This window comes from Campylobacter sp. CFSAN093229 (assembly GCF_011068225.1).
GTDB lineage: Bacteria > Campylobacterota > Campylobacteria > Campylobacterales > Campylobacteraceae > Campylobacter_D > Campylobacter_D jejuni.
Genome location: NZ_JAAMXB010000006.1, coordinates 1 through 57,671, shown reverse-complemented (window position 1 = coordinate 57,671; position 57,671 = coordinate 1). Strand labels below are relative to the sequence as shown.

Annotated in this window: 49 protein-coding genes, 1 other RNA gene and 4 pseudogenes (1 of these 54 running past the window's edge); 27 read left to right on the top strand and 27 right to left on the bottom strand. The window is 30.7% G+C overall.

Annotated features, from left to right (window positions below):
• Positions 1–479, bottom strand: the 5' end (the start) of a protein-coding gene (locus tag FBE93_RS04015) for an ammonia-forming cytochrome c nitrite reductase subunit c552 (RefSeq protein WP_059110956.1). It extends 1,354 nt beyond the left edge of the window; only the first 479 of its 1,833 coding nucleotides appear in the window; the start codon lies at positions 477–479; its stop codon lies beyond the left edge, outside the window.
• A gap of 14 nt (positions 480–493) precedes the next feature.
• Positions 494–1,009 carry a cytochrome c nitrite reductase small subunit gene (gene nrfH, locus FBE93_RS04010; protein WP_052775295.1) on the bottom strand — a complete coding sequence of 172 codons (516 nt, stop codon included), beginning with the start codon at positions 1,007–1,009 and terminating at the stop codon, positions 494–496.
• A 163-nt stretch (positions 1,010–1,172) separates the two neighbouring features.
• On the opposite strand from nrfH, the gene FBE93_RS04005 reads away from it, so the two are divergent.
• Entirely contained in the window at positions 1,173–3,281 is a 2,109-nt protein-coding gene (locus FBE93_RS04005) for an RNA degradosome polyphosphate kinase (protein ID WP_223209629.1), read from the top strand.
• Between the two features lie 141 nt (positions 3,282–3,422).
• Here the strand turns inward: FBE93_RS04005 and FBE93_RS08410 are convergent.
• The 3 genes and pseudogenes from FBE93_RS08410 to FBE93_RS03980 form a co-directional block, all read right to left on the bottom strand.
• Positions 3,423–5,704 (bottom strand): annotated as a pseudogene (locus FBE93_RS08410) (autotransporter outer membrane beta-barrel domain-containing protein).
• Positions 5,705–5,907: 203 nt separating this feature from the next.
• Positions 5,908–6,266, bottom strand: a transfer-messenger RNA (tmRNA) gene (gene ssrA, locus FBE93_RS03985).
• The gene (locus tag FBE93_RS03980; RefSeq protein ID WP_002783915.1) at positions 6,267–6,677 is read right to left on the bottom strand and encodes a hypothetical protein; all 411 of its coding nucleotides are present in this window, start codon (positions 6,675–6,677) and stop codon (positions 6,267–6,269) included.
• Positions 6,678–6,767: 90 nt separating this feature from the next.
• Between FBE93_RS03980 and ruvB the strand changes: the two genes are divergently transcribed.
• On the top strand, positions 6,768–7,775 hold the full coding sequence (gene ruvB, locus FBE93_RS03975) for a Holliday junction branch migration DNA helicase RuvB (RefSeq protein ID WP_002932887.1): 1,008 nt from the start codon (positions 6,768–6,770) through the stop codon (positions 7,773–7,775).
• Positions 7,776–7,778: 3 nt separating this feature from the next.
• Positions 7,779–8,822, top strand: coding sequence for an AI-2E family transporter (locus tag FBE93_RS03970; RefSeq protein WP_165434196.1), 1,044 nt, complete (start codon positions 7,779–7,781; stop codon positions 8,820–8,822).
• Between the two features lie 29 nt (positions 8,823–8,851).
• On the opposite strand, the gene fumC is transcribed toward FBE93_RS03970, so the two are convergent.
• The 3 genes from fumC to FBE93_RS03955 form a co-directional block, all read right to left on the bottom strand.
• Positions 8,852–10,243, bottom strand: coding sequence for a class II fumarate hydratase (gene fumC / locus FBE93_RS03965; protein WP_002854099.1), 1,392 nt, complete (start codon positions 10,241–10,243; stop codon positions 8,852–8,854).
• A 133-nt stretch (positions 10,244–10,376) separates the two neighbouring features.
• The gene (gene glmS / locus FBE93_RS03960; RefSeq protein WP_002932892.1) at positions 10,377–12,173 is read right to left on the bottom strand and encodes a glutamine--fructose-6-phosphate transaminase (isomerizing); all 1,797 of its coding nucleotides are present in this window, start codon (positions 12,171–12,173) and stop codon (positions 10,377–10,379) included.
• 4 nt (positions 12,174–12,177) lie between these two features.
• Positions 12,178–14,526 carry a hypothetical protein gene (locus FBE93_RS03955; protein WP_002932899.1) on the bottom strand — a complete coding sequence of 783 codons (2,349 nt, stop codon included), beginning with the start codon at positions 14,524–14,526 and terminating at the stop codon, positions 12,178–12,180.
• Between the two features lie 142 nt (positions 14,527–14,668).
• Between FBE93_RS03955 and mqnE the strand changes: the two genes are divergently transcribed.
• From mqnE to FBE93_RS03925, 6 genes and pseudogenes are all read left to right on the top strand, one after another.
• Entirely contained in the window at positions 14,669–15,733 is a 1,065-nt protein-coding gene (gene mqnE, locus FBE93_RS03950) for an aminofutalosine synthase MqnE (protein WP_002862042.1), read from the top strand.
• Between the two features lie 9 nt (positions 15,734–15,742).
• Positions 15,743–17,061: pseudogene (locus tag FBE93_RS03945) on the top strand (NCS2 family permease).
• A gap of 13 nt (positions 17,062–17,074) precedes the next feature.
• The gene (locus tag FBE93_RS03940) at positions 17,075–17,518 is read left to right on the top strand and encodes a phosphoribosyltransferase (protein ID WP_002932910.1); all 444 of its coding nucleotides are present in this window, start codon (positions 17,075–17,077) and stop codon (positions 17,516–17,518) included.
• Between the two features lie 44 nt (positions 17,519–17,562).
• Positions 17,563–18,261 carry a VacJ family lipoprotein gene (locus tag FBE93_RS03935; protein ID WP_002932912.1) on the top strand — a complete coding sequence of 233 codons (699 nt, stop codon included), beginning with the start codon at positions 17,563–17,565 and terminating at the stop codon, positions 18,259–18,261.
• 9 nt (positions 18,262–18,270) lie between these two features.
• Positions 18,271–18,840 carry a phospholipid-binding protein MlaC gene (locus FBE93_RS03930; RefSeq protein WP_002932914.1) on the top strand — a complete coding sequence of 190 codons (570 nt, stop codon included), beginning with the start codon at positions 18,271–18,273 and terminating at the stop codon, positions 18,838–18,840.
• Entirely contained in the window at positions 18,840–21,311 is a 2,472-nt protein-coding gene (locus tag FBE93_RS03925; RefSeq protein ID WP_134249864.1) for an RND family transporter, read from the top strand. The genes FBE93_RS03930 and FBE93_RS03925 overlap by 1 nt, the downstream gene beginning before the upstream one ends.
• A gap of 30 nt (positions 21,312–21,341) precedes the next feature.
• On the opposite strand, the gene rdgB is transcribed toward FBE93_RS03925, so the two are convergent.
• On the bottom strand, positions 21,342–21,944 hold the full coding sequence (gene rdgB / locus FBE93_RS03920; protein WP_165434195.1) for an RdgB/HAM1 family non-canonical purine NTP pyrophosphatase: 603 nt from the start codon (positions 21,942–21,944) through the stop codon (positions 21,342–21,344).
• A 164-nt stretch (positions 21,945–22,108) separates the two neighbouring features.
• Here rdgB and FBE93_RS03915 point away from each other — a divergent pair, with 164 nt between their 5' ends.
• Complete coding sequence (locus FBE93_RS03915) at positions 22,109–23,410, top strand: MFS transporter (RefSeq protein ID WP_002932920.1); 1,302 nt, start codon at positions 22,109–22,111, stop codon at positions 23,408–23,410.
• Positions 23,411–23,412: 2 nt separating this feature from the next.
• Here the strand turns inward: FBE93_RS03915 and FBE93_RS03910 are convergent, their stop codons facing one another.
• Positions 23,413–25,086, bottom strand: coding sequence for a 4Fe-4S dicluster domain-containing protein (locus FBE93_RS03910; protein ID WP_165434194.1), 1,674 nt, complete (start codon positions 25,084–25,086; stop codon positions 23,413–23,415).
• A gap of 77 nt (positions 25,087–25,163) precedes the next feature.
• Between FBE93_RS03910 and selA the strand changes: the two genes are divergently transcribed.
• Genes selA through FBE93_RS03890 form a run of 4 tightly spaced genes read left to right on the top strand, consistent with a single transcriptional unit; the run spans position 25,164 to position 29,583 of the window.
• Complete coding sequence (selA, locus tag FBE93_RS03905; RefSeq protein WP_002932922.1) at positions 25,164–26,486, top strand: L-seryl-tRNA(Sec) selenium transferase; 1,323 nt, start codon at positions 25,164–25,166, stop codon at positions 26,484–26,486.
• Entirely contained in the window at positions 26,483–28,288 is a 1,806-nt protein-coding gene (selB, locus tag FBE93_RS03900) for a selenocysteine-specific translation elongation factor (protein ID WP_002932923.1), read from the top strand. The genes selA and selB overlap by 4 nt, the downstream gene beginning before the upstream one ends.
• A gap of 48 nt (positions 28,289–28,336) precedes the next feature.
• The gene (locus FBE93_RS03895; RefSeq protein ID WP_002855861.1) at positions 28,337–29,047 is read left to right on the top strand and encodes a DsbA family protein; all 711 of its coding nucleotides are present in this window, start codon (positions 28,337–28,339) and stop codon (positions 29,045–29,047) included.
• Between the two features lie 5 nt (positions 29,048–29,052).
• Positions 29,053–29,583 carry a hypothetical protein gene (locus FBE93_RS03890; RefSeq protein WP_165434193.1) on the top strand — a complete coding sequence of 177 codons (531 nt, stop codon included), beginning with the start codon at positions 29,053–29,055 and terminating at the stop codon, positions 29,581–29,583.
• A 44-nt stretch (positions 29,584–29,627) separates the two neighbouring features.
• On the opposite strand, the gene fldA is transcribed toward FBE93_RS03890, so the two are convergent.
• From fldA to FBE93_RS03875, 3 genes are read right to left on the bottom strand one after another with little or no spacing between them, the layout of a single operon-like run.
• A complete protein-coding gene (gene fldA, locus FBE93_RS03885) occupies positions 29,628–30,119 on the bottom strand; it encodes a flavodoxin FldA (protein ID WP_002855629.1) in 492 nt (163 codons plus the stop codon).
• Positions 30,119–30,814 (bottom strand): hypothetical protein, encoded by a 696-nt coding sequence (locus tag FBE93_RS03880; protein ID WP_002932936.1) that lies wholly within the window; start codon positions 30,812–30,814, stop codon positions 30,119–30,121. The genes fldA and FBE93_RS03880 overlap by 1 nt, the downstream gene beginning before the upstream one ends.
• 2 nt (positions 30,815–30,816) lie before the next feature.
• Positions 30,817–31,131 (bottom strand): DUF2325 domain-containing protein, encoded by a 315-nt coding sequence (locus tag FBE93_RS03875; protein WP_002855637.1) that lies wholly within the window; start codon positions 31,129–31,131, stop codon positions 30,817–30,819.
• A 170-nt stretch (positions 31,132–31,301) separates the two neighbouring features.
• On the opposite strand from FBE93_RS03875, the gene FBE93_RS03870 reads away from it, so the two are divergent.
• Both FBE93_RS03870 and FBE93_RS03865 read left to right on the top strand, forming a co-directional pair.
• The gene (locus tag FBE93_RS03870; RefSeq protein WP_165434192.1) at positions 31,302–32,726 is read left to right on the top strand and encodes a catalase; all 1,425 of its coding nucleotides are present in this window, start codon (positions 31,302–31,304) and stop codon (positions 32,724–32,726) included.
• A 56-nt stretch (positions 32,727–32,782) separates the two neighbouring features.
• Complete coding sequence (locus tag FBE93_RS03865; RefSeq protein ID WP_002862058.1) at positions 32,783–33,253, top strand: Cj1386 family hemin-binding protein; 471 nt, start codon at positions 32,783–32,785, stop codon at positions 33,251–33,253.
• Here the strand turns inward: FBE93_RS03865 and FBE93_RS03860 are convergent, their stop codons facing one another.
• A complete protein-coding gene (locus tag FBE93_RS03860; protein ID WP_002855654.1) occupies positions 33,254–33,910 on the bottom strand; it encodes a transcriptional regulator in 657 nt (218 codons plus the stop codon). It lies immediately after the preceding gene.
• A 167-nt stretch (positions 33,911–34,077) separates the two neighbouring features.
• Here FBE93_RS03860 and FBE93_RS03855 point away from each other — a divergent pair, with 167 nt between their 5' ends.
• The 7 genes and pseudogenes from FBE93_RS03855 to feoB all read left to right on the top strand — a co-directional run.
• The gene (locus FBE93_RS03855; RefSeq protein WP_165434191.1) at positions 34,078–34,440 is read left to right on the top strand and encodes a Rid family detoxifying hydrolase; all 363 of its coding nucleotides are present in this window, start codon (positions 34,078–34,080) and stop codon (positions 34,438–34,440) included.
• A 3-nt stretch (positions 34,441–34,443) separates the two neighbouring features.
• Positions 34,444–35,883, top strand: a complete 1,440-nt coding sequence (gene dcuC, locus FBE93_RS03850; RefSeq protein ID WP_002932568.1) for a C4-dicarboxylate transporter DcuC — start codon at positions 34,444–34,446, stop codon at positions 35,881–35,883.
• 12 nt (positions 35,884–35,895) lie between these two features.
• On the top strand, positions 35,896–37,059 hold the full coding sequence (locus FBE93_RS03845; RefSeq protein WP_002871981.1) for a PLP-dependent aspartate aminotransferase family protein: 1,164 nt from the start codon (positions 35,896–35,898) through the stop codon (positions 37,057–37,059).
• A gap of 9 nt (positions 37,060–37,068) precedes the next feature.
• Entirely contained in the window at positions 37,069–38,436 is a 1,368-nt protein-coding gene (purB, locus tag FBE93_RS03840) for an adenylosuccinate lyase (protein WP_002932567.1), read from the top strand.
• An 8-nt stretch (positions 38,437–38,444) separates the two neighbouring features.
• A complete protein-coding gene (locus tag FBE93_RS03835; RefSeq protein WP_002932566.1) occupies positions 38,445–39,785 on the top strand; it encodes an MmgE/PrpD family protein in 1,341 nt (446 codons plus the stop codon).
• 81 nt (positions 39,786–39,866) lie between these two features.
• Positions 39,867–40,091: a ferrous iron transport protein A gene (locus FBE93_RS03830; RefSeq protein WP_002779147.1), complete on the top strand. Its 225-nt coding sequence runs from the start codon at positions 39,867–39,869 to the stop codon at positions 40,089–40,091.
• Positions 40,088–41,764, top strand: a pseudogene (gene feoB, locus FBE93_RS03825) (ferrous iron transport protein B); the annotation flags it as partial. The gene FBE93_RS03830 and the pseudogene feoB, both read left to right, overlap by 4 nt.
• A 161-nt stretch (positions 41,765–41,925) precedes the next feature.
• On the opposite strand, the gene FBE93_RS03820 reads toward feoB, so the two are convergent.
• Genes FBE93_RS03820 through gap form a run of 5 tightly spaced genes read right to left on the bottom strand, consistent with a single transcriptional unit; the run spans position 41,926 to position 47,122 of the window.
• Entirely contained in the window at positions 41,926–43,419 is a 1,494-nt protein-coding gene (locus FBE93_RS03820) for a hydrogenase small subunit (protein ID WP_002932564.1), read from the bottom strand.
• Between the two features lie 3 nt (positions 43,420–43,422).
• On the bottom strand, positions 43,423–44,247 hold the full coding sequence (fabI, locus tag FBE93_RS03815) for an enoyl-ACP reductase FabI (protein ID WP_002887956.1): 825 nt from the start codon (positions 44,245–44,247) through the stop codon (positions 43,423–43,425).
• 3 nt (positions 44,248–44,250) lie between these two features.
• A complete protein-coding gene (locus tag FBE93_RS03810; RefSeq protein ID WP_002932563.1) occupies positions 44,251–44,922 on the bottom strand; it encodes a triose-phosphate isomerase in 672 nt (223 codons plus the stop codon).
• On the bottom strand, positions 44,919–46,121 hold the full coding sequence (locus tag FBE93_RS03805; RefSeq protein ID WP_002783833.1) for a phosphoglycerate kinase: 1,203 nt from the start codon (positions 46,119–46,121) through the stop codon (positions 44,919–44,921). Before FBE93_RS03805 ends, FBE93_RS03810 begins: the two co-directional genes overlap by 4 nt.
• Before the next feature lie 2 nt (positions 46,122–46,123).
• Positions 46,124–47,122, bottom strand: coding sequence for a type I glyceraldehyde-3-phosphate dehydrogenase (gene gap / locus FBE93_RS03800; protein ID WP_002868484.1), 999 nt, complete (start codon positions 47,120–47,122; stop codon positions 46,124–46,126).
• 59 nt (positions 47,123–47,181) lie between these two features.
• Between gap and nadD the strand changes: the two genes are divergently transcribed.
• Positions 47,182–47,727 carry a nicotinate (nicotinamide) nucleotide adenylyltransferase gene (gene nadD, locus FBE93_RS08405; RefSeq protein WP_002932561.1) on the top strand — a complete coding sequence of 182 codons (546 nt, stop codon included), beginning with the start codon at positions 47,182–47,184 and terminating at the stop codon, positions 47,725–47,727.
• 27 nt (positions 47,728–47,754) lie between these two features.
• A complete protein-coding gene (rsfS, locus tag FBE93_RS08400) occupies positions 47,755–48,081 on the top strand; it encodes a ribosome silencing factor (protein ID WP_002855339.1) in 327 nt (108 codons plus the stop codon).
• 30 nt (positions 48,082–48,111) lie between these two features.
• Here rsfS and FBE93_RS03790 read toward each other — a convergent pair whose 3' ends face one another.
• A complete protein-coding gene (locus FBE93_RS03790; RefSeq protein WP_002932559.1) occupies positions 48,112–48,489 on the bottom strand; it encodes a DUF1090 family protein in 378 nt (125 codons plus the stop codon).
• Positions 48,490–48,536: 47 nt separating this feature from the next.
• Positions 48,537–49,926: pseudogene (pgmL, locus tag FBE93_RS03785) on the bottom strand (phosphoglucosamine mutase PgmL).
• Positions 49,927–50,028: 102 nt separating this feature from the next.
• Here pgmL and fliL point away from each other — a divergent pair.
• A complete protein-coding gene (fliL, locus tag FBE93_RS03780) occupies positions 50,029–50,565 on the top strand; it encodes a flagellar basal body-associated protein FliL (protein WP_002868488.1) in 537 nt (178 codons plus the stop codon).
• Complete coding sequence (acpS, locus tag FBE93_RS03775) at positions 50,566–50,913, top strand: holo-ACP synthase (RefSeq protein ID WP_002825806.1); 348 nt, start codon at positions 50,566–50,568, stop codon at positions 50,911–50,913. It abuts the gene before it with no gap.
• On the opposite strand, the gene FBE93_RS03770 is transcribed toward acpS, so the two are convergent.
• The 6 genes from FBE93_RS03770 to FBE93_RS03745 all read right to left on the bottom strand — a co-directional run bounded on the left by FBE93_RS03770 (position 50,914) and on the right by FBE93_RS03745 (position 57,641).
• Positions 50,914–51,333: a hypothetical protein gene (locus FBE93_RS03770; RefSeq protein WP_165434189.1), complete on the bottom strand. Its 420-nt coding sequence runs from the start codon at positions 51,331–51,333 to the stop codon at positions 50,914–50,916.
• Entirely contained in the window at positions 51,330–52,691 is a 1,362-nt protein-coding gene (locus FBE93_RS03765) for a cytochrome P450 (RefSeq protein ID WP_002890764.1), read from the bottom strand. The genes FBE93_RS03770 and FBE93_RS03765 overlap by 4 nt, the downstream gene beginning before the upstream one ends.
• The gene (locus tag FBE93_RS03760) at positions 52,688–53,809 is read right to left on the bottom strand and encodes a hypothetical protein (protein WP_002932553.1); all 1,122 of its coding nucleotides are present in this window, start codon (positions 53,807–53,809) and stop codon (positions 52,688–52,690) included. The genes FBE93_RS03765 and FBE93_RS03760 overlap by 4 nt, the downstream gene beginning before the upstream one ends.
• 72 nt (positions 53,810–53,881) lie before the next feature.
• Positions 53,882–55,066 carry a capsule polysaccharide modification protein KpsS gene (kpsS, locus tag FBE93_RS03755; RefSeq protein WP_002932552.1) on the bottom strand — a complete coding sequence of 395 codons (1,185 nt, stop codon included), beginning with the start codon at positions 55,064–55,066 and terminating at the stop codon, positions 53,882–53,884.
• Positions 55,063–57,132 (bottom strand): capsular polysaccharide biosynthesis protein, encoded by a 2,070-nt coding sequence (locus tag FBE93_RS03750; protein ID WP_002932550.1) that lies wholly within the window; start codon positions 57,130–57,132, stop codon positions 55,063–55,065. The genes kpsS and FBE93_RS03750 overlap by 4 nt, the downstream gene beginning before the upstream one ends.
• Positions 57,129–57,641 (bottom strand): cytidine diphosphoramidate kinase, encoded by a 513-nt coding sequence (locus FBE93_RS03745; protein ID WP_165434188.1) that lies wholly within the window; start codon positions 57,639–57,641, stop codon positions 57,129–57,131. Before FBE93_RS03745 ends, FBE93_RS03750 begins: the two co-directional genes overlap by 4 nt.
• Positions 57,642–57,671: the final 30 nt, after the last annotated feature.

Genomic DNA, 57,671 nt, shown 5'->3' with positions numbered 1-57,671 from the left:
CATGGAGTCCATCCACTATGACAATTCATACAAGCTGCAGGTTGACCTTTAAAAGCAGCAAGTCCATGGGCATTAAGAAAATCTTTGTTGTTTCTTGCTGTTTTCATTTGATCTACTTGAACCCAAAAATGCCCTCTTTCTTCATTGAAATCAAGGCTAAAAGGATATCCTGCCCAAAGTATGGTTAATTGAGGAAAGCGAATCAATTTTGAATAAGCTAAATTACCACCAAATTCAGTAGCCTTAGGCTCTTCTTTTTCAACCGTTAAATACATTTTTAGTTGCTCTGGAAAAACCTTACCCCATTTTTCAAAATTTGGATCATCATCACTAAGCAAAGAAAAATCAGCATTTACTGCAATGGCATTTTTATTTGCTTCATCTTCTTTTTTTTGATTGATATCATTATTTAGCCATAAAACTCCCGCTATAAGTAAAACCAAAACGACAATACCTAAGCGTAAAATATTTTTTTTCATTCATCTTCTCCTTATTAAATTCCGTGTTTATGTCCAACATCTTTATGACAAGAAGCACAATTTAATGACTTGTCTGCATGTGGATTTGTTGTAGCATTGATAGCTGTTTGAGCAAAATCTGCATGACAGCGTATGCAGTTTTCTTGCACCATTTTTCTGCTTTTTTCAGTCGCACTCAAATTTGTAGGCAACTCATCAAGTTTAAAAGTAAAAGCATAAGCATGCCCTAAACCACTTTGAGCCTTAGCTATCCACTTAGCTACAAAATTATGTGGCAAATGGCAATCCACGCAAGTTGCTCTTGGTTCGCCTTTGACTTTTTGAGAGTGCGGCCCTGCCATGTATTCGTTATAAACTTCATTCATAATATGGCAGTTATTACAAGATTCACTTGCATTGCTTAAATAAGATGCGCCCTTAGCGTTATAAAAGGTATAAAACCCAACCGCAAAGAAAACAAAAAGCAAAACAAGAAAAATAGTAAAAAGATTCGAAGTTTTCTTCAAAATTTTCCTCCTTAAAATTATCATTTCTTAAAATCTTCAATGAAACAACAATGTCACAGAATTTCCCAGAAATAAATTTTGTGATTCTAACATAGATGAATTTAATATAATTTTAAAGATATATTTACTCTTAATTAACCTAAAAAATTTAAAACTTTTATTCAATAATTTCAAAATAAATGATAAAATACAACTAAAAAAGGAAAAATTAATGCAAACAAGTCCTGATATGTTTATCAATCGCGAACTTTCTTGGCTTCGCTTTAATTCTCGTGTTTTAGACCAATGTTCTAAAAATTTACCCTTGTTAGAAAAATTAAAATTTATAGCTATATATTGCACTAATTTAGATGAATTTTATATGATACGCGTCGCAGGCTTAAAACAACTTTTTTCAGCTGGAGTTAATGCAAGCAGTAGCGATGAAATGACCCCGTTACAACAATTAAAAGCCATACGCAAATACTTACATCAAGAAAAAGAGCTTTTGGAGCGTTATTTTAATGAAATCACAAGTGAATTAGAAAAAGAAAATCTTTTCATAAAACATTATGAAAATTTAGATGAAAATTTAAAACAAAAATGTGATGAGTATTTTTTCTCCAATATTTTTCCTGTTATTGTTCCAATAGCTGTTGATGCTACTCACCCTTTTCCACATTTAAACAACTTATCTTTTTCACTAGCGGTTAAAATTTGCGATAAAGCACATCCTGAGCTTGTAAAATTTGGAATGATTAGAATTCCAAGAGTTTTACCTCGTTTTTATGAAGTAAGTGCAAATATTTATGTTCCTATAGAAAGTATAGTCCATCAACACGCAGAAGAAATTTTTCCAGGCTATAAACTCTTAGCTTCAGCAGCATTTAGAGTGACTAGAAATGCAGATATGGTAATAGAAGAGGAAGAAGCTGATGATTTTATGATGATTTTAGAACAAGGCTTAAAACTTCGCAGAAAAGGAGCTTTTGTAAGATTACAAATTCAAAAAGATGCAGATGAGCAAATCGTAGAATTTCTTAATACTCACATGAAAATTTTTCATAAAGATGTTTATGAATATTCTATTTTACTCAATCTCCCTAGCCTTTGGCAAATCGCAGGAAATAAAACCTTTACGCATCTTTTAAGCCCACTTTACACGCCTAAAACTTTACCACCTTTTGATGAGAATTTATCTATTTTTGATGCTGTAGAAAAAGAAGATATACTCATTATACAACCTTTTGAAAGTTTTGATCCAGTTTATAAATTTATCAAAGAAGCAAGCAAAGATCCTGAAGTAATTTCCATAAGAATGACACTTTATAGAGTTGAAAAAAATTCCAATATAGTTCAAGCTTTAATTGATGCTGCAAGCGATGGAAAACAAGTAACTGTGATGGTAGAATTAAAAGCACGCTTTGATGAAGAAAATAATCTTCATTGGGCGAAAGCTTTAGAAAATGCCGGAGCTCATGTTATTTATGGCATCACAGGTTTTAAAGTCCACGCTAAGGTTTCTCAAGTCATACGCAAACAAGGAGATAAACTTAAATTTTATATGCATTTAAGCACAGGAAATTATAATGCAAGCAGTGCTAAAATCTATACTGATGTGAGTTATTTTACAAGCAAAGCAGAATTTGCAAGAGATACGACAAGCTTTTTTCACATCTTATCGGGCTTTAGTAAAAATCGTCGCCTTCAAACTCTTTCAATGAGCCCAAATCAAATCAAAGAAAAAGTTTTAGAAATGATACGCATTGAAACAAGCAAGAAAAATGAAGGTGTGATTGTAGCTAAAATGAATTCTCTTGTAGATAGTGATATCATACAAGCGCTTTATGAAGCAAGTATGGAAGGAGTGCAAATCGATCTTATCATACGCGGAATTTGTTGTTTGAAACCTGATGAAGAATACAGCAAAAACATACGCGTTAGAAGCATCATAGGAAAATACTTAGAACATGCTAGAGTATTTTATTTTAAACATAGTGAGGCAAATTATTTTATATCGAGTGCAGATTGGATGCCAAGAAATTTAGAACGCCGTTTAGAGCTTATGACTCCTATATATGATGAAAGAAGCAAAGCTAAATTAGCTCAATTTTTACGCTTGCAACTTAGCGATAATGTTTTAGCTTATGAGCTTAAAAACAATGGAGAGTATGAAAAAATTCCTTCTTCTGAAAAAATCATAGATTCTCAACAAACCTTAGAAGAATATGTAAGTAAAATTTATAAAACACTTAAAAAAGATACAGATCAAAGTCGCGCAACGCACTTAGCTTCCAAACTTTTCAAAGAAAACTAAAAGTTTTTAGGGTTTTTACTCTAAAGACTTATTTACTTGTTTGTTATAAAAAAGGGCTTTAAGATAAAGCCCTAGGAGATTTCCCATAGAAATAAACAATCATTTCTAAACTATAAAAAGATTTAGAAATGATTTTTAAGATTAAAATTTATACTTAAGTCCTACTTGACCACTTAAGTAAGTTTCATTTTTATTATCTACTTTACCTGCTAGTATTTGTTTAGCACCAAAGCCAAGATTCATACTGAGTTGATTTGTAAAATCTACATTACCCCCTACGATAATTTGTCCGTATGTTTTTTTCTTGTTGTTAGCTTCTACACTAGTAAAGAAAGCATTATTTACAGCTAGGTTAGCTGTGTAATCATCACCACTATTGATAACAAATTGTTCTATTTTTGGAGTTACAAAAATATAAGAGTTTTCATTCATATATTTTCTAAATTCGGCACCCACTTCAACACTTACAGAATTGTTTTTCATAGAATCAATATCTTTAGCAATAGCACCATTTTCTGTATGAGATGGAGTATAACTAAAATAATAATTTACTCCCGCAAAAGGTTTAATAAATAAAGTATTATCACTAAGATCAAACACACGACCTGCATTAGCGCTAAGTCCTAAGAATTTGCTTGTATAATCTGAGTTATATGCACCATCTGTTTGAATATTGTCTTGTTTAGTTGGAGAAACTTGAGCATAAGCTTTAAGATTAAGTTCCCATTGTGGAGCTATATTGATAGTAGAATACATACCTAATTGAAAGTTATCACTTTTTTGTTCTAAATTATTGTCTTTGATTTTAGCGTTTGCATAAGTAAAATAAGCACCCCATAAAACATCATCATTAGCTTGTTTATCTACTCCCACGGTAGCACCATACATTGCACCACTATCTCCATCGATAATGTTAGCACCACCAAAAGCATTAGCCCAAACACTATTGGTATATTCATTTACATAGCTTGGTCTCATATCACTATCTAAAGCAGCAAATTTAAGGCCATTCATTTTAGAAGCATAAGTTCCAAAAGGATTTGTTTAACATTGCTACACGAGAACCTATAGAAACATCATTAGAAATATTCATAGTGGTATTTACTGCACCAGAAGCTGAATTGAGATTAGATACAGATTTACCTGTATTGTCTGTGTCTTTTTTGATTTGTAGGGCTAGTTTTACACCTTCTCTACTTGCTAAATCTGCTCCTATACTTCCTAATTGTTCTGTGATAGAACGAAGTGCTAGGATAGAAGCTTTATCATTAGCACTAAGATTTAAATTTAAGTTTTTATTTACTAAATCAAGGTATTTTTCACCATCGATTTTACCGCCGTTGTTTATAGCTTCTTGTTGAAGTTTTTCAAGTTCAGTTTTTTGTTCTTGTAGGGCTTTTTTAACTTTTGCCCATTCTTCAGCTTCAGCTTCATCGGAATCAAAATCATTTTTAAGTAATTTATCGATAGCATTTATATCTACTTTAAGTTGCGTGAGTTTATCTTTAGCTGCTGCAGTAGCACCTCCATTAACTACCAAGCATTTATTGCCACCGCAGTTTTGAACGCTAAGTTTATAATCTACTAAGCCTTTTTTTCCATCGCCGTATTCATCTTCATCGCTAATATCTATAACAGCTCCTGTTTCTGTAACATCTTTGCCATGAAGATCAGTTGAAACATAATCATTTAAAAATTTTACAAGTAATGCACCTGCGTTATTATTTGCTTTTAAAATATCTTCATTGAAATCTTTAGCTTGAACCATTACTACATTATTTGCTTCTAAGTCTGTATAAGAGCGTTTGATAAGTCCAAAATTTGAATTTTTAAGATTTGCAGTTCCATTTACCTTAACAAAATTTCCATAAGTAGCAAAAAGGGTTTTATCGGCAGTAAAATTTCCATTTATAGTTAAGCTACCATTAGCACTTTGTGTTTCACCTGCTCCATTATAAAGAATTATACCCGAACCTTTTTCTTCATCTTGAGTAATGGCTTCACCTCATGAGCTAGTCATAGTTAAATCTCCATTAATCACCGAAGGTGCAAAAGCTTGTAAAATTTATATCTGTTGTTTCAACTTTTTTAGCAGTAGCGTTTAGATTTGTTACATATGCAGGTTCTCCTTTGTTATTATATGTAAAGCTTAAAGTATGGTCTTTACCGATATCAATGTTCAATCGATGATCAGCAGTGTCATAACCATCGCTTGGTAAATCCCCAATGCCCATTTTGATACTTAAATCTTTTCCTTTGTAATTATCAGGATTTTTGAGATTAATATCCTTACCATTTTCTTCAAAATAATTTCCTATATCTGAAGACCCTGTAAGATCGATTTCTTGTGCAAAAGCACCCGAATAAAGCAAAGTTGCTACACCTAAGCTTAGCAATATCTTGCTCGAAGCATTTTTCTTCATAAGTTTCTCCTTCAATAAATTTAAACTGAAGAAAAAATTATACCCCCCCTAAAAATAAGCTTAAAAATAAAACTATAAATTTTTAATGAAAAATTATAAAACCTAATATATCAAAGTTTTAAGGGTAATAAATCGATCTTAACTTCATATAAAAAATTCTAAAAATTTAAAATAAACTTATGATTTACTTAAAATTAGCGTGATGGTGGAAGCGAGGGGAATCGAACCCCTGTCCAAAAATAACCCCACAAAGACCTCTACATGCTTAGCAAAGATGACTACTTCACCCTACTTCGCTCATCTTCCAAAACTTAAAAGCAAGGCTAAGACTTTATTTCACCTCAACGCTTGTCAAACGCAAGGCTACACTATCAAAGATGACCGAAAATTAAGCTAGATAGTATGACTTAAATTTCAGGCTCAACTGAACTTACGCAGCTTTAGCGTAAGCAGGAGCAAATTTAACGTTGTTTGCGTTTAATTTTATTTGGGCTTTTTACGCTTTGCCCAAAGCGACATGCCATCTAAGCAGACTTACTCCTGTCGAAGCCAAGTCGCTCCCTTATTTAGAAATAATATTTGGAACATTAACAATTAAAGGATTAAAAACCGCTAAAACAGAATCATCATTTTCATATGAACGACAATATTTTTCAAACTGATCACTCATCAAAAGCATCCAATCTGTAAATTCATCGCTAGCAGGGCCATTAAAGCGATTTGCTTGTGCCATCATCTCTTCACAAAATACACAAAAATCAGTCACTTCTTCAAGATTTAAGCGTCTTGCTGCCCAAGCGGTATTATGTGCTAAAGTTTCAAGCTCTTTTATGGCCTCTTTATAACGCACGCTATCGCTTCCAAGCTTGATGATTAAAGGTTCAAACCTATCACACATGGTTCTAAAAAATTGTAAAAATTTTTCTATATCATCAATCTCATAATCTAATTCTAATTTTGTTAAAATTCCCATTTTCAAACCATAATCATTGAAGTTTAATGTAAATTCTAGCAAATTTTAGCTAAAATCTTATTTTAATTTTTCCAAAATATAAGTAAAGATATGGATAGAATAGTAGAAATAGAAAAATACTCCTTTGACGAAACTTACGAAACTTCGTTGCGTCCTTCAAATTTTGATGGTTATATAGGTCAAGAAAGCATTAAAAAAAATTTAAATGTCTTTATAACTGCAGCCAAAAAACGCAACGAATGTTTAGATCATATACTTTTTAGTGGTCCTGCAGGACTTGGAAAAACAACACTAGCTAATATCATCTCCTATGAAATGGGTGCAAATATCAAAACAACCGCCGCTCCTATGATAGAAAAAAGCGGAGATTTAGCAGCCATTTTAACCAATCTTAGCGAAGGGGATATACTTTTTATCGATGAAATTCACCGCTTAAGCCCTGCTATCGAAGAAGTACTTTACCCTGCGATGGAGGATTACCGCCTTGATATTATCATAGGTAGTGGTCCAGCTGCTCAAACTATAAAAATCGATTTACCAAAATTTACCCTTATAGGAGCTACAACACGCGCAGGTATGCTTAGCAATCCTTTGCGTGATCGTTTTGGTATGCAATTTAGATTAGAATTTTACAAAGATAGCGAACTTGCTCTCATCTTGCAAAAAGCAGCTTTAAAGCTTAATAAAACTTGCGAAGAAAAAGCCGCACTTGAGATCGCTAAAAGAAGTCGTTCAACCCCAAGGATAGCCTTAAGGCTTTTAAAAAGAGTTAGAGATTTTGCCGATGTTAATGATGAAGAGATTATCACAGAAAAAAGGGCTAATGAGGCCTTAAATTCTTTAGGGGTTAATGAGCTTGGTTTTGATGCGATGGATTTAAGATATCTTGAACTTTTAACCGCTGCTAAGCAAAAACCTATAGGACTTGCAAGCATTGCTGCGGCTTTAAGCGAAGATGAAAATACCATAGAAGATGTAATCGAGCCTTATTTACTAGCTAATGGCTATATAGAACGCACTGCAAAAGGGCGTATAGCAAGCACAAAAAGCTATAGTGCTTTAAAACTAAACTATGAAAAAACTTTATTTGAGGAGTAAATTTTGCAAAATGGAAAATTCTTTCTTATAAGCTTTATTTTAGTCATTTTATTTCTTTTGCTTTATCTTTTTAAAGGTTTTTTACTTGTAATTATCATTGCTAGTTTAATGGCGGTAGCTACCTCAAATATTAATGCAAAATTTTTAAATCTCACTAAAGGACATAAATTTTTAGCTTCCATTCTTACAACAGCTTGTATGGTTTTGCTTTTCTTTACACCTTTTGTTTATGCTATGATAGAACTTGCCAAAGCTTTAAAAAATTTTGATATTAATTTAGTCACACAAACTCTTGATTATGTCAAAAACTATCAATTTACCTTGCCTGAAAGCTTTAATTTTTTAGAACCTAAAATCAAAGAATTTTTAGCTTCTATAGATTTAAATAGCATTTCCAAACAAATTCTAAGCTATGCTTCAAGTTTTACAAAATCAGGGGCTAAATTTCTTATAGATATGGTTTTAATTTGCGTGTTTTATTTCTTTGCAAATCTGTATGGAACCGAGCTTGTTATCTATCTTAAATCCATCATTCCTATTGACAAAAAAGAACTCGATGATGTTTTAAGTGAAGTGGGTAATGTTATGGCTGTTGTGCTTTACTCTATGGTAATTGTAGCAATATTTCAAGGTGCACTTTTTGGTTTAATCACAATGTTTTATGGTTATGATGGAATTTTAATGGGAGTAATTTTTGCTGTAAGTTCTCTCATACCTGCTATAGGAGGAGCTTTAATTTATGTGCCTGTAAGTCTTTATGAATTTGCTTCAAACAATCTTAACTCAGCTCTTGTTATTTTTATTTATTCTGTAATTGTAATTTCTTTTATAGCAGATACTTTAATCAAGCCTTTAATCATCAAATGGATCAACAAAAAACTTGTAAAAACCCCTACCAAAATCAACGAACTTTTAATTTTCTTGGCTATGATAGCAGGAATTTCTACCTTTGGTTTTTGGGGTATTATACTAGGTCCTGCGATTTTAACCTTTTTTGTATCAACTTTAAGAATGTATGTGATTTTAAAAGATAAGAATTTAATTTAACTTGCCTTAAAAAAGGCAAGTTTTATGTTCTAGGCTTTTGGGCCTATCATTTTAGTAGGATCAACAAATTTATTGAAATCTTCTTCACTAACCAAACCAAGCTCCATAGCACTTTCTTTTAAAGAAATACCTTTTTTATGAGCATTTTTGGCTACTTTAGCAGCATTTTCATAACCTATATGTGGATTTAGAGCGGTAACTAGCATTAAAGAATTATGAAGATTATGATCGATTTTTGCACGATTTGGTTCTATACCTACAGCACAATGGATATTGAATGAATGCATAGAATCAGCTAACAAATCAAGACTTTGCAAGAAATTATAAATAATCACAGGCTTAAACACATTAAGCTCAAAATTTCCTTGACTTGCTGCAAAACCAATAGCTGCATCATTTCCCATCACTTGTACAGCAACCATAGTAACAGCTTCACACTGGGTAGGATTTACCTTACCTGGCATAATCGAACTTCCTGGCTCATTTTCAGGGATGATAAGCTCACCAAGACCGCATCTTGGACCTGAAGCTAACCATCTTATATCATTTGCAATTTTCATTAAATTTGCAGCCAAACCCTTCATAGCTCCATGAGTAAAATTGATCGCATCATGACTTGTTAAAGCATGAAATTTATTTGGACTTGAAACAAATTTCGTACCTATAAGTTGAGTTAGCTCTTCACTTACTTTTTGGCTTAATTCTGGATGTGCATTAAGCCCTGTTCCTACTGCAGTTCCTCCTATGGCAAGTTCTCTTAAAGTTGGTAAAGAGGCGATGATTTGCTCTTTTGAATGTAAAAGCATAGAAAGATATCCGCTAAATTCTTGTGCTAGAGTAAGTGGCGTAGCATCTTGTAAATGCGTGCGTCCTATCTTGATAATACCATCAAATTCTTTTACTTTTTTTTCAAAAGTTGCAATAAGCTCATCAAGTGCAGGGATAAGCTTTTTCTCTACTTGCTCAACTGCAACGATACTCATAGCTGTTGGAAAAGTATCATTTGAACTTTGACTCATATTGACATGATCATTTGGATGCACAAGCTTTTCTTTGCGAAAATCTCCGCCCATGATTTCAGTGGCACGATTTGCAATAACTTCATTCATATTCATATTGCTTTGTGTGCCTGAACCTGTTTGCCAAATCGCAAGTGGAAAATTATCATCAAATTTACCTGCGATAATCTCATCGCAAGCTTGAACTATAGCATTTTTCTTAGCATCATCAAGTTTTCCGAGTTTGTTATTGACTAAAGCTAAAGATTTTTTAAGATTTGCAAAAGCATAGATTAAAACCTTTGGCATTTTCTCACAACCGATTTTGAAATTTTCAAAACTTCTTTCAGTTTGAGCTCCCCAATATTTGTCATTTGGGACCTTAACTTCACCCATAGTATCGTGTTCAACTCTGTATTCCATAGTGTTTCCTTTCTAGAAATATTGTTAGAATTATTTAAACAAAAATAAGCATAAAGTTAGCTTATAATTTAAAATTTATTTATATTTTTTGTAGCATTTTGAAGTTATGTGCAGTTTGTTTAAACTGCACGGATTATTCGACTGTTACGCTTTTAGCCAAATTTCTTGGCATATCCACATCATTGCCAAGTCTTATGGAAATTTCCATCGCCAAAAGTTGAGTAATGACCATCATTTCAAAAAATTCACACATATAATGATCTTGCTCATTGGTTTTGATAAAATCATCACTTAAATCAAATTCTAAAGGTGAAATGCTAAGCACTGTAGAATCCCTAGCAATAAGCTCTTCAACATTTGATTTTGTTTTTTCATAAAGCATGTGCTTTGGCATTAAAGCTATAGTATAAAGCTTAGAATCAGCCAAAGCAATAGGGCCATGTTTCATCTCTCCTGCGGGATAACCTTCAGCATGAAGATAAGATAATTCTTTAAGTTTCAAAGCTCCTTCTAAGGCCAAAGGATAAAACACATCTCTACCTATAAAGAAAAAGCCGTGTCCATCTAAATAACGCTTAGATAAACGATGAATTTTTTCATGTAAAGCTTGTTTTACACTCACGCAATTTGGAGTATGTAAAAGTGCTTTAATTTCAGCAGAAACATTTAATTTTCTTTTTTGTGCCATAAAAATAGCAAGCATCCAAAGTGTTAAAACTTGAGTGGCAAAAGCTTTGGTTGAAGCAACTCCTTTTTCTATACCTGCACGAGTTAAAAGACTTAGGTGTGCTAAACGCACTATATTAGAATTATCCACATTACAAATTGCAAAAGTCTTAGCACCCTGCTCTTTTGCAATCTTTAAAGCCTCTAAAGTATCTGCTGTTTCTCCACTTTGAGAAATAACGATAAATAAAGAATCTTTTTTTACAATTGCTTCACGGTAGCGAAATTCACTTGCAATTTCTACTTTAGCTTTAACTTTAGCAATTCTTTCAAACAAATAAGCACTTGCCATTGCAGCATGATAGCTTGTTCCACAAGCACAAAGCGTGATTTCATCTACTTGACTTAAATCTTCATTGTTTAACTCATCAAAAACGACTTCATCGCCTTGAATACGCCCCATTAAAACTTCACTCATCACGCGACTTTGTTCATAAATTTCTTTTTCCATAAAAAAGCGAAATCCGTCTTTTTTTGCATAAGCCTTATCGCCTGAAAGCTTAGAAAAACAAAGTGATTTTAAAACATCATTTTCATAAACGACAAGCTCGTCTTTACTCGCGTATCCTAAACTTAAATCTTCAAGATACATTACCTCATCACAACTTCCTATCAAAGGTGCATCACCTGAAGAAAAATACCACTCTTTATTTGCATTTTTACCGATAATCAAAGGAGCGGCATTTTTTGCAAAATACACATGATTAGGATCTTTTTTTGTTACCAACAAAGTAGCAAAAGCACCGCGAAGTTCTTTGATGGTTTTTTGCCAAGCCTCAAAAACTCCCAAATTTCTTGCATAAAATTCAAAAAGCTGAACAATAACTTCAGTATCTGTTTGACTTAAAAAACTCACGCCTTCTTTTTCAAGTTTATCTTTAATTTCTTTATAATTTTCTATAATACCATTGTGAATCACACAAGAATACTGTCCTAAATGAGGATGTGCGTTGATTTCAGTAGGCTTACCATGAGTTGCCCATCTTGTATGACCTATAGCAAAACCATAACCTTGACTTTCAAAATCTGTGCATTTATTCGCCAAATTTTCAAGTTTTCCTACAGCTTTAAAAAAACTAAGCTCTCCTTCTTGCATCACTGCCATACCCGCACTATCATAGCCACGATATTCTAATTCTTTAAGTCCATTTAGTATAATTTGTTTTTTTTCATTATTTCCTATATAGCCTACGATTCCACACATTTTTTTACTCACTTATTAATAAATTAACTAACTTTTGCTCGCTATGTTTTAATTTTTCATTCTTTTGAAAAATAAAAATATTACGCGTCCTTTGTCTTATGGTTTGAATTTTTGCTGCACATAAAACAAGTTCAAGTTCATTAAAAACATTCATCAAATACGCCATTAAACCCTGCTGATCTTTAGTATTAAGACCTAATTTGGCATACATTTTAGAATAATTTAAGTCTAATTTTAACTCATCTTTTTTAATGATTGGCTTTTTAATTTTTTTCAAATTAAAACCAGAAAGATTTGAATTTAAAAGCTCGCAAAGTTTTAGTTTTTGCTCATCACTGATAATATTATCATATTCAAATCTTAAATAAATTTTATCATCAAAAAGTTCAAAAAAATTCATGAAAATAAGATTTAAATTTGTTAAAGAACTTAAAATAATGGCAATATTAAAATGAAGTGGTGCAACAATTTGCAAACTAAGATTTGTTTCATTACTAAACCAAAATTTAAAATCATTTTCTTTGGCTAATTTAGAAATCATAACAATATCTTCAAAAGTATTTTTTATAATAAAAAGATTTGATTTGATATGTATGATTTTATCTTGCAAAATTTCATCTTGCTCTAAAAAAATCTTACTTCTTTTAAGTGTTAATTCTTTTTTTACTCTTCTTGCGCTTTCTTCAAGTAGATTTTCATCTTCAAAACCTTGTTTTGCATTTTCTAAAAGTTTATCAAGAACTCTAAAATAAAAAGCATTATAATTTAAAGCCTTGGCCTTTAGCCAAGTTAAAGTATATAAAAGCTCTAAATTTTCTAAATTTTCTAGCTTAGAAACCAAGCTACTTACAACAATAGGATTGTATATATCTTCTTTTTCTACAAGATCTTTTAAGGCATTATTGTTTTTAAATATCTTAAGACCCCATTCTAAAATTTCATTCTTTAAATCAAATTTAGAGCAATACGCTCTATATATGCCTGCTAAAGAAATTTCATTTTCACTTTCTATAGCGCTTAAAAGTATCACAAGCTTTAAAATCATTTTTTCATCGGTTTTAAGTTTTTGGAGTATCTCAAGCTCATCTTCGTATTTTTCAAATTCACTTAACATAAGAAAAACTTGCTCATCAAAACTATAATTTCCTTCTTCATCACTTAAAAAACGAACTGTCCAAAAAGGCTTGCATAAATCTTTTAAAATTCCACTATCAAGCAAAAGTTTTAAAACACAAAAACTATGCCTTTTATAAAAAATTTTCTCAAAAAGTATTAAAGCTTTTTCTATATCTTTTTTACTGTATTTCAATCTTCTTAGGGCAAAAACCAAGTTAAGATCGAAAATAACCTGTTTATCTTCAAGTTTTAATAAGTATTCTAAAACTTCCACAAGAGTTTTAAATTTATATTCTTGTTTAAGAGTATGATTTAATCCATCTTGAATTTGCTTTGCTAAAAAGTGTGTATAAAAACCTATAGTATGCATACTTTGTAAAGCCTTTTGAACCAACAACTCATTTGCTCCAAAATGTTTTTTAGCTTTTTTATACATTAATTCACTCAAATCATGAACATTAATAAGTAAAAACTCATCCTCATCTTTAGCACTTAATAAATTCATCGCTGATTTTAAAGAAAGTAAAAAATCTCCAGCTAAACGCAACTCGCTTAAATTTTTTTCATCTATAAAATTTAAAGCATAATTTTTTGGAGAAGTCTTAAAAAGAACAAGCAAACTCTCTAAGAATCTTAAATGATTTAATCCGCCAAAATCTTTTAAGATATTAAATTCCTGTTTTATAAATGGAATATCAAATTCTTTAAAATTTTCTAATAAAAGCTTGGCAAAATCATTTTTATTTTCTTTTAAAATACTCTCAAATTTTATCTTAATCCCTTTAAATAAAATCCTAGAACCACATATAAAACGAGTTTGTATTATAGAAGTCTTAAGCTCATTGCTAGCATTATAAAGTCCATTAAATTCTAAGATAACCGAATCAATTTGCAAATGCGCATCATTTAAAATTTCAATAAAAGCCTTAATCATAGGTTTTAAATGAAAAGCCTTAATATCTTTATAAACAAAAATCAAAGAAATACTTTCATTAAAACAAAGACTATTATTTGCATATGCTTTACTTGCTAAAACACAAAAAGGGATATTATCACTTGGAGGTAAAAAATCATCAAAATAATCTTTAAGAACTATATCATAAGCTTTTTTTATGAAATTATCCATATTTTTAGAATGATATAAGCTAAACGCCCCTTGCTTAAGAAAAAATTTTCTACAACTTTGGGTATAGGAACTAAGATTTTTTTTAAAAATTTCTAATTCTTTATTTAACAAAATTTCTACTCTCTTTAAATTTTAATATTTTAATAATAATCTTAACAAAAATATCTTTTATTTTGGCTTTTTCTATAAACTCTTTTTCAGTAAGCAAAAATTATAATGCTTTATTTAAAAACAACAAAAGAGTAAAATTAAAATGAAAAATTTAATTACCAAACTAGAAAATGAAGAAAGATTAAACCAAGAAGAAGCCAATGCACTTTGGGATCTAGATCTTTTTACCTTAGGTAAATACGCTCACAAAAAACGCACCAAACTTCACGGAAAAAAAGTTTATTTTAATATCAATCGCCATATCAACCCAACTAATATCTGTGCAGATACCTGTAAATTTTGCGCCTTTTCAGCACACCGTAAAAATCCTAATCCTTATTTGATGACTCATGAAGAGATTATGAAAATTGTCGATGAAACCGTAAAACGAGAAACCAAAGAAGTACATATCGTTTCAGCTCACAACAAAGATACAACTTGGCAATGGTATTTAGAAATTTTTAAAATGATAAAAGAAAAATATCCTAATCTTCATGTAAAAGCTATGACTGCTGCTGAGATTGATTTTTTACATCGTCGTTTTAAAATGAGCTATGAAGAAGTGATAGAAAAAATGCTTGAATACGGCGTTGATTCCATGCCAGGCGGTGGGGCTGAAATTTTTGATGAAGAAGTGCGTAAGAAAATTTGTCATGGAAAAGTTAGCAGTGAAAATTGGCTTAAAATTCATAAACTTTGGCATGAAAAAGGCAAACAAAGTAATGCTACCATGCTTTTTGGGCATATAGAAGAAAGACATCACAGGATCGATCATATGTTAAGACTGCGTGATCTTCAAGATCAAACCGGTGGATTTAATGCTTTTATCCCTCTAGTTTGGCAAAGGGATAATAGCTTTATACAAACTGATAAAATCATGGATAGTGAAGAAATTTTAAAAACCATTGCCATTGCTCGTTTAGTGCTTGATAATATTAAAAATATCAAAGCTTACTGGGCAACAATGACTTTAAATTTAGCCATGGTAGCACAAGAATTTGGAGCTAATGATTTAGACGGTACCATAGAAAAAGAAAGCATACAAAGTGCAGGTGGTGCAAAATCTGCTAAAGGCACAAGTTTAAAAACTTTTATCGATATGATAAAAACTTCAAATCTTATTCCTGTAGAACGCGATAGTTTATATAACGAGCTAAAAACCTACTAAGGAGAAAAAATGGACTTTTTTAAACTCAAAGAAAACAATACGAGTTTTAAAACCGAAGTTATAGCAGGGCTTACTACTTTTTTGGCTATGGTTTACATTATCCCCGTAAATTCTAGCATAGTAGGAAATACAGGAATGCCCATAGAAGCTTTAATCACCGCAACAGCTTTAATTACCATAGTTGCAAGTGCTTTTAATGCTTTTTTTGCCAATACTCCTGTAGCTATGAGTGTTGGAATGGGTTTAAATGCTTATTTTACCTTTGCAGTTTGCTTGGGTCAAAAAATTCCTTGGCAAAGTGCCTTAGGAGCTGTTTTTATTTCAAGTATTATTTTTCTCCTACTTTCTTTTACGCATTTTCGCCTTTGGGTAATCCGCAATATCCCAAAAGATTTACGCCTTGCAATTTGTGCGGGCATAGGTTGTTTTATTGCATTTTTAGGCTTAAGTCAAATGGGTGTGATTATGCATAATAAAGATACTTTAGTCAGTATAGGAAATTTTAAAAGCCCTCATATGCTTTTTGGAATTTTCACTCTAGCTTTAATCATCTTTTTTTGGGCTATAAAACTTCGTGGAGCTTTTATTTTTGGGGTATTAGCAAGCTCTATTATCGCTTGGATTTTCCATTTAGACAATGCAAGTTTTCCTGTGCAAATCTTTTCTTTGCCAAATTTTAGTATGGAAAATGGTTTAGGAGCCATCTTTTTACAACTTGATATCAAAAGTGCCTTAAATATTACTATGATACCTATAATTCTTACTTTTTTTATCACTCAACTTTTTGATAGTATAGGAACTATCACAGGTGTGGGTGAAAGAGGAAAGATTTTTGATGATCCAAAAAATGGAGAAAAAAACTAAGCAAAACCTTAATGGCAGATGCAACAGGATCAGCCTTAGGAGCTATGACAGGTACTTCTACGGTTACAGCTTTTGTAGAAAGCACTACAGGGGTTGAAAGCGGTGGAAGAACAGGACTTACAGCTTTAGTTGTAGCTATTTGTTTTGCTTTTACACTTTTTTTACTGCCACTTTTTAAAGCCATTCCTGCAAACGCAATATACCCCGTACTTGTAATGGTTGGAATTTTAATGTTTATGGAAGTTAAAAATATAGATTTTAAAGATAGTGCTATAGCTGTAGCAAGCTTTTTTACTATTATCATGATGCCTTTTACTTACTCCATCACCACAGGTTTTGCTTTTGGTTTTCTTTCTTATTTACTTGTAAGAATTTTTAAACGCGAATGGGATAAAATCAATCTTGGCATTATAGTTTTAAGTTTATTATCTTTGGGTAATTTTTTACTTATGACACTACAATAAATAAGGATATATAATGATATTTTACTCCTATGAAGAATTTAAAGAAGATGTAAAAATTCTTGCTAAAAAAATTAAAGAAGATTTTAACCCCGATGCACTTTTAGCTATAGCAAGAGGAGGGATGAGTTTAGGACACTCTTTAGCAGTGGCTTTAAAAACGCGTCAGCTTTTTGCTTTAAACTCAATTCATTACGATGATACGAAAAAACTTGATATTATTGAAATTTTTAACATTCCTGATTTAAGCAAGCACAAAAAAATTCTACTCATTGATGATATAGTAGATAGTGGAGAAAGTTTAGCAGAAATAAAAAAAGTTTTGCTTGAAAAATTTCCTCATATCGAACTTAAAATTGCAACCATTTTTTATAAAAAAACTGCTCTTTTAGAGCCTGATTTTAAAGTAAAAGAAGCTACTGAATGGGTGGATTTTTACTGGGATATAAATCTTGATTAAAAATTTGCTATAATTTTACTTTTAAAATTTTTAGGAGTTTTTGCTTGAGAATAAAATTTATATCTTTTATTTTAATTTTTTTTACTATTTTTGCTTTTGCTAAAGAACAAAATTTAGATGATTTTGAACAAGAATACCAAAACTATCAAGTAAACGATCCACTTTCAGGATATAACAAAGCTATGACAAGCTTTAATGTGGCTTTGTATGATTATGGTTTGCGTCCCGTTCTTAAGGGCTATAACGCTATCACTCCTGAATTTATAAGATTAGGGGCAAGAAATTTCTTTGATAATTTACTTGCTCCTTTGCGTTTTGTAGGCAATGTTTTGCAGTTTAAATTTGAAGAAGCTGGAGAAGAATTTAAAAGATTTACCGCCAATACTATCATGGGTTTTGGTGGACTTATGGATGTGGCATCAAAAATGGGTCTTAAAAAACATCCCGCGGACTTAGGAACCGTTTTGGCTCACTGGGGTGTAGGAAGCGGTTTTCATATTGTCTTACCTATACTCGGCCCTAGTAATCTTAGAGACACTCTTACTTTACCTGCAACTTGGTATGCAAGTTTTACCGCTTACATTGATCCTACTTGGGCAAGTATAGCTATAAGTGCTTATGGATTTGGTAATGAACTTAGTTTTAGGCTTGATGAAATTGATGAAATTTATCACAACACGCCTAATTTATATCCATTCTTGCGTGATGCTTACGAGCAAAGACGCAATGAACTTAGCAAATAAAGGAAATTAATGAAAAAAATATTTTTAATCTTGACTTTATTTTTTAATGCTTTTGCCTTACAACTAGATGAAATTTCTAGCACTATGCAAAAAAACATTGATGCAAGCTTAAAACTTTTACAAGATAGTAAAGAAGATAAAAAGCAAGCTGCTAATGGAATTTTTAAACTTTTTGATAGCATAATTGATTATAAACTCATGGCAAAACTGAGTCTTTCGAAAAATTATTCTAAATTAACCCCAAAAGAACAAGAAAAATTTACCACAGCCTTTGAAACAAGTCTTAAAAAAAGTTTTACCGATAAACTCAGTCTTTATAAAGATCAGGTTTTAAAGGTCAAAAATGGTGAGTTAAAAAATGAAAAACGCTATTTTTTAACCACTTCTATGGTAGTAGATGGGGAAGAAAAAAATATCATTTTCAAATTTTACAATGATAATAACAACTGGCTTATTTATGATGTAGATGTTTTAGGTGTGAGTATAGTACAAACTTATAGATCACAATTTGGAGATATTTTAGCCAACCAAGGCTTTGATGCCCTACTTCAAAAACTTGAAAGTATTGTCATAGAATAATGTTTGCAAAGCTTTTAAAGTTTTTTATTTCTCGTCCAAAAAGTACTTTTTTTGGAACGTTGTTTATATGCCTGTTTTTAAGCTTTTTTGCTTTTAAGCTTAGCGTAGATGCAAGTGCTGAAAGTTTACTTTTAGAAGATGATGCAGATTTAAAAACTTTTAGAGAAATTTCAAAACATTATAAAAGTGATAATTTTTTACTTTTAGCCTTCAAACCCTATGATGAAAAACCTTTTTCAAATGAAAATTTAGCCAAATTAAAAAAACTTCATGAAGAATTAGAAAAAGCCCCTTTAGTAGAACGCGTTTTTAGTATCATCAATGCCCCTTTGCTTCAAAGTTCGCAAAATACGGATTTAAAAGAACTTTTAAAAAATATCCCAAATATAGAAAGCCAAGATATAAACCGCACAAAAGCCCAAAATGAAATTTTAAATAGTCCCTTTTATAAAAATAATATCATCTCAAAAGATGGAAAAGTAACAGGGCTTATTATTTACTTAAAGCCTGATACAGTTTATAATAATCTTATAGAAAAACGCGATCTTGCTACCGATGAAAAAGAAAAAGATCAAATTCGTCTTGCCATAAAAGAACATCAAGACAAGCAAAAAGTTATCACGAAACAAAGTCTAGATACTATTAAAAGCATAGTTCGAAATTATGAAAAAAATAAAGATACGCTCTACCTTGGTGGCGTAAGTATGATCGCTGATGATATGATAGCTTATATAAAATCTGATCTTGTGCTTTATGGTGTTTCTCTTGTATTTTTACTAGGACTTGCACTTTATTATTTTTTCCGCTCATGGCGCTTTGTTTTTTTACCTCTTTTTATTTGTTTTATAAGCTTAAGTGCGGCTAGTGGAGTTTTTGCGCTTTTAAATTTTCAAATCACGGTTATTTCATCAAATTACGTTGCTTTGGTTTTAATTATCACCTTAAGTGTAGTTGTTCATTTGATCACGCATTTTATCGAAAGCACCCAAAATCATCCCAAAGCTAAAGTTGAGCGCATAGTGCTTGAAACCTTACTAGCCAAAGCAAATCCTAGCCTTTATGCCATTGTTACAACGATGATAGGATTTTTTTCTTTAATCCTATCAAATATCGAACCTATCATAAAACTTGGCATTATGATGAGTATAGGCATAGGTTTAGCTCTTATCTTTAGTTATTTGTTTTTAGCAAGTATCTTGATTCTTTTAAAACCAAAAAATTATCATAAAAAAGAGTTTAAATTTAATCTTTTAGCCTTTTGTGCCAAAACCGCTCTTGATCCTAAAAAGCGTCGCATGATTTATGGAATTTCAGTTCTTGCTATAATCTTAGCTTTAATAGGCATTTCAAAACTCAGAGTTGAAAATTCTTTTGTCAATTATTTCAAAGATGGTAGTGAAATCAAAAAAGGACTTTTGGTTATTGATAAAAATCTAGGTGGAACCTTGCCTTTAGAAGTGATCATTCGTTTTCCAAATAATAAAAACGATCAAAATACAAGTGATACCCTTGATAGTTTTGAAAGTGAATTTGAAAATTTAGCCACACAAGAAACTTATTGGTTTGACTCTAAAAAAACACGTATTGCAAAAAAAGTTCATGAATTTTTAGAAAACAAAGAATTTGTAGGCTCGGTTTTAAGTCTTAATAGTCTTTTAACCCTAGGGAAAAATATCAACGATGGAAAAGAGTTAGATGATTTTGCCCTTGCGTTTTTAAATGAGAATTTACCTGCTAAATTTAAACAAGACTTGCTTTCACCTTTTGTAAGCATAGAAAATAACGAGTTAAGATTTAGTATGCGTATTATTGATTCTGATCCGAATTTAAGACGTAATGAGTTTTTAATAGATCTTAAAAAACAGCTCAACGAGCTTGTAAAAAACGATGGAGTAGAAGTTCAAATCACAGGCATAATGGTGCTTTATAATAATATGCTCCAAAGTCTTTTTTCATCGCAATTTGATACTCTTATATTTGTAATTTTAGCTATTTTCATACTTTTTATCATTGTTTTTAGAGATTTAAAATTTTCAGTTGCGGCTATATTGGTAAATGTTATTCCTTTAAGTGTGGTTTTTGCTCTTATGGGGCTTTTAGGTATTCCTTTGGATATGATGAGTATTACTATAGCTGCTATTGCTATAGGCATAGGCGTTGATGATGCTATACATTATATTTATCGTTTTAGGGAAGAAATTAAAAACAAAAGCCTAGAAGAAGCCATTATGATTTCTCACCTTAGTATAGGTTCGGCACTTTATTATACCACAATTAGCATAGTTTTAGGTTTTAGTGTTATGGTGAGTAGTAATTTTATTCCAACAATTTATTTTGGAATTTTAACCGTTTTTGTAATGATTTTGCTTTTAAGTGGAAGTTTGTTCTTATTACCAAGCTTTTTAATCACTATTTATTCTAAGAAAACCAAGTTTCCAAACCAATATAAAGAGCATATATTAAAACAATAATAGCTATATATTTTAAAAAATTTTTCATTTTTATCCTTTATTTAAAATCTTTAAAATGATTTTTGCAAGCTCTAAAGCTTTAAAACGATGAGAGATATTATTCTTCTCATCCACGCTAAGCTGGGCTAAGGTTTTATCAAAACCCTTTGGAATAAAAAGGCTATCATAACCAAAACCATTTTCACCTTTTTCTGTATCTATTACTTTTCCATGCATGGTTCCATGCGTACTAAATTCCCCCATCAAACCTACCATAGCAATAGCAGCAACATAATGCGCCTTACTTTGTTTAAAACCTTTTTTTATCATTTCATTAACAAGTTTATCACGGTTACTTTTATCATCGCCCTTACCACTAAATCGAGCAGAATAAATTCCTGGATTTCCTTCTAAAACATCTACGCAAATGCCGCTATCATCACTTAAAGCGATAAAATCTTTTTTTTGCTTTTCATTCAAAGTATTAAAAACCGCTCTTGCTTTAATCAAAGCATTTTCTTTAAAAGTTTTTCCATTTTCTTCAATCTCAAAAGGCGTTAAAACTTCATCAAAAGCATAAATTTCACAATCTTTTAAAATTTCTTTAAGTTCTAAAACCTTATGTTTATTGCTCGTAGCTAGGATAATCTTCATAACAAAAGCTCCAAAATAATATCAAAACAAAAATATGATTTTATAAAATTTATCCTTGTGCGTAGCTTTTAAATATCAAATGATAAAACGATGTTAATCAATGCTTAATCCATTTCATAGTAAAATTATCCTAATTAAATTTCAAATTTAATAGGAAATTGATAATGCTAAATAATGTCTTACCCTTATCTTTCATAGTTGGAACAAGATTTTTTGGGCTTTTTATAGTTTTGCCAGTTTTAAGTCTTTATGCTTTAAAACTTGAAGGTGCTAATGAATTTTTAGTGGGACTTTTAGTTGGTGTTTACGCCTTAACCCAAATGATTTTACAAATGCCTTTTGGGATTTTAAGTGATAAAATTGGTCGTAAAAAAACCATGCTCATTGGACTGATTATTTTTATAATAGGCTCTTTAATCTGCTCTTTTGCGGAAAATATCTACATCATGCTTTTAGGAAGAATGCTCCAAGGTGCAGGAGCTATTGGAGCTGTGGCTACAGCAATGATAAGTGATTTTATCACAGAAGAAAATCGTGGTAAAGCCATGGCGGTAATGGGTTCTTTTATAGGACTTAGTTTCGCAGCTTCTATGGTGATCTCTCCTCTAATGAGTGCAAAATGGGGTTTATCTAGCCTTTTTGATCTTAGTGCGGCTTTGTCTCTTTTATGTATAATTTTACTTTATACCGTTGTACCTAAAGAAAACAAAATCACTCATGAAAATGAAAAAACTCCTTTTTTTCATCTTATTAAACAAAAAAATTTAGCCCTTATGAATCTTACTAATTTCATGCAAAAAATGCTTATGAGTATAGCATTTTTAAGCATTCCTATCATTCTAGTAAAACATTTAGGTTTTGCTTCTGATAAACTTTGGATTGTTTATAGCGCTTCTATGGTAGCAGGTTTTATCGCTATGGGCTTTGCTGGAAGTTTAGGCGAAAAAAGAGGTTTAGCTAAACAAATTTTACTCTTAGGAATTGTTTTTTTCATACTTTCTTATCTTTTTTTTGCTTTTAGTAATTCTATGGATTTTTTTATCATAGCAGTTGTGATTTTTTTTATAGGTTTTAATTTACACGAACCTATTATGCAAAGTTGTGCATCAAAATTTTGTAAAGTTCATGAAAAAGGTGCAGCATTAGGGTTGTTTAATGCTTTTGGATATGGTGGAAGTTTTATAGGTGGTATTATCGGAGGGATATTTTTACATCTAGATGCCTTAAATCTTTTAGCTATTATTTTAGTAATTTTAGCTCTAATTTGGCTTGTGGCATTATTTTTCTTAAAAAATCCAGCTGATTTTAAAAACCTTTATCTACCTTTAGAAACGCCTTTAAATTTCAGTACTTTTGGTGAAAATTTAGGGGTTGTAGATATTTATAAAAACTCTAAAAATCTTGTTATTAAATTTGATAGCAAACTTACAAATAAAGAAGAATTAGAAGGCAAAATTAAGATCTAAATCTAATTTTGCCCCGCAAAACCCATTGCTTTTATCATCACTTTTGCCTTGCAATCTGCGCAGCAATAAAGTGTTTTGATTTTATTCTCATCATGACCAAATTTAGGCTTCATTAAATTGGCTATTTTTTCTATAGCTTTTTTGGTGGCAAATTCTTTACCACATTCTATACACGCAAAAAGCTCATCTTTTGCCATGGTTTGATATTCAAAATAAGAAGCTCTAAACTCCATTCCACTACGAACTAATTTTAAAGTATCTTTTTCAGCGCAACTTAACTCACAATACCCACAAGTCGTGCAAAGAGAGGCATTAAATTTCAAAGCATTTTCTTGTTTATCAGCGATTAAAGCTCCTACATTACAGGCACCCACGCAAGAAAGACAAAGCGTACAGGTGTTAGGATTGATTTCTACCTTACCATAACGCAACCATTCGCCGCTTTCTATACTGCCAAAATCTTCATTTTTTATCATTTCTTGCATTCTTTTGGCAAAATTTTCTCTTGTAGTTAAGGTGTTGTTATGAAAATCATATTTTAAATCTTGTATGAATTCTTGCTCTTTTAAAACATTTTGCAATTCTTTCTCATCTTTAGCAACAAAAATAGCTTTTTTTTGAAATTTTCTCTCAAAAAAAGTATTTAAAAGTACAATAGCCTCGTTGCTACCACGAGATACAAAATCCGTATAAAAAACCAAATTTGCTCCACTATTTTGCAAAAGCGTTAAAAAATGCATAGAAGAAAGCCATTTTTCACCCTCTATCATAAAGGGTAAAACATCTTTTGGTAAAGCAAGATTTAAATTTTCTAAAGACATTTTTTTAGGAATGATTAAAATTTTTTTATCTTTATAAAACTCACAAAGGGTAAAAAAACTTTCTCTTGGCATAGGAGCATAATCAAGTGATCCACTAGGACACACACTAATACATCCTCCACAACCCAAACAATCCACTTGAGAAAATTCCAAATGTTTGTTTTCATCATCTTTTAAAATCGCCACAGTAGGACAAATTTCAGCACATTTTGCACAATGCTCACTGCGTCTTTCGTGGTATTGACACACGCTAGCATTATAGCTAATATAAGTTTTATAATGATATTTTGGACTTTTGCTTTGCAAAAACTCTAACAATACTTCAAGATTTTCAAAATTTAAAAGATTATAACATCCACTTTGTCTTGTAAAATCTTTACGCACAACGCTTAAATCCTCAGCTTTAAAAAGTAAAAAATCAAAATCTATTTCCACTTCTTCGCCTTGATTTTTAACCACAGCACAAAGCTCCCCTACACTTCCAAAAACAGCTAAAATTTCTGCACTACTTAAAGCAATAACCTTAAATCCATGTTCTTTTAAAAACTCTACGGTTTGAGTATCGCTATCTACTAAAATCAAACGATTTTGCACTTCTTTGCTTTGTTCTAAATCAAGCCCTAAATCATAAACGCTAGCTCTTGCTTCATAAAGCGTTAAAACATTTTTACTTTGCTCTAAAATTTCATCTTGAGAATTTTTAAGATAAAAATTAATCTCAGGGGCATAAATTTGTGCTTTTTGATTTTTATCATTGCAAACTAATGCTTCTTTATCATTTACCTGATCTAAAATTTCAATAGCATCGGGCAAAGGGATCAAAACATCATTTTTTATATAAACAAAATCTTGCATTGTCTTCCTTAATCTCTTTAAAACATCATTTTATAAATTCTATGTTAAAATAACCAAATATTTTCTTAAGGCTTAAGATGAACAAATTTAGAACTTTTCCACAGATTAACACTCTTATTGAAGATGAGAGTTTAAAATCCTATCCTTTTTATATCAAAGCATTTTTTTGTAAAAAAGTTGTCGCAAAACTAAAAGAAAATTTTTCCCAAGATGAAATTTCTAAAGATAAACTACTTTTAGAAATCAAAAAAGAAATCAAAACTTTTTACCGCAAAGATTTACAAAGTGTGATTAATGCAAGCGGAGTGGTTATACATACAAACCTTGGTAGAAGTGTAATCCATGAAGAACTTTATGAAGCGTGTAAAGATATCATTTGTAATTATTCTAATGTAGAGTTTGATTTAGAAAATGGAAAAAGAGGCTCTCGCTATGCTTTGGTACTAGAAAAACTTAAAATGCTTTTTGAATGTGAAGATGCTTTAGTGGTCAATAACAACGCTGCAGCAGTTTTTTTAGTACTTAATTCTCTTTGTTATGATAAAGAAGTCATAAGCTCAAGAGGAGAACTTGTAGAAATTGGCGGAAGTTTTCGTGTGCCTGAAGTGATAAAAGCTGCAGGTGTAAAGCTTTGCGAAGTTGGAACTAGTAACAAAACACACTTAAAAGACTATGAACAAGCCATCAGTGAAAATACCGCTCTAATTTTAAAAACCCATAAGTCTAATTTCGCTCTTATGGGTTTTCACAGTGAAGTAAATATAAAAGATCTACATGAACTAGCAAAAGAAAAAGGGCTTTTGAGTTATTATGATCTAGGTTCTGGCTGGTGTGAAAATTTAAATGAAAAGCTGATTAAAAATGAACCTAAAATCAAAAAACTCGTGCAAGAATGTGATATTTTAAGTTTTAGCGGAGATAAACTTTTTGGTAGTGTGCAAGCGGGCATTATACTTGGAAAAAAAGAACTCATAGAAAAGCTTAAACAAAATCAACTTTTAAGAATGCTAAGAGTGGATAAATTAACTCTATCTTTTTTAAACGAAAGCTTAAAAGCTTATTTGCAAAAAGATTATGAAAAAATTATTACCTTAAAACTTTTAAATGATGACTTATCCTTTATAGAAAAAAAAGCTTTAAGAGTGCAAAAAGAATTAAAATTTCAAACCCAGCTTAAAAAAAGCAAAAGTTTAGTAGGAGGAGGTTCTATGCCTGATAAAAGTTTAGATACTTATATACTGACTTTTCAAGGAGATGCTTTAAAACTACAAACTCGATTTAGAAAAGAAAATATCATAGGACGCATTGAAAATGATGAATTTGTTCTTGATTTTAGAACTATACGAGAAAACGAACTTCAAAAACTTATTCTTATAATCAATCAAATGGAAAACTTATGAAATCTGTTATTATAGGAACCGCAGGACATATTGATCATGGAAAAACTTCACTCATTAAAGCTTTAAATGGTTTTGAAGGCGATAGTTTAAAAGAAGAACAAGAAAGACAAATCACCATTAATTTAAGTTTTTCAAATCTTAAATTAAAAGATAAAAACATTTCTTTTATCGATGTTCCAGGACATAAAGATTTGGTTAAAACTATGGTAAGTGGAGCTTTTGGCTTTAGTGTTTGTTTATTTGTCGTAGATATTAACGAAGGTTTAAAAGAACAAAGTTTAGAACATTTAGAAATTTTAAAAATTCTTGATATTAAAAATATCATTTTAGTGCTTAGCAAATGCGATCTTTGTGAAAATATAGAGCAAAAAAGTGTAGAAATTTTAGAAGAGTTAAAAAATTTAGATTATCCCATTTTAAAAGTATTTCACACCAGCATAAAAAATAATCAAGGCATAGAAAAATTAAAAAATTATCTTTATACCATAGAAAACAAAGAAAACGATGAAGAACTGATTTTTCATTATTATATCGATAGAGTTTTTTCTCTAAAAGGCATAGGAACTGTCGTTACAGGCAGTCTTAATGAAGGAAGCATCACTTTAAATGAAAAAATCATCTGTTTAGATACTCAAAAAGAACTCATTGTTAAAAATATACAAAACCACGATACTAATTTAGAGCAAATCAAAGCTTGTAACCGTGTGGCTTTAAGTTTAAATTGTGATTATAAAGAGTTAAAAAAAGGTTATTTGCTAAGCAAAAAAGGTTATTTTAAAGCCTTTAAAGAATGCGATGCTTTAGTTAAAGCAAAAAATTTACAAAATAGCAAAATGATTTTTTGCGTGGGTTCAAAACAAATAGAATGCAAAATAAATATATTAAAAAAACTAGAAAATGATAAATTTTTTGTGCATTTTAGTTTTGATAAAAATGTATTTTTAAGTTTTGATGAGGCTTTTATTTTATTACAAAACAATCGCGTTGTAGGCGGTGGTAAGGTTTTAAATCCTTTAAGCGAACCTTTAAAAAAAGAACAAAAAAATAAATTTTTAATGTTTTTGAAAAATAAAGATTTTAAAGCAGCTTTTTCTTTCTTAAAAGACGCACATAAATACGGCTTTGGTTTGCTTTCAAGCTATCAGAGATTTAAACTCTCTCATCAAAAAGCATTGAAATTAGCAAAAGAATTAAATCAAGTATTTGTCGATGAAAAAAATCTTAATGTATATCATTTACAAAGCCTAAAAGAAATTAAAAATTTCATCAAATTCATACTTGAAAAAAATCCTTATGCCATGCTTTCAGCACATTCTTTAGCTTTAAGGATTACTTGGGCAAGTGAAAATTTTTGCGAACTTGGGCTTAAAGAAATGTCAAATTTATTGGATTTTCAAAATGGAATTTATTTTAAAAAAGGTATAGATTTTGAAAAACTTCAAGAAAAAAATAATAATCAATTATATGAAATTTTAAAAAAACAAGGTATTAAACCCGAAGCTCCTTATAATCTTTATGATTTTTTAGAACTTGATAGAAAAAGCGGAGATAATATACTCAAAAAACTTACCCAAAAAGGCTTGGTTGTAAGACTTTCACACAATCTTTTTATAGAAAAACAAGCTCTTGAAAAACTTATGCAAGAATGTTTAAATTTATTAAAAAATCAAAGTCTTGATGTGCAAAGCATGAAAGAATATTTCAATCTTTCAAGAAAATATGCTATTGCTTATTTAGAATACTTAGACAAATTTCCTCAAGTAAGCAAAGAAGCTGAAAAAAGATTTTTAACAAACATTTAGAAAATCATTATAGAATTAAACATAATTTATTTAAAGGATTTATAAACTATGAAAAAATTAAGTTTAATTCTTGCCTGTTCAGCATCTTTGTTTGCTGCAAGTAATTCAGAAATTAGTGATTTTTATTCAAAAAGCATTAAAGCACAATTTCCAAATGCTACCGTTAGTGTATCAAATCGTCAAAAGGTTGGTAATACGGGTTTTGAAAGTGTTATTGTAAGCGTTGAATTAAATGGACAAAAACAAGAAAACATTCTTTTTACAAAAGATAGTCTTATTACCCCTGATCTTATCGACTTGAAAACGGGAATTTCTTATGCTCAAGAATATGAAATGAAAAAATTTCAAGAAGCAAGAGAAAATTTTACAAAAAATGCTAAAGCTGTAGCACAAAAAGAAACCATGGTAATAGCTTTGGGAGATAAAAATAAACCTGCAATTTATGTTTTTTCAGATCCTGAATGCCCTTATTGTAGAGAACATTTAGCTCAAATTGATGATGAACTTAAAAACTATCAAGTTAATTATATTTTAACTCCAGTACATGGAAAATCTGCTTTTGAAAAATCCGCTCTAATCTACAAGGAAGCAAAAAAAGCAAAAAATGATAAAGAAAAAATCGCAATTTTAAACAAATACTATGATGCAAATATCAAAAATTATCCAAAAGTAAGTGATGCAGAATTAAAAGAAGTTTTTTCCTTATATGAAAAATATCGCTCATTAGGTCTTAGCGCTACTCCAACTATTATTAAATAAACCTAATGTCTAAATTTGCTTTAATTTTAAGCTTTTTTATAGCACTCTTTATGAGTGCTTGCACCAATGCAACTTTCACACAAAGCTTTATTCAAACAAGCAATGAAGGCATTTTTATCAGATCACAAAAACAACAAAGTTTTAAAATTTCCTTTCAAAATCCTAGTCAACTTCAAACTACTCTAGATAGAGATTTGGCTTTAAAACTTAAAAATTTAGGCTTAAAAGAAGTAAAAGAGAATGCAGATTATGAAATTTTAATCAATCTTGTAGATATGAAAAAGCATTCTTATGCTCAAAAAATCACAACTTCAGCAAGATTTTTTTATGATTTTGATCCTTTGGAAAGCGATGGAGAATGGATGGTAGAAAACTACTATACTATGCAAGTTAATTTACAAATCAACTCTAAAAATCACAATTCTCAAAAAACAAGTCTTCTTGCAAGAACAGCTTATCTTGGAAATAAAGAACGCTATCAATTATCTTTAGAAAATAAAATTATAAATCAAATAGTGAGTTTTTTTTATTTTTAAGAAAAGACAATCAAGAGTATAAAGACTCTTGATTTTAAGAATTATTAAGCAAAATAAGGTTTAATTTGTTCTACCCAAGCATCAATTCTTGATTCAGTTTGATCTTCTTGATTATCATTGTCAAGAGCAAGTCCAACAAATTTACCATCTACAACCGCATCGCTTGCTTCAAATGTATAACCATCAGTTGAAACTTCTCCTACCAAATTTGCACCTGCATCTTTTAAATTTTGAGCTAATTTACCCATGCCGCCACAGAAAGTGTCAGAATAACTTTCACTATCACCCATACCAAATACAGCTACAGTTTTTCCACCAAGACTAAGCCCTGAAAAATCAAAACCATCCCAATCATCTTGTAAATCACCACTTCCCCAAGTTGAAGTTCCACAAATTAATTTATCGTAAGAATTCATTTTAGCTGCATCAATATCTGAGATATTAAAAACATCACTAATTCCAAGTTTTGAAGCAATTGTATTAGCCGCTCCTTCTGTATTTCCCATAGCACTACCATAGATTACTGCTACTGACATTATTTTCTCCTTATAATTTGATTTGATATTTTATACGGAACTAATTTTAACATAGTTTTGTTTAAATCACACAAAAAATGTTTTATTTCAATAAAATGTGTGAAATTTTTGTTACGCGGACAAACAATATAAAATTTTTCAAAATTGTTTTCTTTTATTAAATTCAATAATCCATGAATTTTATTTTCAATTTTTAAATTATGTGTATTAATCTCTTTACAAAGTGGTAAAATTGCAAATTTCTTATCTATTATAATAATATCACCATCTTGATCTATATTTTTTCCATTATTTTGAAAAGAAACCTTATCATAAACATAAGAGCTAAATAAAATTTGCGCATCAAAACAAATGCCATAAAGATAAATTCTTAAAAGTCTTAAAAGATCGACATTCTTAGATATTTTAGTATTAAAAATCAAGCTTTTTCTTTTTTGAAAGTAAAAAGCGTATGCATTAAGCTTGATATTTATATTTTGAATCTTACCAAATGAAATATGCATTATATCATGTAAAAAATTTCCAAATATCATTTTTAAACTCTTGGTATTTTTTGCATATAAAAGAGGAATTTTTAGAGCGCTATCAACGCTCGCATTATATTGAGTTAAAAAAGTCAACATAAGCTCTTGATTGTTTAAATAGCGATAAATTTGCGGTATAAATTCTTGCTTATCATCAAATCCAAATAACATCTTTAACCTTTATAGCAAGAAAATTCTTTATTAAGATTAAAAATTTTACAATATTCACAATACACACAACTTACACTTCTTTTTGCACAAACTAATGGAATTTTACGCTTTTTAGCTTCATTTTTGATTTTTTTCATAGTATTATGATTTAAAAAGCTTGTTAACATTACTATACATTCTGTATCACAAGGAATCGGCTTGCGATTAACTCTATTTTCATTACGTGCATCCCAGTGTTCTATTTTTTTAGCACCTAAATCATGTAAAACAGCTCTAATAGGAGTGATTTCATCTGCACCAATAACCAAAACTGACATAAATTCTCCTTTGTGATTTTTAAAATATATTTTGATAATTATTATTATAATATAAAAAAACTAAATTTATTTTGAAATTTATTATCAATAAAATGCAATTATTCAGTTAATTTTAATTTTTAATAGATATAATTTACTAATTAATAAAACTTATTATTTAGGAGAAAACAATGAAAAAATTGACTAACGATTTTGGAAACATTATAGCCGATAACCAAAATTCATTAAGCGCAGGCGCAAAAGGACCTTTACTTATGCAAGATTATCTTTTGCTTGAAAAACTTGCTCATCAAAATAGAGAAAGAATTCCAGAAAGAACCGTTCATGCTAAGGGAAGTGGAGCTTATGGCGAAATAAAAATTACAGCAGACTTAAGTGCTTATACCAAAGCTAAAATTTTTCAAAAAGGCGAAGTTACTCCATTATTTTTACGCTTTTCAACAGTAGCAGGTGAAGCAGGTGCAGCAGATGCTGAACGCGATGTGAGAGGTTTTGCTATTAAATTTTACACCAAAGAAGGAAACTGGGATTTAGTAGGAAATAATACTCCAACTTTTTTTATCCGTGATGCTTATAAATTCCCTGATTTTATCCATACTCAAAAAAGAGATCCAAGAACACATTTAAGAAGCAATAATGCTGCTTGGGATTTTTGGAGTTTATGTCCTGAAAGCTTACATCAAGTAACCATTCTTATGAGTGATAGAGGAATTCCTGCAAGTTATCGTCATATGCATGGATTTGGAAGCCATACTTATAGTTTTATTAATGATAAAAATGAAAGACTTTGGGTGAAATTCCATTTTAAAACCCAACAAGGGATTAAAAATCTTACCAACCAAGAAGCTGCCGAGCTTATAGCAAAAGATAGAGAAAGTCATCAAAGAGATCTCTATAATGCTATAGAAAATAAAGATTTTCCAAAATGGAAAGTTCAAGTTCAAATTCTTGCTGAAAAAGATATAGAAAAACTTGGATTTAATCCTTTTGATTTAACAAAAATTTGGCCTCATAGTCTTGTGCCTTTGATGGATATAGGCGAAATGATTCTAAACAAAAATCCTCAAAATTATTTTAATGAAGTTGAACAAGCTGCCTTTAGTCCAAGCAATATCGTTCCTGGAATTGGCTTTAGCCCTGATAAAATGTTGCAAGCTAGAATTTTTTCATATCCTGATGCACAAAGATATAGAATAGGAACTAATTATCATCTTTTGCCCGTAAATCGTGCAAAAAGCGAAGTGAATACTTACAATGTCGCTGGTGCTATGAATTTTGATAGTTATAAAAATGATGCTGCTTATTATGAACCAAACAGCTATGATAATAGCCCAAAAGAAGACAAAAGCTATCTTGAACCTGATTTAGTCTTAGAAGGCGTAGCACAAAGATATGCTCCACTAGATAATGACTTTTATACTCAACCAAGAGCTTTATTTAATCTTATGAATGATGATCAAAAAACTCAACTTTTTCATAATATCGCCGCTTCTATGGAGGGAGTTGATGAAAAAATTATCACTAGAGCTTTAGAACATTTTGAAAAAATTTCACCTGATTATGCAAAAGGAATTAAAAAAGCTTTAGAAAAATAATTTTTACTTGCCACTTTTGGTGGCAAACTAAAGATTATAATAATTAAGGAAAAACAATGACAACTCTTAGTTTAGAAGAAGAAAAAAGATTTGAAGAGCTTTGTAAAATGGCTTTTAATTTTGCAAGAAATAATGAATGTGAAAATCTTAAAATCATGATAGAAGCAGGTTTAAATGTAAATTTAAAAACTCATAAAGGCGATAGCTTGCTTATGCTTGCAGCTTATAATAATTCTTATGAAAGCGCTAAAATGCTTTTAGAAAAAGGTGCAAAAGTAGATGAAAAAAACGATCGTGGACAAACCCCATTAGCGGGAGTTTGTTTTAAAGGATACTTACCTATGTGTGAACTTTTAGTTAAATATGGAGCAAATATTGATGAAAACAATGGTTTAGGAATGACACCTTATACCTTTGCTATTATGTTTGGACGCAAAGATGTGGCAGAATTTTTACTCAAAAAATCTAAAAATAATTTTTTAAAGAAAATGAGCCTAAAAATACTAAAATTTATCAAAAAATTTTAGTTATTTTTTAAATTTCTTCAGATACCTATAAACACTAGGTTCTGAAATTTTTAAAAATTTTGCTACGATAGGAACCGCTCCTTTTATATTAAAAATACCTTTTTCATATAGCTTTTCAGCAATTTCTTCTTTTTGAGCAATGCTTAATTGATAATCAGAATTTAAATAACTAGAATCTACACTTTGAACTAAAATATCCTCTATCGAGTGACTTAATGTTTCTATGCTTGAATCATTTTGAGAAAAACTAATATTTCCTAAAATATCACCCATATCTCCAATTTTTTCTAAATCAATCATCTTGCATATTAAATCTCTCATAATGCTAGTATCATGATTGATACACAAAATACCTACTAATTTGTCATGATTTTTAATAAAAAAAGTAGATCCTCTAATTAATTTTGATTTTCCAACAAGAGCCTTATAATCACATAAAAAATCTTTTTCTAAATATTTTTTATTTTGCATAAGCTCACTTGCAAAAGCAGTCAAGGGAGAATCTAAACTTCTCCCACTAATGTGATTGTTAGCAATTGCCGCAATATAAGCCCCATCTTCAGTAATTACATGAAAAACTATCTCATATTGCTCACCTAAAACTTCTCCTAAAAAATATGTCAACTTTATAAATTGTTGTTTTTGTCCCTCATCCATAAAACTACCTTCAATAAAAAATTAATATAATATTAAATTCTACTCTTTATACTTTAAAACATTTCTTAAAAATAAAATTTTATTATTATGATAATAAACTATTGACAAATTATTATTGTAGTGATAAAATGCATTCTGTTTAATCTATATTTAACAAAGGAGAATTCATGTCAAACTATCCAAAGACCATTGGTCCATACTCAGCTTATAGGGAAGCAAATGGACTTTTATTTATATCAGGACAACTTCCTATCAACCCTGCTTCAGGAGAAATAGAAAGCTCTGATATCAAAGAACAAACCAAACAATCTTTAAAAAATATCGGTGCTATCTTAGAAGAAAATGGTATCAGTTATGATAAAGTGATTAAAACCACTTGCTTTTTAGCTGATATTAATGATTTTATAGCATTTAATGAAATTTATGCTGAATTTTTTAAAGCTCCTTATCCAGCAAGAAGTGCTTTTGCAGTAAAAGATCTGCCAAAAAAAGCTAAAGTAGAGATAGAGATCATCGCTCAAAAAGGATAAAACATGCTAGGTATTGTTTTTTCTTTATTTAGTGTTTTTTTACTTGTTTTTATGCTTTATAAAAAAATCAATGCTCACATGGCATTACTTTTAAGTGGTTTACTTTTACTTTCCTTAGCTGCTATTTTTGGACTTTCTCCACACATTGTCGCTAAAGGTTCTTTAAATTTAGGTTTTTTTGATATTTTTCAAGTTTTCAATCAAACCATGTCAAGTACATTAGCAGGGCTTGGACTTACACTTATGACTATAGCAGGTTTTTCTGCTTATATGGATCATGTAGGGGCTTCTTATGCACTTTTTAAAGTTTTTGAAAAACCTTTAAAAGCCGTAAAATCTCCTTATGTTTTACTCATAGTTGCTTATTTTATCGTGCAATTTTTAGTTCTTTTCATCCCTTCTCACGCAGGCTTGGCACTTTTACTTATGGTTACTATGTATCCTATACTTGTACGTTCTGGTGTTTCAAAACTTTCTGCCTTAAGTGTGATTGCGATTTGTCAATATATCGATCATGGGCCTGGAAGTGGAAATGTGATTATGGCATCAAAAGTAGCTGAAGTTGATCCTGCAATTTATTTTGTTCATTATCAACTCCCTACAACCTTGCCTATCATTATAGCTGTAGGTATTGCCATATATCTTTGCAATAAATTTTTTGACAAAAAAGATAATTTTGTCTTCAATGCACAAGAAATTGAAAAAGAACTAAATGAAAATGAAGGTAAAGAAAAAGAACTTAAAAAGCCTCCTAGAATTTATGCGATTTTACCTATAATTCCTTTGGTTTTAATCCTAGGATTTAGTTCCGTGCTTGATAGCATCTTGGTTTTAATGGGAATAAGTAGTGCTGAAGAAGTTAAAGCAGCTGCTAGCACTGCAATTAAAATGAATGTTCCAGTAGCAATGGTGATTTCAACTTTTGTGGTTATTATTTTTGAAATGATACGCTATAAAAGTATAGTAGAAACTCTTAATTCTATTATGATTTTCTTTAAAGGAATGGGACATTTATTTGTTATCACAGTTTCACTCATCGTTTGTGGTCAAGTATTTGCAAGTGGTCTTTTATCTGTAGGTTTTGTAGATACTTTAATAGAATTTTGCAAAAATGCAGGATTTGGAGTTTTGGCTATTATTATCGCCGTTTCAATCTTGCTTGCGGTTTGTGCTTTCTTAATGGGTTCAGGAAATGCGGCATTTTTTAGCTTTGCTCCACTTATCCCAAATATAGCAAAACACTTTGGAGTTGAAACTATCACCATGATAGCACCAATTCAAATTATGACAGGCTTTGGAAGATGTGTTAGTCCTATTGCACCAGCGATTTTAGCTATCTCAGCTATTGCAAAAGTAAGTCCTTTTACCGTGGTTAAAAGAACAGCTATTCCTATGCTTGTAGCGGCTATTGTAAATGTTATTATGACTTATATCTATCTTTAAAAAGGAGAAAAAATGAACTCAAAAACTAAACTTATTCATTGTGGCAGAGGCGATCAAGGCGCTGAAGTAAGATCAGTTAATCCTACACTTATGCGTGCATCAACCATACTTTTTAAAGATCACGCAACTTGGCAAAAATACAGAGAATTAAGAAAAACAGATCGTGTTTTAAGTTATGGAGCTAGAGGAACAACAACCAATTTTGAACTTGAAAAACTTATTTGCACTCTAGAGGGTGGTTATAGAGCACAACTTTTCCCAACAGGACTTGCAGCATTAGCTATGGTGCTTTTAAACTATGCAAGCAAAGATGCACATTTTTTAATCACCGATGCAATTTATGGGCCTGTAAGAACGATTTGCGAATTATTTTTAGACAAAATGGGAGTTGAAATTGATTTTTTAAAAGCTGATGCAAGTGATGTAGAAGAAAAAATCAAACCTAATACCAAGCTTATCTTATGTGAAAGTCCAGGTTCTATACTTTATGAAATCATAGATTTACCAAAACTTTGCAAAATTGCCCATGCGCATAATATCCCTGTAGCTATTGACAATACTTATTCTAGTGGATATTTTCTAAATCCTTTAGAACTTGGAGTGGATATTTCAGTTATCGCTGCTACAAAATATCTTAGTGGACACTCTGATGTAACCATGGGTATAGTAGTAATCAACGAAAAAGAATGGAAAAATTTTGACAAACTTCCAGAAGCTTTAGGCTTTACAACAAGTCCTGATGATGCTTACTTAGTACTTCGTGGTATGAGAACACTAGATGTAAGAATGAAAGCCCATGAAAAAAGTGCTGATGAAATTGTAGAGTTTTTACAAAGTAGAAAAGAAATTAAAACAATTTTCTATCCAAAACTCAAATCCCACCCAAATCATGAAATTTTCATGCGTGATCATAAAGGTGCAAATGGTATGATTACCATAGAATTTGCAGAAGGTTATAGCAAAGATGATGCTATTAAATTTGTAGATAAACTAGAATACTTTTCAATTGGTGCTAGCTGGGGTGGATATGAAAGCTTAGCCACCGTAACTACTCCACCTAGAACTGCAACAGATTGGAGTGCAAGAGGACCATTTGTAAGATTTCATATAGGTCTTGAAGATACTAAAGATTTAATTGCTGATTTAACACAAGCTTTTGATAGTATTAAAAAATAAGGAGATAAGATGACAGGAATTAGCGTATTTGATCATAGATTACTAGCAGACTCATGGAGCACACAGGAAATGCGTGCTATTTTTTGCGAACAAAACCGCATACAAAAATGGCTCGATGTTGAAGCAGCTTTAGCAAAAGCACAAGCAAAACTTAAAATTATCCCTAAAAAAGCAGCTGATGAGATCGCAAAAAAAGCTCATTATAAATTTATGGATATGGACTTTATCTTTGCTGAATTTAAAAAGACTAAACACCCTTTAGTTCCTACTGTAAGAGGATTAGAAAAAGCTTGCGATAATAATTTAGGCGAATATGTACATTTTGGAGTAACCACTCAAGATATCATCGATACAGGACTGGTTTTACAATTTAAAGAAGCAATGACTCTTGTAAAAAGCGAATTAAAAGCTATCGCAAAAGCCTTAGCGAAACTAGCTAAAACCCATAAAAACACTGCTATGATGGGAAGAACTTTAGCACTTCAGGCTTTGCCTATTACTTTTGGACATAAAGTGGCTATTTGGTTAAGCGAACTTGAGCGTCATTTTGAAAGAATACTTGAGCTTGAAAAAAGACTTTATGTAGGTAGTATAGTAGGTGCTGTAGGAACTAAAGCAAGTTTAAGTGATGAGTGCAATGAAGTAGAAAAACTCACTTTAGAAAATTTAGGACTTGATGTGCCTAATATTTCTTGGCAACCCGCACGTGATCGCTTTATAGAGCTTGGTTTTGTACTAGGTAATATCAACGCAACCTTTAACAAAATCGCTCATGAAATTTTAATCCTTTCGCATAATGAAATTGATGAAGTTGCAGAGCCTTTTGGCAAGGGTCAAGTAGGATCAAGCACTATGCCACATAAGAGAAATCCTGCCATAAGCGAAAATGCTGTTACTGTAAGTAATGCTTTTAAAGCAAATTTAGCAATTTTAAGCGATATAGAAAGACACGAACATGAAAGAGATGGTCAAGTTTGGAAAATGGAGTGGAAGCTTTTACCTGAAATGTTTTTAATGCTTTCTGTAGTTTTAGCAAATATGAAATTTGCTCTTAGCGATTTGGAAGTAAAAAAAGATAAGATGCTCAAAAATTTAAACACTCTTAATGGTTTTGTTTTGGCGGAGCGCATTATGTTTGCATTAAGTGATCATTATGGAAAACAACATGCTCATGAAATCGTTTATGAAAATGCAATGCTAGGCATTGAAAAACAAAAAACTTTTAAGGAAGTTTTGCTTGCTGATAAAAGAGTATCTAAAGTATTAAAAGAAAAAGAAATTGATGCTTTGCTTGATGCGACAACTTATGTAGGATATGCACCAAAACTTGTAGATGAATTTTTAGCAAAAATCAAAAATAGTGCTATTTTAAAATAGGGAAAATTATGTTTTATAGCGAAATTTTAGCAGATTTTATTTTAAACATTCGATATGAAAATATTCCTGATGTTGTTGTTCAAAGAGCTAAAGAGCTTATGCTTGATAGTTTTGGAACTGCTATAGCAGCAAGTAATGAAGAATGTGTTTTGAATACTTTTAAAACCTTTAAAAATTTAAGCACAGAAAAAAATACTTCTGTATGGATAAATGAACAAAAATTAGATCCTATATATGCTGCTATGCTTAATGGTATTGCTTCTCATGCACTAGATTTTGATGATACACATACAGAAGCTATTTTACATGCAAGTGCGATTTTAGCACCACTTTGTTTGAGTTATGGTTTTTATATTAACAAAGAGGCTCAAAAAATTATCAAAGCTTTTATTGTTGGCTGGGAAATTGCAGCTAGAGTAGGTATTGCAAGTAAAGGAACTTTTCATAAGCGTGGTTTTCATACTACTGCTATTGCTGGAATTTTTGCAAGCACAAGTGCAAGCGCAATCTTGCTAGATTTAAATAAAGAACAAATCATTAACGCTTTGGGACTTGCTGGAAGTTTTGCAAGTGGGATTAATGAATTTTTATCCAATGGTTCTAATTCTAAGGTTTTACATATAGCTAATGCTATTAAAAATGGGATTATAATCGCCCATTTTGCTAAGAATAATATGAGCGGACCTTTGAGTATTTTTGAGGGTAGGGATAATATCTTTAAATGTTTTGGTATAGAACAAGAATGTGATAAAACAGAGCTTAATAAGGCTTTGGGTGAAATTTGGCAAACTATGCAAGTTTCAATAAAACCTTATCCAAGTTGTCATTTTGCTCATGGACTAATTGATTGTGCTATTGCTTTAAAAAATGATGGCTTAAAGGCTGATGAAATTAAAAGTATTTGTTGTTTTGTAGATGAGGTTGCTGTTTCTTTTATTTGTGATCCTTTAGAGGCAAAATATACTCCAAATAGTGCTTATGAGGCTAAATTTTCTATGCCTTTTTTAATGGCTTTGGGATTTTTTGATGGCAAGATTACTCTTAAATCTTATGAAAATTTAAAGCGTAAAGAAGTACTTGATTTTGCTAAAAAAATTACTTATAAAAAAAGAAAATCTCAAGGTTTTCCAAAATATTTTCCAGGTCACTTAGAAGCTATTTTGCAAAATGGAAATATAATTCAAAAAGATGTTTTTATCAATAAAGGTAATTTTGATAATCCTTTAAATTTTGAAGAATTAAAAGCTAAATTTTTAGCCAATGCACAAATTTACCTTGATAATGCTAAAGCTAACAAAATTCTAGATCAAATCATCAATCTAGAAAATTTAAACCACTTTTCTTTTTAAATATTTATCCTTCTTTTTACAAGAAGGATAATTTCATTACACTTTTTTATTATAATATTTATTATTAATTTAGGAATTACAATGACTTTAAACGAGTTAAAAGATGGACAAAAGGCTATTATTGTCAATTTAAACGCTCACAAAGAGCTCAAAAATAGACTTTTAAGCTTTGGATTTATTAAAAATAAAAACTTGAAAAAAATTCACTCCTCTTTAAAAAATGCCACCATAATGGTAGAACTTGATACAAGTTGTGTTATCCTAAGATCTGATGAAGCTAAAACCATAGAAGTGAATCTTATATGAAAAAAATCAAAATAACCCTTGTAGGTCAGCCTAATGTAGGCAAAAGTCTTCTTATTAATGCGCTTTGCAAAGCTAATATGAAAGTAGGAAATTTTAGCGGAGTTACTATAGAAAAAGCAAGTGCAAAAACTTTTTACAAAAACTATGAATTTGAAGTCATTGATTTACCAGGAACTTATTCTTTAGATGGATATAGCGAAGAAGAAAAAATCACACGTCATTTTTTAAATCAAAATGACTATGATGTTATTGTTAATGTTTTAGATGCTACCAATTTAGAACGCAATCTTATCCTTAGTGCAGAACTTTTAAGCCTTAATAAAAAAATGCTTTTAGCTTTAAATATGTGCGATGAAGCCAAAAAAGAAGGCATAGAGCTTGACACTTCTATTTTAAGCCAAGAATTTCAAAGTCAAGTTGTTGAAATTTCAGCAAAAACAAAAGAAAATTTAGAACTTTTGCTGCAAAAAATTATTATTTTATTTGAAAGTAAATTTATTCCAAGATCCCAATTTTACACTCCGCTTTGCGAAAAAAGTCCAGAAAAAGAAGATTTATTATATTTTATTAATGAACTTTCAAAAAAAATTATCACGCACAAAAAAGAAGAAAGAAATTTAACCAAAAAAATCGATGCCTTACTTATCCATAAATTCTTTGGCTTACCTATATTTTTATTTTTAATGTGGCTTTTATTTCAACTCACCTTTAGCTTAGGACAAATTCCTATGGATTATATAGAATCGGGCTTTAATGCCTTAGGTGAATTTGTTAAAAACAATATTTCTAATACCTTTATCGCTTCAGCTTTGGCTGATGGGATTATCGCAGGTGTTGGTGCTGTGATACTTTTTTTGCCTAATATAATGATTTTATTTTTAGGCATAGCTCTTTTAGAAACCACAGGCTATATGTCAAGAGTAGCTTTTTTACTTGATGGGATTTTACATAAATTTGGTTTGCATGGTAAAAGTTTTATTCCACTAATCACTGGTTTTGGTTGTTCAGTGCCTGCTTTTATGGCTACACGCACTCTTAAGAACAAAAGAGATAGACTTTTAACTCTTTTTGTGATCAATTTTATGAGTTGTGGGGCAAGACTTCCTGTATATGTGCTTTTTATCGGTGCTTTTTTTCCAAGTGAAAAAGCAGGAAATTATCTTTTTGGAATTTATATTTTAGGTGTGATTTTAGGACTTTGTGCTGCAAAATTTTTAAGAATGACAGCATTTCGTGGACTTGATGAACCTTTTGTTATGGAAATGCCAAAATATCGTATGCCAAATTGGTATTTAGTTTGGTTTATGGTTTATAATAAAGCCAAAATGTATCTTAAAAAAGCAGGAACTTTCATACTTTTGGCCTCTTTGCTTATATGGTTTGCTAGTAATTTTCCAAAAAGTGAAGAAAATTTAAATGATTTTAATGCTCAAGAAAGAGCTATAGAACAAAGTTATTTAGGACAATTTGGCAAAAGCATAGAACCTATTTTTAAACCCCTTGAGTTAGATTGGAAATTAAGCGTATCTTTAATCAGTGGTTTGGCTGCTAAAGAAGTGATGATTTCAACTATGGGAGTGCTTTATTCACTAGGAAAAGATGTAGATGAAACAAATAATGATTTAAAAGGAATTATCGCTAAAAACATACCTATACCAAGTGCAGTGGCTTTTATTTTATTTGTAATGATTTATAATCCCTGCTTTGCAGCAACTATAGTTTTTTCAAAAGAAAGTGGAAAGCTAAAATACACTCTCTTTCTCTTTCTTTTTACCTGCACAAGTGCTTATATAGTAGCTTTTATAGGGCTTCATATTGCTAAAATTTTATTAAATTAACTTGCTTTTAATGATGAAATTTTAGTAATATTATCTTCAAAAGCTTTTAAAATACTATAAGCAATACCTTCAAAATCAAGCCCACCGCAAAGATAGATTAAAGTCATACGAAAAGATTTACTCACATCAAGCTTTGGTTTTTCAGCGTTTATATTTAACTTAAAATCATAAGGACTTGCATGTTTAAAAGCATAATTTTTTGCCGCAATTAAAAAATCATTCTTATCTTTTAAAAATGCGCCTTTAACCAAAATAAAACTCATCTCAAGATATTTCCAAAAATCTTTTGAAGGCATAGGATTTTCATCAAAATTTTGTTCTATAAAAGCATAGTTTTTTTCAAAGGATTTTTTATAATTTTCTACAAGCAAAGCACCTAATTTATTTTTAGCTATATTTTGTAAAATAAGTTTTATATTGCTTTCAAATTCAAAATCTATTTGTTCTAAAATTTTAATTTGCTCTTCTAGAAAAAATTCTTGTTTTAACTCTTCATTGCAAAGTTTAGCGTAAGAAAAAATATTTGCCATAGGCTTTTCATAATTCCCAAACTCATCCCAAAAATTTTTCTCACTACAGGCTATACAACCATGTCCTGCAGCCACTGGCCAAGAAGTTTTAGCATTGAATTTCACTTTAGGACAGTTGTTGTAAGTATAAGGTCCTTTACAACCTATCTTAAATAAACAAGCTCCATTCTTTGCAGCTTCATCGTCAAAATGTTCAGCAAAAATCCCACTTTCAAATTTCGCCTTTCTTTCACACATATCATGCAAACATTTACCATAAGCCCACACAGGACGATTTTGCTCATCAAGTTCAGGCAAAACTCCAAATAAAGCAAAAAAACTTAAAGTCGCAATGATATTTACATCACTTGGAGGACAACCTGGGATATTTACTACTTTTTGACTTAAGACTTCACTAATACCACAGGTTTTACTAGGATTTGGATAAGCAGCCTGAATACCACCATAACTTGAACAAGTACCCACTGCAAAGATAGCCTTGGCTTTAGCGGCTAGTTTTTCTAAAATTTCATAGCCACTCTCTCCTTGTGCTCCTATAGTAAGAAAAAAGGTATCAATGGCTGCAACACCACCTTCAACCGCTAAAATAAAATCTTCTTCTAAAACATACTCTAAAAGTTCTTCAGCCTTAGTGCCATTTGCCGCCATTAAAGTTTCATGATATTCTAAAGAAAAAAAATCAAAAATAAGCTCATCAAAACTTGGCAACTCAGAACGCAACAAACTCTCGCTACACCCTGTACATTCACAAAGATGAAGCCATACTAACTTTGTTTTAGGTGCGATTTGAAAAAATCTTTGAGCAAGAGCTGGAATTTCATTGCCTAAAGATAAATGCCTAGCAAGAATTTTTACACTTTCTTCATTGATAACCTTATCCTCTTTTAAAGTAGAATTTTCAAGTTTTTTAATGCGATCTTCAAGTATATTTTTTAATTTTTCATTGCTAAGCTTTGCCATTTTTTATCCTTTTTGATTATCCCAACAAAGAACAGTTTGCCCTTCTTCATTTTTTTCAACATCACCCATGCCCATGATGTTATATCCTGCATCGACATAATGTATTTCACCTGTAACACCATTTGCTAAATCGCTAAGTAAATACATAGCCGAATTTCCTACATCTTCTATACTAACATTGCGTTTTAAAGGAGAATTGATTTCATTGTATTTTAAAATCATTCTAAAATCCCCTATTCCACTTGCTGCTAAAGTTTTAATAGGACCTGCTGAAATAGCATTAACACGAATTCCTTTTACCCCTAAATCTCTTGCCAAATAACGCACAGAACTTTCAAGTGCAGCTTTTGCTACACCCATAACATTATAATGAGGTACATATTTAACCCCTCCAAGATAACTTAAAGTCAAAATCGAACCCTTATCTTTTAAAATAGGTAAAACCGCACGTGTTAAAGAAAGTAAAGAATACACAGAAGTTTGCATAGCTATATCAAAAGCTTCTTTTGAAGTTTCTAAAAAAGAATTTTCTAAAGCTTCTTTTGGAGCAAAAGCAACCGCATGCACTACAAAATCAATCTCGCCTAAATCTTTTTTGATTTTTTCAGCGATAGAATCTAAATGCTCATTATTGTTTACATCAAGCTCATAAACAAAATTAGAATTAAACTCTTGTGCTATAGGTTCTACGCGTTTTTTTAAAGCATCATTTAAAAAAGTAAAAGCAAGCTGGGCTCCTTGATCAAAACATGCTTTTGCTATGCCATAAGCAATAGATTTATTATTTGCAACCCCTACAATAAGGCCTTTTTTACCCTTCATAATCATCTTTTATCCTTTGATTAATTTTATAAAATTTTCTACTTTTAACGCTGCAGAGCCTATCAAAACTCCGCCACAATGATTTACACTTAAAATTTCTTTGATATTATTTTCATTCACACTTCCACCATAAAGCAAAGGTGCCTTGGTTAAACTCGCTAAAAATTCAAGCACTTTAGCGATATCTGTACTTTGTGCACTCACTCCCGTTCCTATAGAATAAATAGGCTCATAAGCGATAATGAGTCTTTCATAATTTAAATCAATAATTTCAAGTTGTTTTTTTAAAAACTCTAAAGTCTTGCCTGAATTTTTTGTATCTAAATTCTCACCTATACAAAAAACAATTTTATAGCCATGCTCTTTAGCGAAATCAAATTTAGCTCCAATAAGCTCTTCATCTCCTAAAGCTCTTCTTTCAGAATGCCCGATTAAAACACATTTGATCCCAAATTCGTCCAAATGTTCTTTTCCAAGCTCGCCTGTAAAAGCGCCATTAACACAAGGATAAAAATTTTGGGCTCCTTGTATGAAGTTATTTTCATTTTCTAAAAATGCTACACTAGGTGGGAAAACGATAATATCATCACATTTTGCTCCCATGGTTTTATTTAAAATTTCAGCATAAATTTTAAAGCTTGCTCTTGTGTGATTGCATTTTAAATTTGCAGCAAAGATCATTCATTTTCCTTAGATCTTAAAGCTTTTACGCCTGGAAGTTCTTTACCTTCTATAAGTTCAAGAGAAGCACCACCTCCAGTGGAAATAAAAGTCATTTCATCTGCATCACCTGCACGCGCAACCACATCAGCCGTATCACCGCCTCCAACAACAGAAGTTGCATGTCCTTCGCTGATATAATGACTCATTTTAATGCTACCTTTTGAAAATTTATCAATTTCAAAAACACCCATAGGTCCATTCCACCAAATCGTTTGCGCATCAGAAATCACCTCCTTAAAAAGTCTCACACTCGCAGGTCCTATATCTAAACCCATCCAACCATTTGGAATTTCTTGCGCTGGAACAAATTTCATCGGTGCATCTTGTGAGCATGCAGGAGCAGCTACAACGTCTACTGGAAGATAAATTTTCACTCCTAAATTTTTACCCTTGGTAAGAATTTTATTAGCTTCTTCTAAAAGTTCTTCTTCTAAAAGTGAATTTCCTATATCATAACCTAAAGCTTTTAAAAAAGTAAATGCCATACCTCCGCCTATGATTAATTTATCTACCTTTGGTAATAAATTTGTCAATGCTTGAAGTTTTCCACTTACCTTTGAACCTCCAACAACAGCGACAAAAGGACGTGCTGGATGTTTGATAAGATTGCTTGCAAAATCAATTTCTTTTTGGAGTAAAAATCCTGCGCCTTTGTGTTTTTCATCAAAAAATTTAGTAATCGCCTCTACACTAGAATGTGCTCTATGGCATACTCCAAAAGCATCATTGATATAAACTTGAACCATAGAAGCAAGTTCTTTGGCTAAATTTTCATCATTTTTAGTTTCGCCTTTTTCAAAACGCAAATTTTCAAGAAGTAAAATTTCACCCGCTTTTAAATTCATAGCTTTGGTTTTTGCATCTTCGCCGATAACATCTTTTGCCATAATAATTTCTTTATCTAAAAGTCTAGCAAGACGCTTAGCCACAGGTTCTAAAGAATATTTAGAGCTAATTTCTTTTGGACGCCCTAAATGAGAGGCTAAAATCACACTACAACCATTATCCAAACAATATCTTATCGTAGGAATAGCTGATCTTATGCGTCTATCATCAGTGATATTTAAAAAATCATCTTGAGGAACATTAAAATCACATCTTATAAAAACTTTTTTCTTAGCTAAATCAATGTCTTTTATAGAAATAATATCACTCATGATTAAGCCTTATTTGCAATATATACTGCCATATCTACTAGACGACTTGAATAGCCCCATTCATTATCATACCAAGCAATTACCTTGATAAAATCATCCGCAATCACTTGAGTTAAATCACTTGCTACAATAGCTCCATAAGAACAAGTGATAAAATCGCTTGAAACTCTTTCATCATCATCTACCATTAAAATGCCTTTTAAATTTGTAGTTGCAGCTTTTCTGAAAGCTTCATTGATTTCATCTTTGCTGACTTTACGGCTTAGTTGCGCAGTTAAATCCACGCTTGATACATCAATCACTGGCACACGCATACTTTGTCCATGAAGCTTGCCATTAAGTTCAGGCATAACAAGTTTCATAGCTTTTGCTGCGCCTGTAGAAGTTGGAATGATATTTTGCGCTGCAGCACGAGAACGGCGTTTGTCTTTAGCCTTAGCATCAATAATACTTTGTCCATTTGTATAAGCATGTATTGTTGTCATAAGTCCTTTTTCTATGCCAAAATTATCTTGTAAAACACGACAAACAGGACCTAAACAATTTGTTGTACAACTTGCATTAGAAATAATGCTTTCACCCTTGTAAAGTTCTGAATTTACTCCTAAAACATAAGTAGGTGTATCATCTTTTGCAGGAGCACTCATGATAACTTTTTGCACTCCCATATCTATAAATTCTTGACATTTTGCCATAGTTAAATGCGCCCCTGTGCACTCTAAAACAATTTGTGCGCCGTGTTTTGCAAAGTCAAGATCTTTTACATTGCGACTTTTAAATACTTTGATTTTTTTACCATTTACTACTAAATCATCACCTTCGCTATCAACACTGCCTTTAAATTCACCATGTACCGTATCGTATTTAAAAAGGTATTTTGTAAGTTCAATATCCGTAGTATCATTTATCGCCACAAGCTCAATATCATTTCTTTCTAAGATGATTCTTGCAACACATCTGCCTATGCGTCCAAAACCATTTATAGCAACTTTTACAGCCATTTAATTTCCTTTTGCAAAATATAATGTTAATATTCTACAAAAAAAAGGTTAAAATTTTAATGAAGATAGCACTTTTTGGTGGCAGTTTTGATCCACCACATAATGGACACAATAGCGTTGTTTTAGAGGCTTTGGAAATATTAGATATTGATAAGCTTATTATTATGCCTACTTATATCAATCCTTTTAAACAAAACTTTAGTGCTGATGAAAAGCAAAGATTCTTATGGGTTAAAAAACTTTGGGGACATTTTCCAAAAGTTGAAATTTGTGATTTTGAAACCAAGCAAAAACGCCCTGTTCCTAGCATAGAAAGTGTTAAGTATCTTTATAAGCTTTATAATCCTAGTAAATTTTATCTTTTAATCGGCGCAGATCATTTAGAAAAACTTCATCTTTGGCATGATTTTGAAAAACTTAATTCTTTAGTAGAATTTGTTATTGCCAATCGCAATGATATAGAAATTCCTAAGAATTTCAAAGATTTAAAAACCGATAAAAAAATCGCTTCTTCTTTCATACGCAACACTTTAAATATAAATGAAGTTTGTGAAGAAATTAAAGATGAAGTAAAAAAATATTATGAAAAATTACAAAAAAATTGATACAATTTCAAAAATTAAAGGACAATAATGCAAGAAAGAATAGATTTAATCGTTAAAATTTTAGATGAAAAAAAAGCTGAAGATATTAAAACCATTGACATGAGCGAGCAAGAATACTTTGTAAAATATGTCATTATCGCAGCTACTTTAGGAGAAAGACACGCTCTATCTTTAATCGATGAGCTTAAAACACAACTTAAAGCCAAAGGTGAGGAATTTTTAAACATAGATAGTAGTGAAGAATGGAGCGTGATTGATCTTGGCGATATTTTAATTCATCTTTTAACACCAGAACACAGAGGAATTTATAATATAGAAGAATTACTAGAAAATCTTAAAAAAGGTAGGGTTTAAAAAGGCTAAATTTAATTAGCCTTTTAATTTTTAGAGATTATCAATATATTCTTTAATTTCTTTTTTGATTTTCTCTTTTTGTTCTTTTAAAGCTTCTTTTTTAGCTTTATACTCAGCCTTACTCATATAATCTTTTTGTTCTTTTAAAGCATCAAGTTCTTTTTCGATTTTTTCCACTTCTTGTTCTTTAAGTTTTTTAGCTTCTAACTTTTTATCATAAAACATAGGATCTTTAGCACAATCATTTTGTACTTGTTTTAAAGCAAGCTCTAAGCTTAAAGTTCTAGCTGTATCATTATGTGCTTTAGAAAAACTGATTTCTTTATTGATACGATCGATTTTTCTATCACATTCACTTGCACCAAAAGCAAAGGCACACAACGAAAGTAGAACAAGTATTTTTTTCATTTTTAATTCCTTTTTAAAATAAATTTAAATCGCGAAATATTATCTCATCAATTCTTAAGCCTAGCTTTTATCTCATTAAACAAACTAAATACCGTACTTTCAAGCTCTTTTGCTCTTTCTAAAGAAGTTGCTTCAAAGCGTGTGATAAGATAAGGGCTGGTGTTAGATGCACGAAGCAAAGCCCATCCATCGCCAAAATCTATCCTAGCTCCATCGATTTCACAAAGACTTTTAACACCTTTTAAAGCTCCTTTTTCAATCTCTTTTTGAAATTCTTCCACAAATTTAAATTTTTCTTCTTCATTTACAGGAATTTTAATTTCAGGCGTAGTATAAAGTTTTGGTAAAGCTTTAATCATACTTTCTAAATCAAAACCTTTATAAACAAGTTCTAAGGCTCTTAAAAATGCGTAAATTCCATCATCATAACCAAAATATCTATGTTTAAAGAAAATATGCCCACTCACTTCAGCAGCTAAATCAATATCTTTTTCTTTCATCATTTTTTTGATATTAGAATGTCCTGTTTTTCCCATAAAAATAGTTCCAAATTTAGCCACTTCATCAAAAAGATTTTTAGAACATTTTACCTCGCCTAAAATGCGTGGACTAGGAATATTTTTAGCAAACAAATAACAAAGCTCATCCCCACAAAATACATGAGTTTTACTCAAAGCAACCATTCTATCAGCATCCCCATCAAAAGCAAAAGCTAAAGAATAATCTTGATTTTGATTTAAAAACTCTCTAATCGCACTTAAATTTTCTTCTTCTGTAGGATCTGGAGCATGGTTTGGAAACTGTCCATCAGGCTCTGCAAACATTACATGAGCTTTTAAATTTAAAGCTTTAATTAAAGGCTCTATCACCACTCCAGCCGCACCATTTGTGCAATCAACGCCAAATTTATAATTAAAATCCTTTAAAAAGCTAAATTGCTCGCACATAAATTTCACATAAAGGCTTAAAATATCGTATTTTTCTACTTCTAAATTTTCTTCAATATCATCATCTAAATGCTTATAAACTTCTTTTGAAAACTCTTTTAATTCCACGCCAAAAAAACTTTCTTTATTGATAGTGATTTTAAAACCATTATAATCTTTTGGGTTATGAGAGCCTGTTATCATAACATTTGCATCAAATTTCAAGCCCTCATAAAGACTAAAATATCCCAATGGAGTTGGTACAAGCCCTATATCATAGATTTTTATTCCCGCTTTGTTAAGTCCACTCACTAGATAATTAAAAAGTTCATTTGCACTATATCTTGCATCATAGCCCACACTTACATTTTTACAGCCTTTATTTAGCATGGTTTGTCCCAAGCAAAAACCTATAGCCTTAACACTTTTTTCATTTAATTCTTTGCCATAAAGCCCTCTTATATCATATTCTCTAAAAATCACATCTAACATTTTTTTCCTTCAAATTCATCTCTTCTTTGACCTAAATTTATCGTTTTTCTAAAGCAAATTTGGATAGAAAAGAAATTTTTGCTACAATTTTACATTAATTTCACTAAATGAAGGAAAATTTATGGATGAAGAATTAGAAAACGAAGAAACGAAAAAGAAAAAAGGCGGTTCACTTGTAATTATTATTGTTATTTTACTTTTTGTTTTACTTCTTAGTATTATGGGAGTAATTGCTTGGCTTATTTCAAGCAGTTCAAGTGATGAAAGTGAAGTCAAAGAAGCTCCAAAAGAAGAGGCAAAAACTGATAAACCTAAAGTTTCAGCTCCTACTCAGCGAGGTAGTGATTTTGCTAATATAGGTCCTATGTATCCACTTGATCCTTTTACCCTAAATTTACTTAGTGATAGTGGTTCAAGATATGTAAAATGCACTATAGAACTAGAACAAAATAGCGAACTTTTAAAACCTGAACTTGACAAAAAAGTTCCAGTGATCCGTGATATTATTATTCGTACATTAACAGCTAAAACTTTTGAAGAAGTAAGTACGCAAAAAGGCAAAGAACGTTTAAAAGATGAGCTAGTTGGAAAAATCAATGAAATTTTAACCGATGGCTTTATTAAAAATGTTTATTTTACGGATTTTGTAGTTTCTTAAATGCGTGTAGGCTGTGATATCATCGCCATTTCTAGGATAGAAAAAATTCATTCTAGACATGGCAAAAATTTTTTGGATAAATTTCTAAGCCCAAAAGAACAAATACTCATTAAAAATCCAGCAACTCTGGCAGGTCTTTGGGCTGCTAAAGAAGCCGCTAGCAAGGCTTTAGGTGTTGGAATTTGTGAATTATGCAGTTTTTTTGATATTGAAATATCAAAAGATGAAAAAAACGCGCCTAAATTAAAATATTCTCAAAAAATTACAAAAGATTTTAATATCACTCAAACTTCCCTAAGTATTTCTCATGATAATGGTTTTGCTATAGCCATAGTGGCTATAGTTTGATTATTTTCCTATAGTTTGCTTGTCTAAATTTCTTGAAAGTATGAAATCCACCACAGGTTGTTCTCTTTTGTTTGCTCTTTTGCAATGATCTTTTTGAAAAAAATCTGTGATTTTTATAACAATCCTTGCCCATTTTTTGCGATTTCTTTCACGCCACGCATGAGAAGAAACGCTCTCCCAAGCATAGCCATTAAATAAGCTTGCATTTACAAAATGATCTAAGGCTCTAACACCATGTCTTGCTCGTGCAGTATTAAAAAAAGTTCCTATAATCACAATAAAAAGATATCCTAAAACTGCTAAAGGTACTATCGCACAAAGCAGAATAGTCCCTGCTAATTTTTCTTTTAAGCTTCCTTTTAAGGTGCGTTTTACACGACGACGAAAATTGGCGCGAATTTTAGTTCTAACTCTTTTCATAGCTTTCTTTTGCTAAATTTTATCCTCATACCATTAGCCGAACGCACTGTTAAACGCCCTACTACATCAGGTACAAAACCTTCTTCAAGTTCTAATTTGTAAGTTTTTAAAATATTAGCCAAAATCAAAATCGCTTCTTGCATAGCAAAACCTTGTCCTATACAAATTCTTTCCCCTACCCCAAAAGGCAAATAAGCATCTTTTTTGTATTCTCCCTCAAAACGAGAAGGATTAAATCCATGTGGATTTGTCCAAAATTCTTCATGTCTGTGTATCAGCCAAGGAGCAATCACCACCCCAGAACCTTTTTTAATAAGCTTATCTCTAACTTGGGTATCTTTTTTTGCCTCTCTTGCAAAAAATCCAACAGGAGGATAAAGCCTTAAAGATTCTTTAAAAATATTTGTTAAGTATTTAAACTGTCTTAGATGCGAAATTTCAATGGCTCCACCCTGTAAAACCTGAGTAATCTCCTCATAAGCTTTTTCTTGCTCCTTAGGATAAAGACTAAGCAAATAAAGCGTCCATGTCAAAGAACTTGCTGTAGTTTCATGTCCTGCTAAAAAAAGCATAGCTACTTGATCTAAAATTTCCTCAAAAGAAAAACGCTTATTCGTATCCGCATCCACTACTAAAAGCAAAGATCCTAAAATATCTTCAAATTCTGCATTATCTGCCATATCATATCTTGGTTTTATGATGTCACTTAAAACCTGTCTGATCACATCTCCAGCCTTAGCACGCTTACGATCTCCTAATACATAAGAAAGCCATTTTGGAAAACGAAACATACGACGCATGGCTGTATGCACGCTTTGCTCTTGAAAAGTCACAAAGGCATTTAAGATTTTTTTACCTTTTTCCTCATCGAGTTTTGAAGACATAATGGTGCGAAAAATCACATCAGCGGTAATAAAAGTCATAGCTTCATCTACTTCAATAACAGCATGATTTGGATACTTGCTAAAACGATCCATCATATCTGCCACAGCTTCACTCATAAGATTAAACACTTTATTGATACGAGTCATTTCAAAACTTGGACGCAAAAGCTCTCTTTGCTTTTTCCAAACTTCACCATTTGTAGTAAAAATGCTCTCTCCTAAAAGCGGACTTAAAAGCTCATGCAAAAATGCACTTTTAGGAAATTCTCTAACCTCATCAACCATCATTCTTTTAACTTCTTTAGTATCATTTATAACATAAAGATCAAAATTTGGCATCTTCACATAACCTGTTTGCATTTTATAACTACGCTCATAAAGCCCATCAAGCCAAGATCTACGCTTTAACAAAAAAGTTAAAAGTGTAGAAGCCTTATTTTTATAAGGTTTTGGAAAAAAGGGACATTCACTCATATTTTTACCTTTTCTTCTAAAAATTTAGGCATTATGATAAAAGAAAAAAAATCATAATCACCTTTAACACTAATACTATAAAGATATAAAAAGTGCGCTTTGTTTTTATCTCTTTTTATTTTTTTATACTCATGTTTTTCATATAAAGTGTGAAATTTAGCACTTAAAAATGGGGGTGTAAATTTAGCATTTACGCCACTCGTACGGAAAAAATCCACTTGAGGAAAACATGCTCCATCAATAATCGATGTGTAATCATACCATTTCAAATCAAACCTTGAAACAAATTCAAGCTTCTTTCTAAATTCATCTGCTTTTTTTTGATAACTCACTAAAGGTATGCATTCTCCTAAAGTAAGAATTTTTAATTTACGAAGTAAAGATAAATCTAAATTTTGTCTTAAAATACACTCCAAAACTTCTATACAAACTATAGTTCCAACACTATGCGCTACTAAAATAAGCTCATAATCTTGCTTGCTTTCGTTTTGTTTTAACTTATCTACTATAGTATTTGCAAAAAGCTTGATTCTTTCTTGTATAGTGCCTATTTTTTTATCTTGCCAAGTAGCACAAAAAGCACAAATTCTTGCTATCCAAAATACAGCTAATTTCTTACCTAATTTAAATAAAAAATGATTTAGCAAAAATCCTAAAAAACATCCTATGATGATAGCTAAAGAAAAATGCATATAATTTTGCAAAAAAGCAAAACTTCCAAAAGCTAAAACCAAAGAAAATAGTAAAGAAAATAACACATAAAAAAAAGGATAATAACCTGTGATAAGTTGATAAATCGACTCTTTACCAAATTTGATAAAAAGTCCTGTGATAGTATAAATTCTAAAAAAACTATAACAATCCGCTAAGGCATCTTTGTAATTTTCCGACCAATTTTTCTTAACAATATCATTCCATGTTAAAAAATGATATTTAGTTTGTACTCCTTCGCACGAAATTTGAAAAAAAGGAAATTGCTCATTTTTTTCAATTTTACTTAAATCAGTCTTAATGTTAAAAGCATGAGAATAATCTTTTAGGTTTTTTTTAAATAAATCGTAATAAAATCTATAACTTTTAGGATCATATCCTGCTATATAAAATACTTCCCTATCCATACAATAATTTCTTTTTGCTTTTAATTATAACAACTTTGCTTTAAAAGCTCTCTTAATCAAAGCTTTTTAGTCTTATTTGTCTAAAAAGAAATTTTTATAAAAATTGCCGTTGAATTGGTTAGTTTGTAAAAGATATTTCTTAAAATTACACACCAAAACAGGATTGGGTTTATAAGCATGAGCTTCACGCCAAAAAAATTGAAGTTTCTTTGGATAAGATAAGCCTTCAAAATCATAAAAAGCATTGCCACAAACCTTAGTCGGACAGCCTTCTAAAATAGCACTAAGGCCTACTGTTGAATTTATAGTAATACAACCTAAAGCCTTTCTTAAAAGAACTGGCAAGTGGGTATCATGAACATATAAAACCCTTCCTTCTACATGATATTTTTGACTTAAATCGTTTATGAGTTTAGAATAATTCTTATAGCCCCTATCCATGGGATGGTGTTTAAAAACTAGATAAGATTTAGCTCTTGCATGATTTGCAAAAGAAAGTATGGTTTCCTCTATAAAGTGCTCTATGCTTTTTTTGTAATGATATTTAATTTGCGTATCGCTATAAACTTGTAAAATCGCCAAAAAGTACTTTTTTTCTAAATTATAAATCTTTTCATTTAGTTTTTTTTCTGTAATCTTATAAAGATACTTTCTATACAATGATCTAAACCAAAATAAAAATTCAAAAGGATATAAAGTGCGATGATGAAGTTTGTTATTAAAAAATGGAGCCAAAATAAAAGCAAACAACCAATACAAAAAAGCATCAAAAGCCATAAATTTAAATCCACCTGGAATTTCTTTTATGCTTTCTTTGGTAAAAATATTTTGAGAAAGATAAAAATTTTTATCACGCGGTAAGGAAGAATTTGCATTCACTCCATCTTTTTCCAAAGTAATACAATAAGGCCTTAAATATCCTTCCTCAAAAATCCATATTTCAATTCCTAATTCTTTAGCCACTTTAATAGCCTTGGCATGTATAATGCGACAATCGTTATACATTAAAATAGCATCGATTTTTTTGCTTTGAAAAAAATCTCTATAGAAATTTTCAAGATCTTTTTCATCGCACTTACACCTAGTCCCACTAGGATAGAAAAAAAAATCTCCACCGTTAAAATTGAGTTTAAAAACTTTGGTTTGGTTTTTTTTCATTTTCATTGCAAGATGATGAAAAAAATTTCCCACAGGCCCTTGCAAGAGTAAAACATTTTTACCGCTAAATTCTTTTTTAATTTTAGTGCTAAATCTCATTTCTTTGCTAAAAATTCATAAAATCTTCTTATTTTTCTAAGCATAAAAGTTTTAAAATCTATTGCCAATTTTATATGTTTTTTTGAAAAATAATCTTTTTGTAAATTTAGCATTATATCTAAACAAACTTCAATTTCACATAAAGTTTTTGTTTTAGGATTTATATATCTTGGATATGTGATCAAAGCACCTGCTACAAGCTCCTCTGGGCTTAGTTTTCTTGTTCTTCTTTTGCATTTATGTTTATCTTTTGTTAAACCCCAGCCCGCATAAAAAGGCATACCATAAGTAAAAACTTTTTTAGCTCTTAAAAGAGCATCAAAACCACTTGTAGAAGTAATAGTGTGAATTTCATCAGCAATTTTTATAGCACTATCGATACTGCAATCTTTTACAATCTCATCACAAAATTCCAAGATGCGTGTTTCATCTTTTAAACCCACACGGTTGCCACTTAACACATCAGGATGGGGTTTAAAGATGATATAAGCATCTTGATTTTTAGAACGTACCTCCTTAAGCAAATCAAGAGTAGATAAGCCAAAACCTCCTAAAATCATCGAAGCATCATCTTCAACTTGAGCAGGGATTAAAATAATCTTTTGTCCTATTTTAGCATTGATCTTTAAGTCTTCATGCTTTAAACCATTATATTTTGAAAAGCGGTTCTCAAGTAAGATTTTTATAATATTTTTTGCCCTATTTAGTATATTTTCATCAAAGATTTCGTTTTGTAAAAGCTCTTCTAGTTTACTTGGTTTATTTGGATCTATATAAAGTCCTTTATCATCAACGATTAAAGAAAAAGGACGAGTAAGATCAGAACCTAGAGAAATCGAGCGAATAAAGCCATCTTCAACTAAAGAAACTTTAGGACTAAAATTAGTTAAATTTTGCTCTTTTGCCTTTGTTAAAAGCAAATTTTTAAGAGTATTTTCATCATATTTTTTACCCCAAATGAAAAATTTATCATTTTCTTTAAGTTTATATCCAGCTAAAGATTTTAAAGAATTTAAAAAAATAATTTCATTATTTTTAGCCTTAAAGAAAGGCTTGATAAAATGCCTTTTCCATAAGGTAAAGCCTAGCATAAAAAGCCTGTTAGAATTTGCCTTTTCTATATCTTTATATTTTGCTAAAGTTTGAATAGTATCAAAAATATTACTTTTTTGATTTAAATAAGGATTAAAATATTCGCTATAAAGTATATAAGCAGCATAGAAAACTTCTTCTAAGTTTCTTTTTCGTATCCTTCTTTTACACTCTAATTTATCTTTTGTTAGACCCCAGCCCGCATAAAAAGGCATGCCATAACAAATACACTCACATTCTTGCATCAAAGCTTCAAAACCCATACCAGAAGTTTTGGTATAAACCTTATCAAAAAACTCAAGCAAGGCTATGGGATTAAAATTTTCAGTGATTAAAATACATTCTTTAGGTAAGGAATTTAAATCTAAATCACTTTGTTTTTTACCACTTAAAACATCTGGATGGGTTTTTATATAAATTTTAGATTTAGGATTTTCTTTTATGGCATCTTTTATCATATCAAGGGTTTTAAAATCTTTAGCAAGCCCAAATTCAAGAGAGGCATCATTGGCCGTTTGGGTGATAATTAAAACCCTTTTTTCATCTTTTTGAAAATAATCATCTGGGATATCAAGATTGTTATTATACTTGCTAATTTTATATTTTTTAATAAGCTCTATAGCTTTTTTAGCTTGTTTGATTTCTTCATCTTTAAATTCATAAGCATTTAAAAGATTTTCAAGCTTTGAAGGCATTGTTGCATCATAATAAATGCCTATATCATCTTTAATTATAGAAAAACTTGGGCTATTTTCAACCCCTAAGTTTAATGAGCGGATAAATCCATCTTCTAAAAGTATGAATTTAGTCTTATATTTTTTAGCAAAATTCATAGCTTTTAAACCTGATTTTTTGCGTCCCCAACCAAAGAAAAGATCATCTTTGTTGATTTTTAAATTTTTCTTATATAAAGAAATGATATAAAAATTTCTAACATTAGCGATAAGTTTTTTTGATGTTGAGTAATACTTCACAATGCCAATTTCTTTATTATAAGTTCAACTTTTTCTTCTAAATTATTTCGACAAGAATTATTGATCACTAAATCAGCACCTGGTTTATCAAATTCTATATCAACACCAACTACATTATCAATTTCTTTATTTAAAGCCTTAGTATAAAGCCCTTTTTGATCTCTTTGCATTAATTCATGCATATCGCATTCTATATAAATTTGATAATAATTTTTTAATTGCTTTCTATTGTAATCATAAATCTCATTAAACATTGAAATCGTAGTGACAATAACTATCATACCTTGATCGTTTAAAAATTTTGCAAATTTAGCTCTTTTCAAAGCCATATCTATGCGACCTTGTCTATCGTATGCATAATGTCCTAATATTTCTCTTAACTCATCTCCATCGAGATAAATAAGGTTTTTATATTTTAGCTTTAATTTTTCATACAAAGCTTGACCTATAGTTGTTTTTCCGCTTCCAGCTAAACCAGTAAGCCAAATAATATAAGGACTATTTATCAATTTGCACCTCTAAATCACTCATAAAATCAA

Bases quoted from the DNA above. Each gene is read 5' to 3' on its own strand.
- nrfH (WP_052775295.1), bottom strand. From the start codon at position 1,009: ATGATAATTTTAAGGAGGAAAATTTTGAAGAAAACTTCGAATCTTTTT.
- FBE93_RS03980 (WP_002783915.1), bottom strand. From the start codon at position 6,677: ATGGGAATTTTAACAAAATTAGAATTAGATTATGAGATTGATGATATA.
- ruvB (WP_002932887.1), top strand. From the start codon at position 6,768: ATGGATAGAATAGTAGAAATAGAAAAATACTCCTTTGACGAAACTTAC.
- fumC (WP_002854099.1), bottom strand. From the start codon at position 10,243: ATGGAATACAGAGTTGAACACGATACTATGGGTGAAGTTAAGGTCCCA.
- glmS (WP_002932892.1), bottom strand. From the start codon at position 12,173: ATGTGTGGAATCGTAGGCTATATAGGAAATAATGAAAAAAAACAAATT.
- mqnE (WP_002862042.1), top strand. From the start codon at position 14,669: ATGAAAAATTTAATTACCAAACTAGAAAATGAAGAAAGATTAAACCAA.
- FBE93_RS03940 (WP_002932910.1), top strand. From the start codon at position 17,075: ATGATATTTTACTCCTATGAAGAATTTAAAGAAGATGTAAAAATTCTT.
- FBE93_RS03930 (WP_002932914.1), top strand. From the start codon at position 18,271: ATGAAAAAAATATTTTTAATCTTGACTTTATTTTTTAATGCTTTTGCC.
- FBE93_RS03925 (WP_134249864.1), top strand. From the start codon at position 18,840: ATGTTTGCAAAGCTTTTAAAGTTTTTTATTTCTCGTCCAAAAAGTACT.
- rdgB (WP_165434195.1), bottom strand. From the start codon at position 21,944: ATGAAGATTATCCTAGCTACGAGCAATAAACATAAGGTTTTAGAACTT.
- FBE93_RS03915 (WP_002932920.1), top strand. From the start codon at position 22,109: ATGCTAAATAATGTCTTACCCTTATCTTTCATAGTTGGAACAAGATTT.
- FBE93_RS03910 (WP_165434194.1), bottom strand. From the start codon at position 25,086: ATGCAAGATTTTGTTTATATAAAAAATGATGTTTTGATCCCTTTGCCC.
- selA (WP_002932922.1), top strand. From the start codon at position 25,164: ATGAACAAATTTAGAACTTTTCCACAGATTAACACTCTTATTGAAGAT.
- selB (WP_002932923.1), top strand. From the start codon at position 26,483: ATGAAATCTGTTATTATAGGAACCGCAGGACATATTGATCATGGAAAA.
- FBE93_RS03895 (WP_002855861.1), top strand. From the start codon at position 28,337: ATGAAAAAATTAAGTTTAATTCTTGCCTGTTCAGCATCTTTGTTTGCT.
- FBE93_RS03890 (WP_165434193.1), top strand. From the start codon at position 29,053: ATGTCTAAATTTGCTTTAATTTTAAGCTTTTTTATAGCACTCTTTATG.
- fldA (WP_002855629.1), bottom strand. From the start codon at position 30,119: ATGTCAGTAGCAGTAATCTATGGTAGTGCTATGGGAAATACAGAAGGA.
- FBE93_RS03880 (WP_002932936.1), bottom strand. From the start codon at position 30,814: ATGTTATTTGGATTTGATGATAAGCAAGAATTTATACCGCAAATTTAT.
- FBE93_RS03875 (WP_002855637.1), bottom strand. From the start codon at position 31,131: ATGTCAGTTTTGGTTATTGGTGCAGATGAAATCACTCCTATTAGAGCT.
- FBE93_RS03870 (WP_165434192.1), top strand. From the start codon at position 31,302: ATGAAAAAATTGACTAACGATTTTGGAAACATTATAGCCGATAACCAA.
- FBE93_RS03865 (WP_002862058.1), top strand. From the start codon at position 32,783: ATGACAACTCTTAGTTTAGAAGAAGAAAAAAGATTTGAAGAGCTTTGT.
- FBE93_RS03860 (WP_002855654.1), bottom strand. From the start codon at position 33,910: ATGGATGAGGGACAAAAACAACAATTTATAAAGTTGACATATTTTTTA.
- FBE93_RS03855 (WP_165434191.1), top strand. From the start codon at position 34,078: ATGTCAAACTATCCAAAGACCATTGGTCCATACTCAGCTTATAGGGAA.
- dcuC (WP_002932568.1), top strand. From the start codon at position 34,444: ATGCTAGGTATTGTTTTTTCTTTATTTAGTGTTTTTTTACTTGTTTTT.
- FBE93_RS03845 (WP_002871981.1), top strand. From the start codon at position 35,896: ATGAACTCAAAAACTAAACTTATTCATTGTGGCAGAGGCGATCAAGGC.
- purB (WP_002932567.1), top strand. From the start codon at position 37,069: ATGACAGGAATTAGCGTATTTGATCATAGATTACTAGCAGACTCATGG.
- FBE93_RS03835 (WP_002932566.1), top strand. From the start codon at position 38,445: ATGTTTTATAGCGAAATTTTAGCAGATTTTATTTTAAACATTCGATAT.
- FBE93_RS03830 (WP_002779147.1), top strand. From the start codon at position 39,867: ATGACTTTAAACGAGTTAAAAGATGGACAAAAGGCTATTATTGTCAAT.
- FBE93_RS03820 (WP_002932564.1), bottom strand. From the start codon at position 43,419: ATGGCAAAGCTTAGCAATGAAAAATTAAAAAATATACTTGAAGATCGC.
- fabI (WP_002887956.1), bottom strand. From the start codon at position 44,247: ATGATTATGAAGGGTAAAAAAGGCCTTATTGTAGGGGTTGCAAATAAT.
- FBE93_RS03810 (WP_002932563.1), bottom strand. From the start codon at position 44,922: ATGATCTTTGCTGCAAATTTAAAATGCAATCACACAAGAGCAAGCTTT.
- FBE93_RS03805 (WP_002783833.1), bottom strand. From the start codon at position 46,121: ATGAGTGATATTATTTCTATAAAAGACATTGATTTAGCTAAGAAAAAA.
- gap (WP_002868484.1), bottom strand. From the start codon at position 47,122: ATGGCTGTAAAAGTTGCTATAAATGGTTTTGGACGCATAGGCAGATGT.
- nadD (WP_002932561.1), top strand. From the start codon at position 47,182: ATGAAGATAGCACTTTTTGGTGGCAGTTTTGATCCACCACATAATGGA.
- rsfS (WP_002855339.1), top strand. From the start codon at position 47,755: ATGCAAGAAAGAATAGATTTAATCGTTAAAATTTTAGATGAAAAAAAA.
- FBE93_RS03790 (WP_002932559.1), bottom strand. From the start codon at position 48,489: ATGAAAAAAATACTTGTTCTACTTTCGTTGTGTGCCTTTGCTTTTGGT.
- fliL (WP_002868488.1), top strand. From the start codon at position 50,029: ATGGATGAAGAATTAGAAAACGAAGAAACGAAAAAGAAAAAAGGCGGT.
- acpS (WP_002825806.1), top strand. From the start codon at position 50,566: ATGCGTGTAGGCTGTGATATCATCGCCATTTCTAGGATAGAAAAAATT.
- FBE93_RS03770 (WP_165434189.1), bottom strand. From the start codon at position 51,333: ATGAAAAGAGTTAGAACTAAAATTCGCGCCAATTTTCGTCGTCGTGTA.
- FBE93_RS03765 (WP_002890764.1), bottom strand. From the start codon at position 52,691: ATGAGTGAATGTCCCTTTTTTCCAAAACCTTATAAAAATAAGGCTTCT.
- FBE93_RS03760 (WP_002932553.1), bottom strand. From the start codon at position 53,809: ATGGATAGGGAAGTATTTTATATAGCAGGATATGATCCTAAAAGTTAT.
- kpsS (WP_002932552.1), bottom strand. From the start codon at position 55,066: ATGAGATTTAGCACTAAAATTAAAAAAGAATTTAGCGGTAAAAATGTT.